We start from the raw sequence: 55,979 nt of genomic DNA on the forward strand, positions 1-55,979 counted from the left end.
CAGCGTATTTTCTATTATCAGAACCAAGGACTAATGAAGGTTGAATACTTCCATCATTTGCTTCCATAAATCCTATATAACCACGCGGCCTATCTGCATCGAAAATCTTCATGTCTTGCTTATTTATTTCAACAAATCTGTTTCCACTTGTTTTAAGCGTTACCCCTTCTAAAACTTTTCCTTTAATATGATTTGCTGTAATGAAACCTACTAAGTTAATTCTGTTCGCATTCAACGTAATGTTTTCTTTGCTCATATTAAATGCTGCAATTACATCGTTCTCTTTTACAGATAGACTAACGCCCTTTTCAGTTAACTGAAGACGGGTTTCCATATCTCTTACATAAGAATCTTTTGCAAATTGTCCATTTGCTTGCTCTATTGTGTATACTTCTTTCTTTTTTGCTGCGGCATTGATACCCTCTTCGTTTATAGTGAAACGGTTGTCGATCATAGTCATTTTCTGATTAAATTGTTCCGTTGCAAGTTTGTTAGCTAGTTCGCCCAATAAATCTTGTTTATTTTTATCAACTGTTTGCTTCAATTCAGGTATCTTAAACCCTGCAACATAATCCTCTACTTGTTTCAGCTCAACTTTACCTTGCAGTGCTTTCGCAGTATTTTCCCAACCAGCTTTCGCCTCTTGTAATTGTCTTCCTTGTTCTGTCTGCGTATTTTGTATGAAAGAGACATTTTGTTTAATAGTAGTTGCATCTTTTTCTACAGTAGCAACACGTTTATCAAACCCATTTTGATTATTTTCCACTTTTGTAATTGTTTCTTTAATTCCATCCACACTTTTTGTAATTTCAGTTGTTTTCTGGGTGAACTCATCCGTTGTTACCTGCTCTTCAGGCGGTGCTGTCCAATCCTGCGGCTTATTCCCTTTATACAAGGCAACCCATTCCACAATAGATTTCGTATTACTACTCGGATAATTATATAAGCTTAACTTTCGTTCATTACCACTTGTAGCCGCAACAGCTTTGAAGGTTACATACGTTATTCCATTCGCGTAAACACTTGTTGCATATCCAACATTACTAGACCCTCCATTCTGCCAAATCCCAAATTTCTGACCTTGCGGGACACTCCCTTTCATTACAAAGGTATATTCCTCACCTGTAGAGAAATTTTCAGTAGAATTGTATTGATTGATTAAATAATCGGTCTTCTCATATTTAACATTTGATTTTAATAAAAGATTACGTCCACCAGATTTATCGTTATTAACTTTCTTTTCTACGCTCTGCAACTTCTCACTAATCTGGCCAGCTTTTTCTGTAATTTCAGTTGTGGTTTTCCTTAGATCATTTGTTGTTTGCTGCACATCAGAAATATTCTTCTTTGTACCTTCTACAGTTTGTTCGACTGTATTTAATGTATTGCTGATATCATTATCTTTTTTTGTTAACGATTCAATAGAAGTTTTAAATCCATTAGAATCCTGTTCAAACTTAGTTACTTTTTTATCGATTTCACCTTGTTTATTTTCGATATTAGAAATTGTACGACTGACACCTTGTAAACCTTCCTGTACTTTATTGAATTGTCCTGTAGCTTGATTCTGTGCTTCTTGTACCTTTTGGTTTAATTCTGTTTTTGTGACCTCAATATTTTTATTAACCTGCTCAAGTGTTTCTTTCTTAACTGATTCAACATCTGGTACAACCGATTCCCAAACTGTACCTGTCCATATTTTCAAAATGCCGGGCTTTCCGTTACTCATATCACGCCAAAGCGTTTTATTAGGTTTAAGCCCTGTTGTTGGCGAATTCTTAGCTTCTATAATTTCAACAGTATTATTTTTAATATTCTCTTGTACCTTTTCGGCAAGTGTTTTCGCGGCTTCTGATTCTTTCTTAGCGTTACTTGCTGTTTCATTGGCTTCTTTCACTAATTTATCTAGCTGATCCAGCATTTCTTGTTTCTCGCCGAATTTACTAAGGATTCGATTGTAAATCTTTCGTAATTCCTCGTTCGGATCCGTAATTTCACGATAATCACCAAACACATATTTATCTTGTGTAGGATCCGTAAAAGATTCATCACCGGCAATTACACGTGCTTCCAGGTATAACTTAGGTGTGAAGCCCGTATCTTTAATTCGGATCGTATCGCCCTCGTTAATGAGTTCATGTGCTAGTCCGAAAATACGTCCAATCGATTGTGCTTCTACTTCATACGAAACGGAAGAATTAACACGTTTTTTTAATTCTATTTCCATTAACGTCATTAAACGTTCTGGCGTCATATTTAACTCTTCTGTTTCTGGCGTATAAAAACCAAACTTATGCTTACCACGTTCGTTCCATCGTTGAAATGCATCATTATCAACAATATACGGAAGTCCCCGGTTGATGCTTTCGATGGTAATTACATTGTCGCCTTCACCTTTCACAAATCCAACTAGTGCTGTACAAATATCTCTTGAATGTTCCATACGTGTAACGCCTATCAAATCTTTCCCGAGCTCTATTTCTTTGCCTGTGTCTCGACCACGTCTTTGAATCATATCAACATACCATCCAATGATTTGTGATCCTTGAACCTCAACACGGTACTGAATTTCTAATTTGAATAAAGAAGCTATTTTCTTTAAAAATGTTAGGGGATCAATAAATTCATCAATGGTCATCGTATGGAATCCTGCATAATCCGTTTTCCCACGTTTCCATTTCATGCCTAATAGGGCCATATCAATATATTTGTTTACCGTTTCCCCTTCTATTCTTTGCGGTTTTATAATACCTGACTTAGCAATTTGAACCCAAGCTCCTGAAGCATATGTGGTAATGGATCGGTTGTCTGAATTCTTTTCTGTTTCTCTAATAACATATGGTACAATTCTTCCGTCACGAACTTCTTTTAAAACAAGATTTTGTTGTTGTAGCGTAGCCGAATGAGTTGTTCCATCAAAAACAGTAAAATCCAACATATCAACATTGTTTTTGATTTCCCACTGCCTTTTATCATCCCAATAGTCCTGTGGCTGAATAGCTGCAACGATTTGATCTGTTTTGAAATCCACAACATGCAAAATGCCGCTTGGTGTTCTCATCTGTATCTCTCCCTATAACGAACAGTTGCTTTAACGTCTGGTGGCATGATATCAATACGATTTTCACCACGTATTACAGTTGGAAAATTACTAAAAAAATCTTTTAAATTAATGGCTTTTTTACCGTTAATGGTTACAAGACTTTTTTCTTTATCAATTATAATTTTGTCTCCTGTTTCAAAAATGTAAGGCGGATTATTTTGAGTATTTAAATTGACTTTCCAAAATTTCAAATCTGAAACGGTCATTGCTTCTACTGGTCGTACATCTTGCCATTGCATAATACTAATCTGGATTTGCGCTGCTTTTTCCATGTGATCGTTTTTTTCATCCGTCCACCGTGCAAACCGCTCTGAATCATCCTTCTCTGTCCCTGGCAAAAATTTTGAAATATATGCTTCCCATACATTTCCCGTTCTAGCTATCCACAATCGACCAAAATACTGATTCCATGTATTCGGATAATCACCACTCTCATAAATTAAACCTGTTTTCCCTGGCTTATTATCATATCCAATTACCATCGTCCCGAAGTTTTGTTCAGCTTGCCAAAACACATCAGACATGGCAATTTTGGAAAGAACCTTGCTATTTTCATCCAATATCGCTATCTCAACTCGGCCCATTTCATTAATTTTTTTACTCTTACATGTAACATGGGCTTGCATAATAAAATCTTGTACTGGACCCCCAGGTATATTCTTTTTAACAGCTGCACCGTGCCATCCTTTCCCCGCACTAGTACCAAAATCAGAACAATAAAATTGGTATTTATCTGACTTCATTTCACCAATCGGATTGCCATCTTCCATTGAACTGACTTTACTCCATCCTACAGTGGTAGCCATTTCGTCCCATATAAGTCTTTGATTTCTTTCAACGGGTAATTGCTCTGTTTTCAAAGGATAACCAATTCTGAAGTAATCTCGATTATATGGATACTCACCAAACCACACATCTAAAAATGTACTTGGTTTCTGTGCTTCGATTTCAATAATTGCAGGTGCTTCTATATTCCCTTGATTGACAAAAGAAGCAGTGACTTCAGTAGAACCATTTTGAGAGAACGAATGAGTATTTTGTTTTCCTAATTTATATGGCATTGGACAAACAAAAGTAATAACCCCTTTACCTCTATTAACTAGTTCATCCAGGTCTACAGAACCATCAATTAATGCTAGATACGCCCTATCTAATTCATCATCAAAAACAAGTTCAGCAGGTTGCTCTGTATATAGCCAATCCGCTAAATCTTCTTTTACCTTTTGTAAATCAGCCATATCTTTTGCTGCCTTAATTACAAGAGGAACATCAATACGACGTTCCTCCGTTTCTGTATGAAGAAAAAGAGCCCCTGCGCGATGAGGGACTCTTACTAATTTTCTTTTAACTGGAGCCCAGGAAGGGCGTTTTCTTCCAACTAGCATTTGAATATAATCTTTTCTAATCTTATTAAAAGTAAAACTGAGTTTCCCCAACATGCTCACCACCCTTAAAATTCCGCTCTTCTTTTTTGTTCACGATCTTGAAGCTTTGTCGTATATGCGTAACTTCCGTTCGCTAATTCTTTTCCATCTAAAACGTTTGTCATATTTACCGTTACATTCAATTCTTGTTCTCTACCTGATCTATCCGAGAACATAGTTTTTGCTGTAGGTGCGTTGTTATAAAGTGATTGTGGTTGCGTATACCCATTAAAATCACCCAGTGCATTATGCGGGATACTATAATGCGCAGTTTGGAATCCCAAATCAAAAACAGATGGCATATTACTCATTTGTTTTTTAACAGTTCCAACTACATTTTTTGCTGCATCCACAACAAAACGTTTCCCTTTATCCATACCAACCCCAACGCCTTCTGGTACTGCGCTACCGACTGGAATCATCACTTTAGATGGACTATTAATTTCTAAAGCTCCAGAAATAGTCTTTTTAATGTCATTTGCAATTCCCGCTGCCTTACTGAACAGACCGCCTGAAGCATCATCTAATCCTTTACCAAGCCCTTCTATAATTGATTTACCGATGGAACGTAGATTTATAGTACTAAAGAATTTTTCGACTGTATTCCACTTATCCTCAATGTCATGTTTTATTTCTGACATTTTATCTTTAACAGCTTTTTTCTGTTCCTCAAATTTTCTTGAAACAGTATTTTTGATTTCTTCTACTTTATTACTGGCTGCATTTTTCATCTCGTCATATTTATTGGAAACATCCCAACCCATTTCTTTCATTTTTCGAACAACATCATCTTTCATAACTTCAAACTTAGATTTTACTTGTCCAGTTTCCCAATCTACTTGATTCGCATGCTCCCCAGCTTGGGATTTTGCTTCACTCACAATTTCCTTATGCTTATCTCTTGCTGTTGAAACAGTGCTATTATATTGACGATTCGCTTCTGCAATAGCTGCATCCGCTTCTTCTTTATTCAGTGTTCCTGACTCATCCCGCAAGCGTATCGCATAGGCAATTTTATCATCACGAGTCTTTTTCGCATCTTCAATCACTTTATCTCTTGCTTTTGCACTATTTTCAACCACTTCTGCTGCTTGTCTAGCTGTAATTTCACTCGCTTGTACACGCATATTCTCATAAATAACTTTTTGTTCCATTTGATTTTTAGACATGTGCTGAATAGCTGTCCGATCCATTTCATCTTGTAAAGCCTGTAAAGAAATTCTTTCAGATGTAGTAAAGTCACGCTTTTCATTTGCTGCTGTTTGAATGATTTCTTTGATTTTATTTTCTTTTTCTTGTGTTTTTAACTTTTCTTGTTCGTAATGTTGATTCATTTGTTCAATCCGCTTATTTTCTTCTTCCGCGGTTAACACATAAGAATCCGCAAAGAACTTTTTAAGTCCCTCAACTTCTTTTTGTTGTCTTGCATTTGTTTTTTCTATAATCGTGTTACCTAACTTGTCATATTGGCTAATTAACTTCTGCGACTGTTCTTCTGTTATCACTTCATGGTTCAATCTAATTTCAGTCAACTTTTGTCTAATGCCATCAGATAGCTTGAAATACTCACCAAGAACTTTCTTTGTAGAAGAACTTACTTTCCCTTCTGTATTTGTAGCAAAGCGATCCACTGAAGCAATACTGTCTTCAGTTGCTTTTTGATACCCTTTATACGCTAGAACACCAACACCAACAGCGGCCGCTACCACACCTAAAGCAATTGCTACTGGTCCTAAAACTGCGGTTAATATTCCTAAAACTGCACCCGTTACACTAGTAGCTGCTGTAGCTACACCCATTGCTATCGCTAAAGAACCAATACCAGAAACAACCATACCGATTGCCCCCATTATTACTCCAATAACAGTAGCAACCGCTGTTAGCGCAAGAACAATACCACCTGTAATTGCAATGGCCTTTTGTACTGGCCCTGGTAATGAGTTAAATCCATCTACAAGCCTCTGCAATCCAGCAACAAAAACACTAACCACAGGGGCAAGCGCATCACCAATTGTCTTTTTCATTGTCGAAAACGCTGAATCTAGTAAGGTAAGACGTCCCTTTAATGTATCAATCTTAGTGGCTGCAACCTCAGCTGCTGTCACTTTTGACATGGCATCCCACATACTATTTACCCCATTTGCACCTTCTTTAAAAAGAATCGTTGCACCACGTACAGCATCCGATCCGAATAACGTTTCCAAAGCCATACTTCGTTGCTGGTCTGTTAAATCTTTCATTGATTCATGAAGTGTTCCTGAAATATTTTCTAGACTTTGAATATGTCCTTGTTGATCATAGAATTTTGAAGATAAGAAAGCCGAACTTGTAGCTAATTCACGGAATGTTGTATCGCACTTGTCATTCCACTTTTTCGCACCTTCTATTTTCATGACATAGCCTTCTAAAGCTTGCTCAATATCACCGACGCTCCTTGAAGCTGGTTGTATACCATTTTTAACAAGAAAATCATAACCAGCTTGTGCATTATAAGTAATTAATCCTAAATCCCTCATTTGATTATATGCTTCTTTTGTCGTTGGATTTAAGCGCATAAGCATTGTTTTTAGTGAAGTACCTGCATCAGAACCTTTTACATTCGTTATATATGAGCTCTTTATCTCATATTCTCCAATTTTCACTGGAGTATCGGACTATATCATCATCCTCGCCTTACACGTTAGGATGGGACGCGCTCGTGGGGTTTTACTGTCCGTTCTGGACTCCATACCCTAGTCTCTGAACCCTTCATTTATTCCTAAATAACTCGGCTGCTGATTAGCATAGTTATGTAACCTTAGCTTCCCAGCAATTCACGTCCTTTACGTTGCGAATCTCGTCGCAACGGGGCTATATGTTAACCCATTCTGAGCAAATACGGCTAAAGTTGTAGCTGTATCTTTAAATGTCATCCCAGCTCCTGCTGCTACTGCTGAAGAAGCTGAAAGACCGTATTTTAATTCGCGTACATCTGTCGCTGAAGCATTAGCGGCTCCAGATAAAATATTTGCTGCATCCGCAACAGAAAGATGATCTGCTTTAAATGCATTTAAGGCTGTGGATGCAATCTCCGCCGCTTCACCTAATTCTAGTTCTCCTGCTGTCGCTAAGTTAAGAGCACCTTCTAACCCACCATTTATTATATCTGTTAAACTAACTCCGGCTTTTATTAATTCCTCTATACCTTGTCCTGCTTGAACACTAGAGTATTTTGTTGTTTCTCCCATGTTGACAGCTAATTCGCTTAATTTCTTCATTTCTTCTCCAGTAGAGCCAGACACAGCTTTCACATTGGCCATTTGTTGCTCAAAATTCATGGATTCTTCTACAGCTGATTTTAAACCCCGACCTATTGCGTAAGTCATTCCGCCAAACACCATACCGATTTGCATACCAGCATTCTGCAAATGATTACCTAACGTCTCCATACGAGTACCGAAGTTTAATAAACGATTTCCTTGTTGTTCTAATTCATGGTTCGACTGACGTAATTCGTTTTCAAATCGATTTAGTTCACCTGTTGCTCGATGGATTTGTTCGGCGTACCGCTGCGCTGACTGACTTGCTTCACCTTCTTCAGTTTTGGCACGATTATAGGCTTGTTGAAGTTCCCTGATCTTCTCTTTTTGTTTATCTACCATACGAGATAAAACATCTACTTTAGCTCGTGTTTGTTCTGTCGCATTAGAAAAACCGCCCATGCCTGTTGTAATAGACTGAAATTCAGCCTGTAGAGATTTTAAAGAGTTGTTTAACTTATCCATCCCTTTTTGTTCAGCTTGACGGTTTACTTGCTTTAATTCATTTTCAAATCTATTTAAATCAGCAACTGCTTTATTCACTTGCGAAGCATATCGCTGGGTTGCTGCATCATTTTCACCTAACTTAGCCTTATTTTGATCGTAGGCTTGTCGCAAAGCTCTAACTTTTTCTTTTTGCGCCTCAATAAGCCTGCTGAGTGTATTCATTTTTGCTTGCGTTTGTTGACTAGCATTTGCGAAGCCACCCATTCCTGTACTTACAGATTTCAGCTCATTCTGTAATGTCCTAACCGCACGACCTGAATTGGCTATACCTTGACGAAAATTCACATTATCAAGGGACAGCCTAACGACTAAATTATTCATTTCATTCGCCATCATCTTCCCCCTTATTAGATAATGTTTTCTGCTGGAACTTCCATTTCATTTGAATTCTGATTTCCACTATTTGAATGATCTTGTTCACGATATTTTTGGTTTAGCCTTAAATAATGCCAGATATCCATTTCGTTATCAATATGATGGTGTTTATACCCCTGACGTAATAAAGAGAGGTAGAGTTCGTCCATAAACTCACTGAACGTTAGCCCCCCTCCCTCTACACGTTTGGGTTTGTTTCTTCTCCAGTTGCTGGTGTACCACCAGCCGCATCCACAGTTGCATTGATAATTACATTAATTACGTCTGAAGTTGTAGATAAAAATTTACGAGCATCCACGCCGTCCCAATATTGATCTAATGTAAATTGTTCACCGTAAACTTTTACTACATATTGGACCATTTTATCCATATCCTCAGGACCTGGATTGTTTGGAATATCAGCAAGCTCAGGCGCCTGACGGATTAAACGAGCTGGAATGAATTCCGGTAAATGAAAAGTTTTCTTTTCCCCATCAATTTGTAAAGTTAGTTTCATAGCTATTCCTCCTCGTAGTTAATAAAAAGAGAGAGCTTTTGCTCCCTCCTACTTTCCTGCTGGTGGTTGTACTACAGGCTTCTCATACACCTTTTTAAACCAATTATCTCCCACAGCTTTTGTAAATGTAGGTTCATCAGCATCTGCCGTAAATTTGGGCCTATCGTCAAAATCACGCTCAATAAATGAACCTTTGAGTTTGGTTGTTTGGAAGTTAGGCTTATCCTTCTTCGTTTCGCCTTCTTCTTCCTCTTGTGAAAGCTTCCCTTTTAATAACCAAACATATCGATATTTTCCATTAGCCTTTAAGAAACGCCATCCGATTGCTAAATAAGGCTTTTCACCTTCGCGTCTCTCATCTAACACACCGTCTTTCACTTCTGGATACCCTTCAATATCTGCTTTGGTTGATAATGAAATACTACGAAGTTCAATCTCTACTTCTACTTCCCCATCAGACTCAGCAATTTCTGATTTTTTATTATCGCTCCACATAATCTCCGAAGCTACCTTTTTAGAAGTTTTAATCTTTACAGCGCCTTCCATTTCTTTCACTGCACTATAGTCAACACCTGTTGCATCATCTTTCAATAACTTGGCATAAACAAGGCTATCTACACCGACAGTTGAACTAATTTTAATCACTTCTCCGGCCATCTATAACTCCACTCCTTTTGCGAATCGCATCGCGTAATGAAAAATTTGTGTATCATCTTCATATAAATCAGCAACCGCATAACGTGAGAAACCAATACTTTTCATGATTTCATTTACTTTTTGATGGATTGCTGTTGTACTACCTTTTGACCAAATATCGATTTGAAATGTGATTTCACTTTCACTTTCTTCATTATCCGAAAATCCATCTGGTCTATTGTCTAGTTCAAAAAACGTAATACGCGGAAACTTTTCAGCATTTTTAGCTTTACGATAATAAACACGTCTTCCGCCTAATAAGGGAACAAGCTCCTGATTATTTTCAAGAGCTTGCACGATTTCAGGTCGTAAATTTATCATACATTCAACCTCATTTCATTCTTCAAGATGTCTGTCATAGCACGAATTGCTGCTTCTTTTGAAGAATGAAAACCTGGTTCTATAAATGGCTCTGCTGGCATTTTAGACGTTCCCCATTCTAAGAACTTTCCGTAGAAAAATGGAGAGCGATCTGCTTTATCTATCCCGATTTTAATCGTTTTTATGCCACCTTCCATTTTAGCTTTTGTAACTCGTATATTATCAGCTAGATGTTGTCCTGTACGCCACGGTTCACTTTTCGTTGCTCTTTTAGGACTATCACTTCTTGGCGCTCTTTCAGAAATAGCCTTTCGAATAGGCTCGCCGCCTGCTGCAAGGGATTTATCCTCAATCTTTTCTCCACGTAAACCCATTTGCTCTAATTCAGATATCAGGCGATCAAAACCTAAAAAATCAACACCATCAGCCATTCATTCCACCACGCTTCCACATGATTGATAAAGTGTGTTTTTCAGTTGGAATAACTGATACAATGTCATACATTACGTTCTTATATTTAATCTTCATATCAGCATTCACATCAGCACGATATCGGATTTCTGTTTCACCTTGAATTTCGCTATTAGCTGCCGCTGCTTCAAAATATTTTCTTCCCTTTAAAAAAATAAAAGAGCCCCATACAGTAAAGGAATCCTTGTAACCTTCTATTGGATCACCGTCCGGGCTCTTTGCTTCCTCGTCTTTCACTTGAAATGTAAGACGTTTATCTAATTTACCTGGATTCACTTGAATCACCACCACAATATTGCAACTGAACTAATATCGACTGCAAACTAAATGCTAATTGTTCAGCCTTTCCAACTGCTTCACGATTTTCATGCCAATGAGCAATTAAAATACGAGCTGCTAATTTAGCAAGCTCGCTCTTTAAATCTACATTTTTACTTGTAGCATTTTTAATATATATTCCAGCTGCTATTACGAAAGATGTAATGAGATCGTCCTCCTCATCCCCATCCACACGAAGATACTTTTTTGCTTCTTCTAATGTTAGTACCAAGAAGAACCCCTCCTACATCATTAAGCTTTGGCCGTAACTGTAATTTGACCATATACAACCGCTTCTGTATCCCATAACGTAACGTCTTCACGTTCAATTGCTCGGAATTCTGTTGTATTGCCTCTCCAAGCACTTCCACCCTCTTTTGTCATATCAAGCGATAACTGCTGTCTATCCCATAACACAACTGCTTCTTTCAGGTCCCCAATAATAAATGGTGCTTTACCATCTTTATCTGTAGCAATTGTCTTATTAGATAAAACAATAACTGGCTTTCCTGACAGTAACTTACGAGTTGGATTTGTTGGATCTGGTTGAAGAAGTGGACGACCATCCTTATCTTCTAATTGATCTAAGTAATTGAACCCATCTTGGTTTGTAATAATGTTTGCTACAGCCGAGAAAGCTGGGTCTAATGTGACATTTAATGCTGTTTTAATGCCTTTATAATCCTTTAAATCAACTTTTGTTAATTTGTTGATTTCTTGTAAAATTAAATAATTACGAGTTGCAATAGATTTCTTCGCAATCCACTGACGTAAATAAGCTTCTAGCGCTTGATCCGTATCATTTAATAAATCATTTGGTACAGGTAGAAATCCTGCATAATCCTCAATCACATACGGCAAACGATCAAATTGTGGTGAAGCAATTTCTTGCATTGCATTTGGGTTTCCATATTCAGATAATGGAGCGAAAGGTGTAGATGCTGCACGTTTTTCTAATGTGCGAGCTCCCTTATTCGTTGAAACAGGTTGCACATTTACATATTGCTCTAAGTTATCAACCGTTTGTTTTAATTGATTAATCGTTGTCGTAATATCTTCTGGAACAATATAACCGCCATCTTTACCTGTATTCTCAGATAAGGCCGCTTTGTATTCCTGCATAACGCTTGCTTCTTCATGACTTAAATTTTGACCACGGATAGCTTTCATAAATACTTCTTTGTACGATGAATCTTCATTTTTAACTGATGATGGGGGCAAAACTTTTGCTTGTGAATTTACAGGGTCAGAAACTTGAATTTGCATCATTGCTAGATAGTTATCCAATTCATTTTTCGCGTTTTTCGCTTCCTCAATTTTTGCCTTTGCATCCTCATATTTACCGCTGTTATTAAACTCTCCCCCCTTCGCTTTCAAATCAGCAACTTTCTGTCTTAATTCTTGTTCACGTTTATCCATTCGGTATTTCCTCCTTGTATTGGCACAAAAAATAGACCTATAGTTCTAACAGGTCTAGTGCATTTTGAATTTTTAATTGTTCATTATTGTCCTTCTTTGGAATAAATGGAGCTTTTGCAACTACTTTATTAGGTGTTTTTTGATATTTATCAAAGTAATCGCTCATACAAGCGGCAACTTCTTTTGCTTCCACAACTTCAATATCGAAGTATTTTTCAGCTTCTTCACCACTTAACCAAGTCTCAGCATCTACTAATTGTTGAATTTCTTCAATTTCAATGCCTTCTTTTAAGTTTTCTTTGTATACATTCATGATACCTGACTCAATATTGTCTAAGTCCTCTGCCATTTTACGAAGGTCATTTGCATTCCCTACACCAACAGTCCATGGTTTATGAATCATTAAGAATGCGTTAGAAGGAACGACAACACGATCACCGGCTAATGCAATTACAGAAGCAATAGATGCTGCAACTCCATCCACATAGACAGTTTTTTGCGCTTTATTACGCTTCAACATGTTATAAATAGCTAAACCAGCGAATACAGAACCACCACCACTATTTACATAGATATTTAAATTACTTTTATCATCCAACTGCCCTAAAATATTTTTCACATCATCCGGCATCACATCGGAATCGTCCCATTTCCATCCGGTATTGTTTATGATGTCACCATAAATGAATAGATCAGCTGAAGAATCTGTTTGATTTTTAATTGTAAATACGTCTTTAATCGTCCTCATCTCCCTTCTGTAAAACTCCTCCATTAGCTTTTGCCAATTGATATTCGTCTGCGATTTCAATAGATACATGGTTTAAGTCAACACGGTGTTTATCACCGTATTCCCCAATCCCGTCCATATCCTCCAGTTCCAACACCTGATTAATTGAAAATGCACCAGCATCTAACATAATTTTGTAGAATTCTGCTCGTGATTTAGAATCAGCACGTAATAAGCTTGTTAAATTAAACTTTAAGTAATATCGTTTTTGTTCATTAAACGAAAATGATTTATAAGAAAACTCTTCTTCATATTGAATAAGAATTGGACTCAATGTATTTTGAATAAAATCCAACGCTTGTTGCTCAATATTGGAGAAAGTAGCACGATCTAACTCATTAATCATGTGCAAAGGAATATTAAAGATATTTGCAATCTCGCCCTTATCAAATTTCATACCTTCAATAAATTGGGCATCTTTTAAAGGCATTCCAACCTTCTCAAATTCTAAACCAGCATCTAAAATGGCTATCCTTTGCGCATTATTTAGACCTGTATTTGCTTCTTCCCAGGCATCACGAAGTTTATTTTTAGCCTCTTTATTTAACGGTTGTTCTGTTTTTAATATCCCACTATGCGCTGCCCCGTTTGTGAAGAACTTACCTTTAAACTTTTGAGCTGCTTGTGAGCTCCCTATAGACTCTCTTGCAATTTGAATAGGAGGTTTCCCCCTTAAACCATCAGTAGACAATGTAGTAAGATGGATTATGTCATCATCAGGTATTTTTATAGGTGTACCGTCTGGCAAACTCGTAAAATACCATAGTTTATTGGTCTTTAAGTCCACAGTGGGCGTTGTAACAGCCGGATTTAATACCCATAATTCTTTTGGTCTTCCATCCACACCCCAATGAATATTAATATAGGCGTTTCCCCATGTATTACGATGTGTTTCAATTAAATGTTTAAATTTAAATGGGCTTTGATAAGGATTTGGTCTTCTTTCTAGAACAAACGATACTTGATGTGCCTTATCCCGTTCTCTTCCCTTCGCTGTCTTTTTAAATGTTTGAAACGGAAGCATCGCAACACTATTTGCAAGGATGTTAATACACCGATAAACCGTCGGAACACCTAAAGAGGACTCAACCGTTACCTTTTCACCGCTTGCGGCTTGATAGCCAAATAAACTTTTAAACCAGGGAGAAGGATTTTTTAAATCTGTCGTATCCTGATTTCTAAATAATTGCCGAAAAATCAAAAATTTCACCTCCCTTCTATCTTCTTATCATTACCACCCCCAACATTGTGAGAATAACCCCTAACAGATACCAGCCGTAAATCGGATTCATAAAAAAAGTCGTCCCAACAATAATGGACAACCCCGTAATCAATAGAATATCTTCTAAAATACTGATGAAAAATAATAAAAACCGCATGTCATTCCTCCTAGAATGAGAAATCTTGACTTAAAATATAGGAATTTAAGTCTACCTTACCAGAACCCAGCATACAACGAACATGTGAGTTAATGACAGCCGCAATCGGATCGATTCTTTCTGTTGCTTTTGACTTGTCCAACATAATATTTTCGTTCGCATCCTGTTTTGTTATAGCGTTACTCGTTGCCCAATTTAATACAGGATTGTTATTGTGGATGACTTTCTTTAAATACACTTGTTCTCTAAAATCTTTGGTAGGACCTGATAAAGTTGCCATCCCTTGGCGTATTTCTATCATCGTATACCCTTCCGCTTCCATGTCTTGCATGAATTGCGTTGCATTCCAAGGATCCGCACATATTTCTTTAATCTTAAATTTATGGTCTTTTTCCATATTTCTAATATGTGTTTTGATAAATTCATAATCAACTACCGCACCCGGTGTTGTGGTAATCCATTTTTGTTGTACCCACAAATCATAAGGCACTTTATCCGTTTGTCTCTTTTCAGCTAACGTATCTTCCGGCATAAAGCTATGACTTAACACGATATACTTATCATCTTTTTTAAACTCGAATGAAATACTTGTTAAATCAATTTTTGCTGATAAATCGACACCTACTATACATTCCAATCCTTTTAATTCGGATAATTCCACAGTTTCTTTACAATTTTTCCATTTTTGCATGTCCATGTACCCATTTTCTTTCATGTCCACCCAACGATTCATGTTTTTAGTCAGGAAATTCCGCATTTTTTCTGGGACATCTAATGCTGATTGCAATTCTCCTTTTAAGAAAGATTGTCCTTCTTCATAACTACATAAAATAGGATTCGCTTTCTCCCAGACTTCAGGATTCGTAATTTCATCATCCTTATCTAATTCATTAACCATGACAAAATATTCTTCGTTTTCAATATCAATATTAGGGTCCAAAATCTTAGAAACATATTGATACTCCACACGATAGCAAGGATGGCTCAAGTTGAAACCAGCTGTTGTAATAATCATCATGAGTGGATTCGGACGAGCGCCCGAACCTGACACCAGAACATCATAAATTTCAGAAGTAGGATGCGCGTGATATTCATCAATAATTCCGCACTGAACATTCAGTCCATCACCAGATTTCCCAGCATCTTTTGATAGCGCTGAAATAAAAGAATCCGTTTTAAGGTGTTCAATTTTCCCATACGCAATATTGAACTTTCCTTTTAAATCCTCACATCCATTCATTTGTGCTTTAATTTCATTCCAGACAATTTTACTTTGTTCTGTTTTCGTAGCGCCAATGTAGACTTCTGACATATTTTCACCAAATGCCATTGCTTCATAAGAGCCTACACACGCTAAAGATTGAGACTTTGCGTTTTTACGTCCAACTTGCCAATACGCCTTTTTAAATCGCCTTAATCCTGTATTACGATGAACCCATCCGTAAATATTGCTAAATACAAAAATTTGTATCGAATGTGGTTCAATTCTCTGACCTGCTAATTTTCCTTTTGTATGTTTAAAAAGAGACATCCACTTTAGGAAACGAAGTGCTTTTTCTTCCTTAAAAACATATGGAAAATCTTCAGATCCTTCACGCTCAATATCTCTTAAAAATCGTTTACAAGCCTGTTTATGCTTCTGACAAGCAACAACTTCATCATTTAGTACATCATCACAGTAGTCCAACATCCATTGTCTGATCATGTTATACGTCAAACTCCTTTTCTACCTTTGTTTTCGGACCTTGTTTACTATTTGGAATGACAATTTTCGCTCTTGCACTTGGTGTAAGACCAAACTCAACAGCCAAAGCCTTCATTTGTTCATGCAATTGCTTCTTCTTTGTAAGTAGTGGATGGGGAACTTTATTGGTTTCAGCTGCCTTATTTGTATATTCAACAAGAAGTCCTTCTTCTCGGATAATTTTGGTGCATTCAACATAGTCAGAGTAAGCATCGCAATACGTTGCTAATGCATTCACATCTATGTTTGTAATAACATCTAGCTCTAGTAATTCACCAGCAATCCGTCTAAATTCTTTCTTTGCAACTGAATCTAACCACGTTGGTGGTTTTACCTTGTCCTTTTTTGCTTGTAACTGTTTTTCGGCTTTTAATCGCTGCTCAATTTCATCTTTTGTCAATCGATTTGTATTACCTTCTAATAAATGCAAATGAATCGGTTTCTCTTTCCTTCCTATGTGAACCACCTCCCTCGGCTGAACCCCCTTTTATGGAATAAAACGAACTTTTTGCACGGAAAGCTAGGCGGCGGTCTCCAGGAAGTCGCCTTTTGCTTTTTCATGGTGGGGGGGTGCTTATGAATTTTTTCTTTCGAATTATTTTTTGTTTTTCTTCTCATCTTCTTTTGTTTTCTTGTTATGGCAAGCATGGCAAAGCGTCTGTAGATTAGTCGGTTCCAATCGTTTGGACCAATCAATACGAATCGGAATGATATGATCGACTACATCTCCTATCTTAATGATGTCATTGCTTCTACATTGAACACATAAGCCATGATCTCTACGATAAATAAGCTCACGTATATCCTTCCACAATCTTGAGTTGTAGAATGAACGTGAACTTTTGTTTCGAATATGTTTGTCATAATATCTTACGGTTTCTTTTTCCTTCTCGATATGTTTAGCGCAATACTTATCCCGTGTTAGTTCATTGCAACCTAATGACTTGCATGGTTTGAATGGTTTACTTGGCATTCATATCACCCCACAATAGGATGATTATGTTGAATGATTTCAGTATTGAAGCGCTTATTATCAGTAAGTACATGTTCAATATGAATGTAAGGACCTGACTTATGATACTGACCATCTGTCTTCCAATCAAAGCTAATCCTTACTTTCCCTTTAATCTCTTCACCTTTGTAATGAACTATTGGCACTGAATCTATATCTGAGAGTACAATTTGTAATAAAGGTTCGTTCTCATCTTTTACAACATTCATTTGTTTACAATCCTCTAGCATAGCGATCGTGCTTTGTTCACATGCAACTTTCATTAAAATCTCAATAGGTTCCAAACCTAATAGCAGTCTCGCTTCGTTGACACTTAGCTTCCCTTCTTCTATTTTCTTTTGTATAAGTTCAGCTCTCTCACTTACCATTGCGTTTCACTCCTTACTTACATACTTATTAAACTTGGTAACAATCTTCAATGTTACCAACGCTGGCCAAACAGGTGTGAAGATACAAATAAGAAATAGCGTTACGACAATCGTAATGATCTCTTTCTCTGATTCCCCCTCAATATCTTTCAATGACTTACGTAAAAATGGTTGCATACCAAAAGAAACATAAATCATACCTACAATAAGATAGGCTAATATCCACATCATAATTAACTACCTCCCAGCTTCTTCCTCAATCGTTTCATTTCATCCTCGATGGCCAGATTCTTTTTATTAATCCGTTCATGACACTTGGCTATGTCCGCTTGATGCTTACGAATCTTATCGTTCACATATGCAGCGACATGCTCATGTTCGCAATGAGGACATGTGAAGTAACACTTCTCAATGCGATTAGAAAGCTGTGCTACTTGTGGTTGCATATCATAATCTTTATTACAGTTGGAACAGTAGACTTGCATCTATCCTCACCTCTTTTAAAAGAATATTCCGATTATATATTTACAAATAAATACAAATCGTTATAATAGAGTTAACATTGCCATCAGGAAAAGTAATTCGCCCCCCAAGCGAGTTTCTTTTCCTTTTTTTATGGCTATTTTTCTAAGAATTCATCCACCGCTTTACCAAGCAAACTAATCATTGCTTCTCTCTTTTGCTTTGGTGTTGTATTATCTTGCATTTCGTTAAAGATAGGAAGTACCTTTTCTAATTTCTGTTTATCGATGCGTTCATTTACAAGGTCTTGTCCTAGCATTGCAATGAATGTACCAATTGCAACCGCTTGTTCTTGTTTATTTAGTTTCATTTGTTATCACCTCAGGTTAAAACCTTTCTTTAATTTCAGTAAACTCACTAACTTTTTTAGCTATTGCTTTACCATTTAAAATAACTGGAACTTCTATAAATAAAGAATCTTTTTTATTTGTAAGCCTACCCATAACCTTTTCTAACTTCTCTAACGCTTCCGCACATTCATTTGCAGCTTCAGTCACTTCTTTAATTCCTTCCAGTGCTTCGGTTGTATCAGCGCTGACCTCAATAATTAATTTGTTATTAGCCATTTTGTGAATCCTCCCCAGATTGTTTGATTTATCGTTGAACATGAGTTATATCAGCTTTCGTTGCTAACGTTTCTTCTAGCATATTGACTTTTCTATTCAATGCTTCTACATTCGTTGAAACATTAAGTAATGCTTGTTTCATACCATCATTATCTCTTTGTAAATCGTTAATACTTCTTTCTAAATTAGCAATTATTTTTGTTATAGATTCCATGCTCCATCCTCCTCTAAAATAAAAAATAGCACCCAAATGGATGCTTTAAGATTAATTATTTGTTTACAATTAAATTACGGTAAATGAAGTTTTATTCTTCTTTCAGCTAACAACCACGACAGACACTATCGGCAAACTTATCAGGTTTCCCTCATTCCATCTACCTAGGATGTTGTTAGCTCAAAGAAGAGCAAAAGCTCTCCTTCATAACGGGTATCATTCAATCATTACCATCTGCTGGTTTCGGATTTTATGCGCCGTCATTACGAACCGTTTAGAAATTTAAAAACAACATAGTGAGTTGTGTTTTCCGCCACTTCTCACAATACAAATATAACACGATAATTCCAAAACAACCGGTACATTTCCTGCCAAAAAGCGGTCAAGACTCTGCCAACTTTTTTCATAGTTTAAATTTTTCTACTGTATCTGTTAGCTCAACTGCCACTCCTAATAAACTTTTTTTCGTTCCTGTTTCTGCTTCTTTCTTTTTAATAAGCCACTCTGGATAATTCAATTCTTCTAGAAGGCTTCTAAAATACCTTGGATTTACTTGTAAGATATCAGGATTTTTCCCGTTAAACCTTCGATATTTAATTAGCGCTTCTAATAATTCTTCATTTAACATGAATTAGATTTCCTCCCCCTATATTCTACATTTATTTGTATTCATTATTTCATACTATGATTCCAGCAAATGAATTACCCATATGTTTAATTGTGTGTAACTGCCCCCTTCACCAAACCCCTTGGTATCATTGATTTCATTTCACTTTCTCTTTTGAGTTACACAGTACGAAATTTATGAGTAACTGTATAGATTTAAAAAGAAAAAAGCAATGATTAGATTTTAAACCTAGTCATTGCTTTATCCATTGCATCTTGGTTTACACCTATATAACGTAACGTGACCTTTTCTGACGAATGATTGAATATCTCCATAAGTAATGCTATGTTTTTCGTTTGCATGTACATGTGATACCCGTACGTCTTTCTCAACGTATGTGTTCCTATTTCATCTAATCNAATGGTCTCATTCATGCGATTGAAGTAACAACTGCGAATATAACAGATCGAGAAGGTGCTATCCAAATGTGTGAAAAGCATAAAAAATCATTGGACAAAGTGACAAATATACTTTGTGATGGTGGATATACGGGCCCATCATTTGCACAATCGATAAAAGAAACGATTCATTGTTCAGTTGAAATTATCAAACGCTCGGAACTTCACAAGTTTGTTGTGTTACCCAAACGCTGGATCGTAGAGCGAACTTTTGCTTGGTTGGAAAATTACCGCAGACTGTGGAAAAACTGTGAACGAACACTTGAAAACAGTAGACAAAGTTGCTTATTGGCAGGTGTGGCAATTTTATTGAAAAGATTCTAGACAGGTTCTAAGAGCAAAGGCCAATTTATAAAACGCTCTCGCTTTCACACGTCGATACGTACGTTCACTCATGCCAATTTCGTTATACACCATATAATCGCACACATCTTCGTCTTCTAAATAACGTTTAACTATAATGTCCCTCTGATTTTTTCCAGCTGTACTGTTTCCGAATCGATTTAATGCTTGTTCAACTCGAAATGCCATTTTCTCTAACCATTCTTCCCGCTTACTTTGTTGCATATTAGAGATTGCTACATCCTCTAACGGTTTGCCAACTGCATGTGTAGGACCATGCTCTCTCCTTTCATAAGAAGAAGTGACTTTCATTTCCTTACGCATCATTCCAAATTGCTTATATATACGTACACTTTCAAGAATACCCTCTACTTTCTCTTGTGTTGCTGCTCTATCGATTTTTGGTAAGAAAGATAATTGCTTCGTCATTCCAGACCACTCCTTTTATTTTTTATTGCTTTTGCCTTAACGCTCCACGTCTACGCTCATAACAAGGTCTATGCATCCCCATTAAATCCTCAATTTCACGCGTGCTAAAATTCTCTTTTGTTTTTTTCTTTTTTGCTTGTTTAGTTTGTTTTTCCCATTTACATAATTGATCTCTTAGTGCTTTCATTTTTCCATCCCCCTTACAAAATAAGAAAGAGGACACCATTTCTTAAAACAGCTTCATTGCTGCTCTAAAAATTGGTGTCCTCTAGTTTTCTAGCCGGACTATATTTATTTCATGATGCTAGGCTGTATAAAAAGATTTCTCCAAGCTTTATCTAGTCTTTCTTGCTCTTCTTTTTGTACAGCCTTTGTACGACGAGCGATTGCTTTTTTTAATTTCTTTTTCTTCATCTTATTCAAACCCATCACTCCTTCTCTTTAAACACCCTTACTGTCCATTTTCGGGCGTTTTAACTAATTTGATACCATTACATTCAAAAATAATTAAAATGTGAATTGTACCTATTTTATAAATTCCTTTCCCTCACAAAAGGATTATTTTATTAGGTTTTCTATGAATTATTTTCCTCTATCTCTTGGATTTCTTCTCTTATTTGACCGATTAATGAAACTACTGAACCGACCGCTTGGACCCAACTCCCCGTAATCACTATAAGCTGGCCATCCTCCTCATCGCCTTCCGAAATTTTCTCTACTTTATCCCGACTAGCTTTCAATTCATCTATTCCACCTATTGCCTGTAATGAATTACCAGTCGCTTGTAACAAATTCCCGATAATGTTATACGATTCATCTATATTGGAACTCTCCTCTATTTCCCCACCTATTGATGTAACACCACCTAATGCTTGTATCCAATTTCCTGCAATCACTAATTTTTTCTGTGTTTCATCTTCAAATTCTATAATGAGTCCTGTTAGAACCGTTACATTACCAATTGATTGGATTTCGTTCCCAATCAATTCAAGGGATATTTCTCCTTGTCCATCAGCTTCCAGACCATTCCCCGTTGCCTGTAATACATTCCCCCATACATTCAAGTCTTTTCTTAATCCGCTGTTCAATTTTTTTAAAGGTGTACTCCCAATCGCAGCAATAATTGTCCCTACTGCAACAAACCAAGCGCCAACTATCTCCTTAATCGGATCATCCATTCTCAATCTACTCCGTCATTAATTTAGTACTTACAGGATATGAATTGGCACAGCTTCATGTTAATGGCCTACTTCTCTCTCCCTTGGAGAAACAAGTAGTTAGCTTTTGCTAGCTGCTCTTTATTTGTAAGAAGCACTCAATTAACTGGACTAACATATAATATGCTGAGCTCCTTTCTTTATAAAATAGTCGTTATAAAATGAGACTCGTCACGAGAGCACTTTATTAAGTGCTCTTTTTTGGTTTTAAAATAAAACAAAATGAAATTTTTATTTTAAAATTCTTTATTTTTTATGTTTTACAATCCAGATCACAATCTTAGATCCTGTAAACACCTATAACTCTTGTACCTAATTTCAGCTAACAAGTTAATAGTTTCACCCTCCTCTCTGTCGTATAATGATATGAAAGGAGATGATTGCTATAAATAATGAATCTATAGTCCAACTAATTGAGTTTTTGAAATTAAATATAATACCGATTGCGGCCTTTTTAATCTCCTTAGCAACTTTTATAATTACGCTTGCTAACTTTCGGAGAAATAGAGCTAGTATTAAGTGCAGGCAACTCAGAGATAATTGGGTAGCTCTCATTCTTAAACCTGATAGAACCGATTTAAAAACACCGGATGTATATTGGCACAATGACTTTAGGGTAATTTTAGATGTTATTATTACCAACGAAAGTGCACTACCAATTTCCGTTATCGAATTCAATTTAAACAATAAGTTAAACTTTAATTCTTATAGTAAGCCCAATGATGAATATTCCATCACTACAAAGGCAGGAAAAGAAGTACATAATGGCGTCGTTTCATTTAGTGGAAATGAACATAAGCTAATATTTCCAATGAATGATACATGGTTAAAACCTGTAATAAATATTCCCCCATATACTTCCTTAAGGGGGCATTTATTTTTTCATTTCAATGAAAAAGATGATGTAAATATAGGTAATAATACTTTGAAAATAATTACTTCCAGAAAAACTTTTTCTTTTCAGGCAAAGATATCTGACAGCGTCCATTCTGTCCTTCCGCTACCAAATAAAATCCTTGAGGCTCGTGATGAAAGCTTTTTTTAAAATCATCCCTCAACTCTTCAATGTAGCTATCTAAATCTTTCTTTCTATTATCTTGAATGTAAATTTTAGTTGAAGCTAGTTCGCTCGCTATTGTTCTAGCTTCCTCTAATTTTTCTACTATTTTTTCAACCTTTTCTTGATTTTCCTCTAAACCAAGTACCAATAAATCACTCATAAATTTAATCCTCACTTTAATAGATTTTTTATGCAAAATAGCGTTTTGATTAAAGTTTCTTAACATACTCCCAAACGTCATCAATCTTTTCGTTTTGTATATCCAGCATTTCCTTATAAGTATTTAAACGTTTTTCCGAGTGCTTTAAATCCAACTTTATACAAATGATGTGACCAAACAAAATAAAGATGGCTATCCATAAAAATTGCTCCATTGCCTTCACCTCACTTCCATACAAGATAACGATTTTATTACGTTTTTTATACCAATAATACATCCTTTATTAACCTTTATTTTATGACTGCCCATTTCCCCTTATTATGAATTTATAAACAGGCTACAGCATAAGATAAAAAGTAATTGATAAAATCATGAGAGGAGCTTAGATATGCAACATAATCCACGTTATTATTATCAATGTCAAAGCCCAATGAATAGTATCTGGAATAACCATAATGCTCGAGAACACAATCGGAATCCTTATTGTGGAAATATGAGATTAACAGATTATGGAGCTAGACCATTTGTATTGAATATTAACCAAGCCACTAAACAAAACCATACTTACCGCACCGCTTTATGGACAGGGAAAAACTTACAAGTAACTTTAATGAATATTAATGTTGGAGATGACATAGGTTTAGAAGTACACCCTACAACTGATCAATTCATACGTATTGAAGAAGGTCGGGCAATTGTTCAAATGGGTGATAGCAAAGATAAATTAAATTTTCAAGAAATGGCCTATGATGACTATGCAATTATGATACCTGCTGGAAAATGGCATAATGTAATCAATACGGGGAATAGACCACTTAAAATTTACGCTATATACGCACCTCCAGTGCATCCATATGGTACAGTTCATGAAACAAAAGCAATTGCCATGTCTACTGAAGCAAATCGCTATTACTAATTAGAAATTATCTTTGTCTTAAACTAAATTATTGTTTAAATATTTCACAAAACGAAAGAAATACGCATGCAATCTCGCACCTTCTGTTTCAATGTAAGCTTGGTTAGAAGAGCGCTCTCCAAGGCGCTCTTAATTTCAAAATAACTATTTTGTTAGAAAGTTACTGCTTCTTTATTTAACTCTTGTCCCATTTTCAATAACAGATCACGTAAATGAGCGAAGTCGCCTCTATTGTCATATCCAGCCGAATAAGTATAAATTCTTGATTTACCTAGATTATGAGCTTGATACTTTTGATACTTTTTGGCTTCCTCTAGAATGAAGAAGAACGCTACGTTTTCCCATTCCTTTTCTACCCAGGCCATATCATAAGTTTCTACACCATAATGTTTGAAGTAATCATCGAAATCACCAATGAATCTTTCTTCTCCATCTGTTCCAGTAACTCGTTTATATTGCAATTCTTGAAACGAGTTTATTTCAAGTGGGCACTCTTCATCTAACCACTCATAACGTTGCTTAACTGCTTCCTTCTCATCTTGGTACCAATCTTCATGCTCTTCATCTACACAAAACTTTAAGATATCAGGATCAAAGAACGGTGAAATATCTTCACTATATGGAATGAAACGATCTCTTTTCTTCTGAACTACATGAAAAGCATCACATGTATATTGATTATCCTCAGCACCATCGTATTGTTTTTCAGCAAATAACTTTAAAAACTCTGCCTGCTTTGCAGTTAATTCAACCGTTACTTTTGTCATTTTTAATTCCCCCATTTTTTATTAAAATAACGCTTTTGTTATAAATCACCAAAACGTCGGAAACTGTTTATCGATAACATCCACAACAAACTGTTTATTACGTTGTAACCAATTCTGAGCTTGTTTTAATGCTCCTCTTTTTTTAATTACTCCCTTATCGATGAGAAGCTGCTGATTGATTTGAATATTTGCTTCCTTGTAATAGTGATGATTAATATGAACCTTAATCTCTAGCTGATCTTTTTCATTTACAAACCTAACTGTTAAGTTCCCAATCTTTTTAAATCTTGCAATATCTAAATGCACATCGATCACCTCGTTTTTATACAAAATTCAAATTTGGTCTTAATATCCGTTATCCTGGCGCTGGTGGTTCACTTCATTCTTTTTGTAGTAACCTTGTTCAATTTCTTCAAATGTGAATCCTAATTTCTTACCTAATCCTAAAAACGAGTACAATAATTCTTCATAAAGCTCAATATCTTGAGTTGCACGAAATTCCGATATACCTTCATATACATTGTTAAATTGATTGACTAACGTACTTGCCGTATAGACGTTTGCATTATGTTCTAATAATTTCAGGCTATATTCATTAGGATTAAATCCGATGCCATTCCCTAATGAAGCTATAAAATGAAATCCATCTACATACTCCATTAAAATAATTTCTTTTTCACTAGGTCCTTTATTGCTCCAATGCTTAAAGCATCTTGTTTCATTTGCAAGTTCTCCAATTTCAACTTGTAAAGCAAGGATCATATTGTAGAATAAATTTTGTTCCTCTAATCCATGCTCCTTAATGATTCTTGTATCCAATACCTCTTGCATTCCGAATATTCTAGTTAAGTTCATTTTTATTTCCCCTTCCTATTTAGCAAATCCCTAATCCTATTGGACGATTTGTTATTAATTCCTGATCAGCTTGGTCTATCACAAGGAGTGCAACCTCTGCTTGATGCCTCCTTAACGCTTTTGCCATCTTTGGCAAGCTCATACCTTGTTTCCACATTTCACGAAAACGAATTACATCTCTTTCATCCCAAATGAAGTTAGCTTCCTCTAAAGCGATGTAAATTTTTAATCTTGATTCCTTCATCGCTTCATGATTACTTGCTACGCTCATAAGCGAACCTACTTTCTAAAAATGATTATTTTATCTTTTCAGTAAACTTAGTATCCACACGATCAACTTTACCGTTTATCCAAACTGCAACTTGTTCACCGAATCCACTCATTGGTGGATTAACTGCTGTGACATTTCCGTCCTTCACTATTAAAAGTTTGTTGCTGCTAACATCAATTTCTATTTTTTTCATCTGTCCCTCTCCCTTTTTACTACCGCATGTACTCGACAACATCAGGTTTGAATCCACTTCCTAAGTAAATCCGCACCGGAATTATTTCTTTTTTATCCCTTGCTGCCTTACACAATTCTTCAGCCGTATCCCAATTAAAAAACTTATCTACAGCTCGCTGGAATCTCCAAATTGCCATTACATACTGTTCAAAGATGTCATAACGATCATCTTGTTTAGTTGTACGTGGTAACTCATCCGTACACTTTGCATCCTTTGGAACTTGGACACGTACATCTGCATATGTAACGCGTCCACTTCCTTTCTTTACGCTTGCTTTCATTACATCGAACTGATAAATTTCCGGTTCTACATCGAAAATATTGAGTTGTTTAGGCACTTACGATCCCACTCTTCTCAATAACGCCCAGCAACTTACTTGCGCCTTCCTTACTTAAAAACATGCGACCATCTAGCAATTCCATGTTTGATTCGGAAACTTCACCCGTTACAAAGCATGACTTTTCATGTTTTCTTAAAACGATGTTTTCCCCATCAACATGAAAATCTAATGATGTACCTTCCGCAATCCCCAAAGTTCTTCGTAACTCAACCGGAATTACTACACGACCTAGCTCGTCCACTTTTCTTGCGACACCTGTATTTTTCACAACTTACTCCCCCTTGTTAACTTACTTTTTGTTGTTGATTACGTTGTAACTCTTGCTTCATTGACTCGAATTTTATTAACCATGCTTCCCAGCGCTTATCATTTTCTTGTTGCTGTTGCTTTGCTACTTCACAATTACACCCTTCCGTTAGACCTACACCTGGATAAATTTCTTTACGAATAATTCCTGTATTACGGCATAATACACACATGATTATTCCTCCTTAGAAACCAATATCTAAATTTAAAATCCTTTTATCTGTCGTTGTTTTAAACACGATTGTTTCATCTTTTGATACTCCATTTAACAACCTACTCGCTAGTTTCGGATCATACTTTTGAAACAGCTGTCTGCTTGCTAAATTTGATGTAGTAATCGTTGTTTTATTTGCTCCTTGCCGTCCATTAGCAACACCGTAAAGTATTTTATGAACAAAATCGCTAGCTTCTCCGTTTCTATTCATAGAACCACTTTCAGCCCCTAAGTCATCAATAACTAGAAAATCCGCTTCAACCATCAAGCTAATACAATAATCCATCGTGTATTTCGACTCTTTATTTCGGAATGAGTCTTGTATCAAACGAATTAGTTTTTCTATCTCAACAAACAAGCAACTCTTCATTTCCTTGAATGCATATTCATCATTAAGAGCTTCACCATCAGAGATTGTCCAATAGTGTCTTACTAGTTCGTATAACATTGCATAAGCTAAATGACTTTTTCCTACACCTTGAATTCCTGCAATATAGACGTTTAGTGTTTCACCTTTTTTAATACGTTCCAAAATTGCTAAAGCTTTTTTCTTATTTGCTTTTGTTTCTGGACAATCCGTTTCATAGGAATCTAACCTTGATTCTGTAATTGATTGATTTTCGATAACACTATGTTTAAAAAGAAGATTCTTCTGCCGTTCTCTATTGATCTTCTTGTAGTAATTGTTGGCTTGCTGAAATAGGATTGAATCCTGCTGCTCCACTTTGCATCTTGGGCAATAAATCGAACCATCATTTTTATCAATCATCATTCTTACGGGCTTTACAGTTACTTGTCCGCCTTTACTGAATGTATGATTTTCGCAATATTCATCCGCGAAATCTAATACTGCAAGTTTTTCAAATGACTCCTGCATTTTTTGCATTTCTGTTCACCTCATTAAAATGGCATGTTTCCTTTAAATCCCGGAATATCTATGTGATTACCGTATTGTTGTTGAGATTCCTTACTCGGCTTTTCATTTAAATAACTTTCAAATTTATTTCCAAATAATGTGAGTGGTCTCAAGTATCCACACATTTCTGTATTGCTGATCCATTGTGAAGTTTTAGTATCAATTACTTGTTGGAAATGAGATAATTCGAACCCTTCTTTCCACCTTGCTTTGATTAGATCCTGTGTTTTTTTAGATGTATGTTTGTAATTGGTTTTTGCTTTCATGTTGAGATAATCAACAATTTCTTGATATGGAATAGATTGAGTGTTGTCCTGGATTATTTCAGGACTATGTTTTTCTTTTAAATCTTTATCTAAATCTTTATCTATGTCTGTGACTATAACGTGACCTGTCCCGTGACTGTCCTGTGACATACCCAATTTCAACTGTTTTTGTTTCGCTCTTTGCTTTTGTTTGCGTAATCTATCTTGTTCTTTAATTTGTTCTAACTTATCTAAACTCTGATGTTTTCCCCAATTAACAACATTAATGTAATGATTTTCATCGATATGAATCATTCCGAATTTTTGAAATGTGCTTAGTGCCATCCGAACTGTATTCAATGGTCTATTAAAAATAGTTGCTAGCATATCTTCCGTATAAGGTATATTTTCATTTAGAAAGATGTACCCACTTGCATTTATCTTTCCTGCTTGAGCTAATAACTTGACCCAAATGATTAGTAATGTATCTGCTTCTGGCATACTCTCAATAATTCGGATTTTTTCATCTTCAAACATGGTAGTTGAAAGTTTAATCCATTTTACGTTTACTTCAGACATATCCCTTACCTCCTTATGCAAACCGCAATATGTGCTTGTCCACTTTTGATAATTCGTTGAATTTCATAATACGGATAACCAACACTGAAATACTGTTTAATCATTTGTTTTAATTCTTCATTGCTTTCTGCTAAGTCCCAGAATTTATTAGGTAATAGCACTTGATATTCAATTAAATCCATGTACTATTTCCCTACTTTCCGTGATATACTGATAACAAGTGTTTTTTCAAAGGGACCCACTGTCATGGGTCTTTTTATTTTCTTCTACATCACTCCAAGCCCATGTTTTTATTGGTTTATAAGTTTTGTAATACAACCATGAACCGCAAACAATTACCATTGCGAATATAACTAACGATGTTGTATCTTCCACTAAATCACCTCCTTATTTATCAAACGGTAATTTTATCGAAAATCCGAAATTTAATTTTAACTAACATTTGCTCCCACCTTTTGTGCTTCCACCCATTTAAGAAAATCTTCCGCTTTAACACGTTTGCTTTTTCCGATTACGATTGTGGGAAAATCTTTTCTCTTCATAAGCGCATATGCAGACGATTTAGAAATGTTTAAAAATTCTTGTACATCCTCCGCCTTCATTGAGAATGGTAATTGCTTTATTTGGTACATGCTTTTCACTCCAATCATTTTTAAAAAATATAAATATGGATACACTATCATGTAGTGTCGCCTTCAATATGTAGTCTTCATGGCGACTTTAATTGTAAAAAAAAACTCCCTCACTTTATTAAATCGCTAATTGGTACACCATAAAGCTCTGAAAGTTTTTTTAATTTCTCTACTGATAAACCTGATTCACCTTTTTCAACATTATGATATGAACGTTTAAATTTCAGACCTAAAGCTTTTGAAACATAGTCTAAAGAGTGTCCATTTTCTTGTCGTAAAGATTTAATTCTTTGTGTATTTAGCATTTTAAGTCACCACCTTCAACTTCTAAATTTAGTATAACCAAAAGTAGCCCTCAAGGCAACAATTTATTTTTAAAAATTTATTTTTTATTTTTGCGTTGCCAATAGGGCTACTGATTGATACATTTAGACTAGATACTTTTTTACAAGTAGCGGGAAAGGATGTTATAGATGAATATCATAGGGGAGAGAATATTTGAGTTAAGAAAAGAAAAGAAGCTAACTCAAGAAAAAATAGGCGAAAACATTGGTGTTAGCAAACAAACTGTTTCTAAATATGAAAAAGGGACGAAAATCCCTTCGCGTGAGAACATTGAAAAATTAGCTGATTTCTTCAATGTACCCACTGACTTTTTGTTAGGGAAAAGTGATAGCACCATTAAAAGTAGCAATAATATAAAAGAAATATTTGAAAGTGACGAATTACATTGGGATGGAAGAAAACTGTCTCCTGACGAGATCGAAAGTGTCAAAGCACTTTTAGAAGTAGCTATCCAAAGAATGTTAAAACAAGTAAAAAAGGATTAGCATGAGGCTAGTCCTTTTTTTGGTTCCATTAGCTGTATGACTTCACTTAATTCATTATCAGTAATGAATCCTTGTTTATGTATTTCTTCCAAAGCACGAAGAGTATCATTTTCTGAGACCTTATCCCCCAATAAATATTTAATCATGGATTTTATTTTATCTTCCCCACTTATTAACAACACGAACTCCTCCATCCCAATAACTATATGATTTATTTAACAAGCTGTGCATTTTTGTAACTAAATTCAAAAATGCATATCCCCTAAAAAGTACTCAAGACGCTACCTATTGGTAGCGTCTTGAAAAAATAAAATTTATTTTTTAATGAGTTCCTGGATCAGCCATTAAATATGCTGTTTCTGCCTTACTCAAATGCACTTGTGAAGTATTTTTATTCTGTTCTACTGCTCCTAACAATCCCAAAACAAATACCATTGTAAGAATAATTTTTTTCAACCTACTTCACTCCCTCTTTAATCAATACACGTGTAATTAGATTTGAATAGAATACATTTCCATTATTTGCAAATTTTTCTAAAGCCTCTTTAAGAATCATTATATCATTTCTATCTATAAAAAATAAATAATATAATTTAAATGCAGACAAAGTTTTTCCTTGTCTTTTTAAGTTTTCAAAATAAGCTTTAGCTTTATCCCCAGATCCAAATTTAGCATTAAAGAATGCTCTTTCTGCTTCACCCACAAAATTCCAATCTATTTTATCTAAATTTATTCCATATTCAATTCGTAAAAAAGCTAATGTGCTATGTACTGCACGATACAATTTACTATAAGCAGTAATACCTAATCTTTTTATTAACTTTAAACTTTCCAAAAAGTACATTTCTGCCTGCAAAGGGTTTTCAAATACAAAAGATTCAGCTAAGCAACTCAATGCTTTTGCCTTTATAACTGAATCTTCTGGAGCTGATTTTATAATGCTATTACAAATGTCCCTGCATTCTTTTATTTTATTACTAAACAAATTTATGTGAGCCTTGCGATCATCATGTTGTAAATCCAAATGTTTTTTTATAAATAAATTTTCTACTAATGGTAAGTTTTGATCAATCTTTTTAGAATACGGGACCATAGCCATAAAATTACTACTATCATACAGTGCAAAGCCATGTAACATGTCTACAACTATTTGATAGTCAACATTTTTAGAGTAGGATAATTCATCTAATTTTTGTTGTAACTCTTCTCCTTCTAACTTGCTCAAATTTCTTTGATTGTATAAATCATACAAATTTAGATATTTGTTTATTTTCCCTTTCCTATCACTGTTAATATGTTTTTTAATTAATTTTTTCATCAATTGATACTCACCGACTGTTTGACAATAAGAAAGTGCTTTTCTTATGTTTAAATCACTCTCACAAACCAATATAAAATCTCTAATTTTCTTTCTACGCTCCGTCCAGCTTGGATACAAGTCGGGAGCAATCAATAAAAATGACTCTAACTTCATTTCTTTAATTTTTCCGTTTAATATCCTATTAAGATTAGTTCTATCAATCTCTGCTTTTTTAGCTAATGTACCAACGTCCAACTTAACATAATTGATATGTTCTTGTAAGTTCTCCATAAAGATCTGCATTTTAAAATTCCCTCCTAAATCAGAACCCAAAACACATCCCTTATTTCTCAATAGGAAAATGAACCATAATTCTCTTTGCTCTTACGAAGTATGATATACTATGTACTGACTCATGGAAGTTTTTCCCTATCTAGGTTAGGGTGAAATGTTATAAATGTGTGGCCTCACATTTATAACACCGTGGGTCTTTTTTATTCCTTTTTTTTATTAAATTCAGTTTATCATAAGATTTAAAATGTTCGTTCCAATTATAGTCAAATCATGTTGAGAAAGTTTTTTTCAAAAAATCTATTTTTTCACTAAGAATATTTTACCACCAAAAGAACGTTTGTTCTATATGTTTTCAAGTACTCTATCAGTTTATGTGACAATTACTATTATACAGACAAAATTCATGACATATATAGTCTAAAAATTCTCATGTATTTATACTGAAACTATGAATACATTTGGAGAAAATTTAAAAAAGTTTAGAGCAAGTCGTTCCCTTACTCAATCAGAGTTTGGTGAAAAAGTGCAATTAAGTCGTAGTCAGGTTGGCAATTTAGAGATTAATTATAATCAGCCTGATCTCGACACTTTGAATCGTATTGCATCATATCTAGGTGTATCTGTTGATGCTTTAATGGGAAGAACAACTACACCAAACGAGGAAAATATAACAAATGCTCTCAATGAGATTCAAACGGTTTTCGCAGGCCTAGATGAGTCTCATAGAGAGCAATTCTGCAAGCAACTCGTTTTATATGCAAAGTTTCTTAAAAATCATAACGAGCTGTTATGATTTGATTTTAGAAGAAATGTTTTCCAATCGAAACGGTAAAAATTAACAAATTTTCATCAAAAAAAAGAGAGCACTTAGCTCTCTTTTTTATATTCCCGTTCCTGGGTCTTTCATGTATCCGCTACCTGTACCAGGATCATACATACCCATTCCGCCACCTGGACCTTTTCGATATCCTCCGCCCGGATTCGGATCATACTTCAATTGATTACCACCTAAACCACCTGGGTCAAAGTTATCCCTTTTCATTTTCTCAAACCTCCTGGTTCTTTTCTCCATCCACCACCTGGGTCAGTTGTATATCCACCGCCCGGTCCTGGATCGGAAATACCCATACCTGTCCCTGGATCAGAAATCATCTTTGAACCACCAGGATCAGCAACTTTATGACCACCAGGTTCTTTTGTGAACTCTCCCATTTTTTATCCCCCTTTCTTTTTTGTATATAAATATTGTAGCTCACTTGTTCTATATCTGTAAATTTCCTTTTACAGAAATTAGGCTTACATGCTATCATTTTTTATACCACTACCACATATCACAGCTTGTATCTAGAAAAAGATTATGATGAGGTGAAAATCATGGCATACTTTCGTAAACGTGGTGAGAAGTGGTCTTTTACTATGGATGTTGGCAAAGACCCGCTCACAGGTAAACGGAAACAAATCACTAAAGGTGGTTTTAAAACAAAGAAAGCTGCTCAAGAAGAAGTGGCTAGAGTGACAAATGATTTAGCAAATGGGGATTATGAGAATAGTGATATTCGCTTTTCTCAACTCGTAGAAATCTGGATGCAAGAGAAAGAATCATCATGTAGACCTTCAACGTTGTATCAGTACAAACGTATTCTACGCTCGCGTGTCATGCCTGAATTTGCCGACAAGAGGTTATCTGATATAAAACCTCTAACAGTGCATAATTTTCACCAGAAGCTGCTTAAAGAGGGTCTAACTACAAAATACATTTCATCCGTTGATGTTATGTTAAAGCAAATCCTTGATAAAGGTGTAGAATTAGAAATGATTAACTCTAATCCTGCTAAGAAAGCAAAGCGGCCAAAAGTTAAAAAGAAAGCGCAAGCTAGTTGGACAGTTGATGAAGCAATGAAATTTATGGGGTATGCAAAAATACAAGGAAGCTACTATATTACATTTGTTTTAGCGTTGCATACTGGCATGCGTATCGGCGAAGTATTGGCTCTACAGTGGGATGATATTAATTTCGAAACCAAGACTATTCATGTACAAAGAACGTTAACGCTTGTGGATGGTAAGTATAAATTAGGTGAAACAAAAACTGAAGCATCTAATCGCATGATCCCAATGACAGAAGAATTAATGGAAGAGTTGTTAGAATATCGAAAGCACAAAAAGGAGAATTCTTTCGACCTATTAATTTGCACAAGAAATAAAAAAATCGTGCATCCATATACGATACGCTACCAAATGAAAGCTTTGTGCGAAGCAATTGGCGTACCGTATATTAGATTCCACGATATCCGAAGAACGTTTACAACTATTTTAATCGATTCTGGTGCAAATGCAAAGGTCGTTTCGAAATTACTTGGTCATACAAATGTTTCTACAACTTTAAATATTTATACTGATGTTTATGAAGAACGTCAAATTGAGGTAACTGAAATGCTAGGAAATGTACTAAAAAGTGGTCGAAGTGGTCAAAAAGTGGTCAATGAAGAAAAACAAGAGGGTTAAACCCTGCGGTATAAGTGATATAATGCTTTTATAGTGTAAGTTTTTTCTTTACACTATAATGAAGTCATCATAGTAAATAATATATAGAGTATCACGTTTTTCAAAAAGATGCTACATCGAAAGGAGAGATTACCATAAAAGCTGGTGGTATTGTTGTTGAATATAACCCTTTTCATAACGGTCATCTTTATCATGTGCAACAGACAAAAAAGTTAACACAATCCGATATAATAATTGCCGTTATGAGTGGTCCTTTTTTACAGCGTGGTGAGCCCGCACTCATTTCCAAATGGTATCGCACTAAAATGGCCTTAGCAAACGGCGTAGACCTTGTTGTAGAGCTTCCATACGTCTTTGCAACACAAAAGGCTGAAACCTTCGCAAATGGTGCTATTTCCATTTTAAATGCCCTACGTGTTTCCGAAATTTGTTTCGGTAGTGAGGATGGACAAATCGAAAATTTTTATAATACCATCTCCATACAAAAAAACGAAGAAGAGACTTTTAACTGCCTTGTAAAACAATTCATGGACGCTGGTAATAGTTATGCAAAAGCAACATCGGATGCTTTCTCACACATTTTAACATCTGAAAAAAACATAGATATGTCACAACCAAATAATATTTTAGGCTTCCAATATATGAAAGCAATTCTGTCACAAAATAGCTCTATACAAGCTCAAACTATAAAAAGATTTGCCTCTCATTATCACGATGAAACATTTAATGACCAACATATTGCAAGCGCGACAAGCATCCGAAAACAACTCTTTAGCGAAGAAGGATCATTTACAACAATTGAACCTTTTCTCCCACAGGCAACCACTTCGCTTTTAGCAAATTACAAACAAAACTACGGGATATTACATAATTGGGAACAATACTTTTCATTTTTTAAATATAGACTCATGACGATGTCTCCAGGGGACTTACGACATATATATGAAATAGAAGAAGGTTTAGAGCATCGTATTTTATCAAAAATACAAAACAGTTCCTCCTTCTATTCATTCATGGAAGCATTAAAAACAAAACGTTATACATGGACTAGATTACAAAGAGCTTGTACACACATTTTAACAAACACAACAAAAGAGGATATACGTAGCGCAAATATAGAACAACACGCGCCATATATTCGCCTGCTAGGCATGTCACAAAAAGGACAAACTTACCTTTCAAAAAATAAGAAAAAAATCGAACTTCCAATCCTTACTCATACAAAAACATTCGACCATGCCGCTTTAGATATAGAGAAAAAAGCAAACTCTGTATATTTCTCCATCATGCACGAACCGTTACGCACACAACTATTAAAACAGGATATAACACACCATCCTATTCGCTATGATGAAACAACTACAAAATTCCTATAAAAAACCTCTCTATTTCAGAGAGGTTTTTTCCTTATCCATCTTTTCTAAATATGTTAACGCATCATCCAGCGTATCCACTGGTACAATTTTCATTTTTGTTTTAATATCCTTTGCAGTCTCAAGTGCATCTTTATAGTTCGATTTCTCCGCACCTTTTTCATTTGGCGCAAAGAACACTTCAGCCCCAGCATCGCTAGCAGCCACCACTTTTTGATTTATACCACCAATCGGGCCCACTTCTCCTTTTTCATTAATTGTACCTGTTCCAGCTATTTCATGTCCTTTCGTTAAGTCTTCTTCCACAAGTTGATTATATATTTCTAATGTGAACATTAAACCTGCGGATGGTCCACCAATTTCATGAGAATTAATTTTCACTTTCGGATCGACCACTAATTCTCTTTCCGTAACGATAGAAACACCTATACCGACACGTCCATTCCCATTAGGAATCGTCTTTACATTTAAATTCTCTTTCAATTGTTTTCCATTTCTCATGTACTCAATACTTACAGCATCATTTTCTTTTTTCCCTGTCATATATTCAATAAATTGCTCCGTCTTTTCAAACGTTTTTCCGTCAACAGCTATAATAACATCACCAAGCTTAAGCTTTCCTTCTGACGGCATTCCTTTTGCCACACCAGCAACTAATACACCTTTATTTTCAAAAGATACTGAGCGATTTGCACGTTTATACGCATTATAAATTGCTGCATTTTGTGAATCTTTCATCGCATAATTTTGGCGAAATTGATATTCTTCATCACTCTCACCTTTTTGCAATATTTCTTCCGCTTTCGAAATATGTGTATATTTATTAAACTGTGCCGCTATTAAATTCACCACATTTGCTGGTCCCATTGAAACCGTAACAAGCATAAAATCACCAGATTCTTTCGTTCCACCCTCAACTTGAACATAAGGCTCTAATTTGGCAGCCATTCCTGGTTTTGTTATATAATACGGTAAACGTACGTAAACAAGTAACATCGCCAATATAACCCCTATTAAGATTGCATATATAAACCGAAAACGCTTAAACATTATGTTTCTCCTTCCACTGCTCAATTAATAAATAAATATTTGAAATATGTTTTTCTGCTTCTACTTCTCCAACTCGAATAATGTCTTCAATGTTTGTAAAAGCACGTGAACTAAATTGCTCTACAGCTGGTCGCATCATTAAATCCGATGCAATTTGCCGATTCATTACAAGCTCATGCTGCATAATTTCAATACTTTGCATGATTACGTCATAAATGGACGTAACATCGCCATTTACCTTAATTGGAGATACATCAACAGCGATAACAATATCGGCCCCTAACTCTTTCACAACCGATACTGGGATGCGATCAATGACTCCACCATCCACTAATAATCTTCCATCTATTTTTTCTGGTACAAACACTCCAGGAACAGATATGCTAGCCCTCACCGCATCTGCAACTGGCCCACTTGTAAAAACCACTTTTTCCCCCTTCAATATGTCAGTAGCCACAACAGCCGTCGGGATATCTAACTCTTCTAAATTTTTATTATATGTAAACATTTTAATCATATCTTTGACACGTTTTCCAGCAATAAATCCCATTTTCGGTACCGTGAAATCTAAATAATACTTCCGCTTAAAAACAGATGCCAATTTATACAATCTTTCAACGTTACTACTTGCCGCATAAAACGTACCTATTAGCGCCCCCATACTACTTCCTGCAATCATGTGAATAGGGATACCCGCTTCCCTTAAAACCTTTATTACACCAATATGAGCAAACCCTTTCGCTCCTCCAGACCCAAGTGCTAAACCAATCTTTGGTTCTTTCATTTTTCTCACCCTTTAATTTTTTTCATTCCTTTTTCATACTTATGGTCTAAATTCACTACGTATCCACGTATACTGAAATGAACGTTTTTTGGGACAAAGGGGGATTTACTTACATGTATGAAAAATGGAAAACCGCTTTCCTTACCATATCAACGCTATTTTTAACCTTTTCTCTTGTACTCCACCCCCAAGCCGCTTTGCAAGCTTCTATTCGCGGGTTAAATATATGGTGGGAAGTTGTATTCCCTTCACTACTACCGTTTTTCATCATTGCGGAACTTCTAATTAGTATCGGTGTTGTAAAATTTATTGGCGTTATATTAGAACCACTCATGCGCCCACTTTTTCGCGTTCCAGGGATAGGCGGATTTGTTTGGGCGATGGGAATGGCTTCTGGTTTCCCTGCAGGCGCCAAATTAAGCGCTAGACTACGAAAAAGCAATCTTTTAACTCAGATTGAAGCGGAGCGCCTCGTTTCTTTCACAAATTCTTCTAATCCACTTTTTATTTTCGGTGCTGTGTCTATCGGTTTTTTTAATAATCCGAAATTAGGAATTATATTAGCCGCTGCCCATTATTTCAGTAACTTTGCTGTCGGATTAATTATGCGTTTTTACGGCGATAATACCGCTTACAAAATTAATACACACACTACAAAAAAACGTCGCTTTCAAAACCCTTTTTTAATCCTTCACGAGACACGCTTACAAGAAAAAAGACCAATTGGTAAATTACTTGGGGATGCCATTGTTTCTTCTATTCAAACATTACTTATGATTGGCGGATTTATTATTTTATTCTCTGTGTTAAATAAAATGATTACTGTATTTCACATTACAGCAGCTCTTTCTTTTATTATGCAACATATTTTATCATTCTTCCAACTAAGTACAGATTTTAGTATACCTATATTATCAGGTATTTTCGAAATGACACTCGGAAGCCAAATGATTAGTCAAATAAATGAAACACCGCTCTTACAACAAGCTATGGTAACAAGCTTCATTTTAGCATTTAGTGGTCTTTCTATTCAGGCACAAGTTGCTAGCATATTAGCTGAAACAGATATCCGATTTAAACCCTATTTTTTCGCACGAATTATTCAAAGTATTCTTGCCCCTATTTTTACATTTGTATTTTGGACACCATTTTATGAGAAAGTGAGTTCTTTCTCGCCTATGCCAAAAGATATTCCTGTATTTTTATCCGAGCATCCTTCTATACTACATGAAATTTGGACATCTTTTATACATTATGGACCAATTTTCACATTATTTTGTCTATACTTATATGTTATTTTATTATTTTTGCGCACATATAAAGAAAAACCCCGTTCACTTTAACGGGGTTTGAAACTTTTCTTTTAAAGCACGTTCTACAATAGGAGGTACAAGATCTACTACACTTCCTCCATACCTCGCAACTTCTTTTACAATACTCGAGCTTAAAAATGAATATTGATTGTTTGTCATAATAAAAAATGTTTCAATATTTTCATCTAATTTTCGATTCATAGAAGTAATTTGCATCTCATATTCAAAATCAGAAACTGCTCGTAAACCACGTAATATTGCATTTGCATTACGCATTTTTGCATACTCTACTAATAGCCCACTATGCGAATCTACTTTTACATTCGGGATATCCTTTGTCGCTTCTCGAATTAATTCTAATCGCTCTTCAACTGAAAAGAATGGTTTTTTTGATGAATTGTTTAAAACGACTACGTACACCTCATCAAATACTTTTGCTCCCCTTTTAATAATATCCAGATGCCCAAGGGTAATTGGATCAAAACTTCCTGAAGAAATAGCTATACTTGTCATTCTGTCCCCTCACCTTCATACTTATAAATCGATATTGCAGTAACCCCATAATTCTCAGCTCGTACTTTTACAAGCCTTCCTATTGAATTAGGTAAAACTACATCATTACCATGCTCTGCCATAATTAATCCATCACTATGTAGCAATCCATGTTGATCCATTATACTAATTAAAGATACAATTTTTTGCTCTTTATATGGAGGATCTATCAATATAAGATCGAATGACATTTCACGTTTTATTAGCGCCTTTACTGCACGTTCAGCATCATTTCGATATACTTCAGCTTGTTCCTGTACTCTACAACTTTCTAAATTTTGATGAATTACTTTTATCGCTTTACTATCCCGATCAACAAAAATTGCTTTATCAATCCCTCTGCTCAAAGCCTCAATTCCAAGACCACCACTACCACCAAATAAATCAAGGGCGATACCACCATCAAAATAAGGACCTATCATATTAAAAATAGATTCTTTTACTTTATCTGTCGTTGGACGTGTTGTATTACCAGGAACCGCTTTAAGTGGGTGTCCTTTACATTTTCCTGAAACTACTCTCATCTGTTGTCACTACCTTTATTTCAATCTATCGAGCGATTATAGAAAGCCATTCCCACTTCGGTAACCGTTAACAAACCACATTCACCTAACTATAGGAAAACTCGGCCTCAAATAACCTCTCGTTATTTTTATGTATTCATCTCATCATTCACTAATATGAACCCAATATGTATATTAGTTCCACTTTACCTTTTTTATCCTATCACAAAATAAAAAAAAGAAAAATAAAAAGCCCAACATAAAATTTAATTTCATTATGTATATCTTCATTTAGATTGGACATAAATAATTATAACAACATCACCTTCGATGTTGTTGCCAACCGCGGAGAAGACTTACGTTTCCCCATAAGTTCTTCCTCCGGTTTCTCCTCTCCCTTTGCCTTCTTACTAGTACATGCTAGTATAAGAAGGGCCCTGCTATGCAGGGTTTTTTTTCTTTGTGTGCTTTTCATTTAAAAAGTGAAATGGTACAGTAAAAGAAAGAGGAGGAAAAGATATGATTCAACGCTTTATAGAACTTGGAGAAGGCTACTCTGATTTATATGAATTACTTGAAATTGCCAAAACAAATCAAGAACGTATAGCACATATGTTACAATTTGAAACGATAAAAAACGATAAAAAAGTATGTTCGCTTGTTGTAATATTAAAACCAACTACTACTGGTGATTTCCAACCATTATACATATGTCGTGAAGGCATTCCTGTATTTGAAAATAAAAAAAGTAAACGTGTCATTTTATTTGAAGAAACGGCGGAACAACTCGGAAAAAAAGTGGCTACCTTTACTGTAAAACCATCTACAACTTTCCCAGAAAAAGAACTATTTTTTAATCATTTAATTGGTATTTTACGAATGAACAATTTCATTCCTCCGATGAAATAACACGTTATTTCAAGTGAAAAATCCCCGGCTAAATTTAGCCGGGGATTTTTTCTATTAGCTATAATCGTATTCTTTTGCTCGATCAGGACGGGAATTTTCAAATTCCGTTTTTAAATACGGGCGATACGACTGTTCTATCTTTTTCACAAAAGGAAGTTTGTTCAACTTATGCATCATATGCTCAATTTGTTCCATATCACAATATACTACAGCATATTTTAATCGTTTTGATATGTAATGTATGTTACCATATTTCCTTAAAATCTTGGCATGTTTCAATGAATGTAAATAAACAATCATACTTTGTCGTTGCCCGAACATAATCTTCTCCATCTTCTCCTTTTAAAAACATATATTTTATATTCTATGAAAACCAATCAGAAATTTATAACATTACAGGACAAACTCTGTATACGTTTTCTTCCAACTTCTAAAAAACGGGGTACATCACCCCGTTTTTTTACAACCACAACCTCCACCACAGCCACCAGCATCAAAGAATGGATTTCCTGTTGGCACTTTAATGGAAGAAGACACTTCCGAACCGATTGCTACACTAACTTCGTCTAATAACTTCTGCAAAGCAGTTTCTGCTCTTTTAAAAGCTGCAACCTTATCATGTAAGTCCACAGAACGCTTTAATTCTCTCATTTTCATTGACACGGTAGTATAGTCAGGATGGTATTTTCCAAAACGCTGTACTTCCTCATACCGTTCTTTCATCGCTGTAAATTGCTGAATGAGCGTCTGAAGTTCCATATCTTCATGTAATTCTCTATAATACTTACGATAATCTTCTGCTATATCTGAACAGATAATCGCTTTTGCAAGCTGCTCTGCCTTATCTAATATTAATACGCTTTCTAGCGTCGCTACAATCATGAGAGACACCTCCGAGTATCCATCATACCACATTTAGATTAGAACTACTAATTGAAGTGACTTACTCAAAAGAAAGATATAATGAAACTATTTTTACACTATATCCGTACACACTTATACATTAATATGTTCCGCTATATTATATTTAAGAACATCCCACTTTCCACTATTTTGTTTCACATAACTAATACACGCATTTTTTAATGGTGTCTTAAATGTAATTTCATCTGGTTCTATGGCATGTAAAATCGCTTTTATCGCGTGTGAGTGAGCAACAATAATAATACGTTTGCCAAAATGAGTTGTCGCAACATCTTCTAAAGCAGCAAAGCAACGAGCTACAATCTCTTCATCTCGCTCCATACCTTCTACTTTACCTTCAGCAATCAACTCTCTAACAGCCGCAACCGGCTTCCCTGAAGCTTCTCCAAAATTCCGTTCAACAAATCGCTCATCTAATAAAATCGATTGTAATCCAACTGTCTTTGCAATTTCATTAGCCGTTTCTTGCGCTCTAATTAACGGGCTACTTATAATGATATCCCACGTTTCTTCTTGTAAAGCAGCTGCACTCTGACTCGCTTGCTTCTTACCAACTTCATTAAGCGGAATATCTTCTCGCCCCTGAATAATTTCTTGAAAATTCCAATCAGTTTGTCCATGTCGTACTAAACAAATTTCCGTCATGCTGCAACTCCTTTTTAAATAATCAACCTCTATTGTAACAAAAGTTCTGCATGACGGACATATTTTTCACTTCCAATTAGGTTGTATTTTGTTGCTTCATATACTGAAACATATCAATCATGATCGAAGCAACGGCCAATTGATTTTGAAACTTTTCCACTTTATCTGGTATTGTTTTTTTGAAATGTTGCATCGCCGCTAACTCAAAAGCCTCTTTTTCTTCAGGATTTCGTGTTAATTTTCTATACCAGTACGGTTGCTCTCTAATATAGCGAGATAAATCCTCATCAGCCTTTATAAACTCCATAATTTCTGCTCTCATCATCTTTCCCCCTAATCCTTTTGAAAGAAAAACGGGTTATTTTCTGAAGTACTTTGCTCTTGCTGCGTACGGTTACCTTGAAATTGCTGAATAACTTGTTGCACGCTCCCAATTGCACTCGTCACATTGGCTAAATGGTTCTGCATTTGTTCCACGTCCAACTTTTTAAAAAAAGAAAGCATTTGCCCCATCACATCAGCAGTTTTTTCCTCTTCAGTTCGATTATCTTTTTCTTTTTTATTTTCTTTTACCGAAGAAAACGCAGGCGCTCCATCCGGTCTATAAGTTGCCCATATTGGATCTTCTTCACCAAGTAAGTACCATTCTTCATAAAATTGTTGCCATGTTTTATGACCACTTCTAACCTCATGAACCATTTTAGGGTGATGGTTTACAAATTCTTTAAACTGTTGAACCGATGGATGTAACGGTCCTTTTGTTGTTGGCATAATCCTCACCTCTCCATGTATATCTACTATATAGTAAGAAAAAAAAGGCGCATGGTTCGCCTATTTTTAGACGATTCATGCACCTTTTTTTCTGCTATTTGCATACGGTCAGATTCCCACCTACAATTCAGTGAATACGAAGTAACTAATTTGGTGATGTTAACACCCCACCGCTTACAATTTCACTTTATTTTCGAATAAAGTTTTGTGTATAAAATTTATCGTATACACCAACACCTAATCCTGTAAATTGTTCATTTAATAAATTCTTTCTATGCCCCTCACTATTTAACCAACCTTGCACTGCCGCAATTCCATCACTATGTTGCGCCGCTATGTTCTCACCAGCAAGTTGAAATCCTACTTTCCCGCGCTGCAAACGATCTCCTAGTGTACCTAATGTAGGTGAGTCATGAGAAAAATAATTATTGTCTTTCATATCTTTACTGTGACCAACAGCAACATCTGCTGTTTCCTGATCCCATGTTAATAATGGTAATTTATGACGACTTCGAATGATATTTGTTAAATCAAAAATTTGTTGCATATTCCCATTTTCTACTTGTTTTATTTTTTCTGGAGTCAATGGTTGTTCTGCTATTAATTCACCTGAATAAACGAGCTGATACGGTCTTTGGCGTAATAAAGTTTCATCATCCATATAACGAACACCAACAAGCTCATGTGTAAATTGATCAAAATACAATTGCGCCCATCCATCTTCTACAGGTATTAACGGTTGTTCCATAACTTCGGTATCAGATAGCTCAAATTGATAACTATTTTTCCCTCTTTTTAATGAAATTTCATGCGAAAGCGGACTTTTTTTATATACTTCTTCATATTTTTCATTTATATAATAAGGTGGAACCTTAACTTGTTCACCAGCTGCGTATGCCGTTACAACTTTACGTTCAGAAACTCCAAATTGAACATACTGAGTTAAATCCTGGTTGTATACCCACCATTCATATCCGTATGCAGATGGCTCTATTCGAGAGGGTTCTCCCCACTTCGCTAATAAGTTTTCAGAGTCTTCACCAATCATATTTAAAACAGTGTCTGAGGAGTCTTCCTTAATTTGCTTTTTCTTTTTCACAATTTTATTTTCTTGCTTTGATTGAGATGGGGTTAATATATATTGTGAAACGAGTAATTTCCCGTATAAATCAACAGCTAAAATTAAAAATGTAATCATTACGATACGCAATAATTTCTTCAAACGATATACCTCCTGAACAAAACATAAAATTGAGATATACACAAATCCTTTTCTTTCTTTTTGTGTGTACCGTACTCTTTTCACTATATCATATTTTTGTGAAAAAAGTCTGGATTATCCCTTTTCTCTCAATATGAATTGCACTTTCTTATTATTCATACTATTATAAAAATAATGGTGTAACATTAAAAAAGGAGGTATTATATGCAATTTACAAATACGAAATTTAATGGAGCCGTCGTTGAATTAACTCTTTTAACTGAAATCATGGAAAACAACCACTTCGTACTTGCCGGACAGTGGGATTATGAGCGAGTTACATACGATTATAAATTTGAAATATTAAAGGATGTTTATTATTTACGAGTGCAAGGAGTTGCTGTTGAAGGTGACATTGGCAGTAGACACGCTGAAGTAAAACTACTTCCCCCCTTATTAGGAAAACATTATTATCCTCACGGCGTTGAATATGGTGATGATGAGACTTTCCCAACGAATGTACTTCAAAAAAGCGAACAACTCCTACAAAATGTCGAAAAAGAGTTAAAAGAATTTCAAATTATTGATTAACAAAAACAAGCGCATCAATATGATGCGCTTGTTTTATTTCCCTTTCCTAAGAATGAATCGTTTTTTTTACTGGATATCCATAAATAGATCCATCTTTTACTTTAATCTCATCTTCCCAAGGAACCTTATATTTACCTTCAGCTAAATCTTTTACAAACGTATATGGATTTTCTTTCACCCCACCAGGAGTTGCTACATATCCTCTTGAACCTAGATTATATATATTATTTTCCAATCCCCATCCTAATCTAGCCTGATCTGCTAGTTCTGGATATACTTCAGCAGTAACAATCTCCCAAGGATTTCGATGTCCCTGTACTAAAGTAGTCCCATCAAAATTACATACTTGTCCTTCACCAAAGTAATAAAATACGCCATCATAACCCGCTAAGTTTACCGACAATGTATACATTAAATTCTGCCATGCATTTGAACGATTGGTTAGCATCCATTGTTCACTAACTTGTGTACTATATCCAGAAATACGAATTAAGACATTTGCACCTTTATAGGCCGCTTCACGAGCTACTTCAGGGAACATGCCATCATGACAAATACAAACAGCTAATTTACTTCCTCCAGGTCCATCACAAACAGGTAAGCCTAAATCTCCAGCTTTCCAAGGCTCGACTGGCACCCAAGGATTTAGCTTACGATACTTCAAAATCATTTCACCTTGTGGATCAATAATAACTGCTGTATTATATGGCTCTCCACCATCAGGATTTTTCTCCATTATTGAAAAAACACCATATACTTTAGATTCTTTACATGCCTCAGCAAATAAGTCTGTTTCTGGCCCAGGCACTGTGCATAAAAATTCTTCTGTAGTCCATTTTTTTGTATTGAGCCCTTGTGTACTATATTCAGGAAATACTATCAATTCTAAACCAGGGTAACCTGATTTGGTCGAATGAATTGTTTTTATGATTTGTTGAATTTGTTTATCAATGTCTGCACGCGATTCTACTACTGGTACTGGATATTGAATTAGTGCTGTCAAAAAACCACTAATCGGCTTTACCATACTTCCACTACTACCCATTTAAACTCCCCCTTAAAATAGTTCGTGTTTATTAAAGATAACAATATATATTTGTAACTCTCTAAAAAACTTGCACTACATATGGAATTATTACGCATGAAAGCTAGTAGTAAATTTTATCTCCACTTTTAGTACACGCCTACACTAACTTAACATAAAAAGTTAGAAAATTCAATCTTTTTAAGGTAGCTAAAAAGAAAAAGCGCATGGAATCCCGTACACTTTTTTACTTAATCTGTAAATACGGCGGCAATTGTTGCAACTGCTCCTTATCCTTTTCACGTTCTCTACGTGCCCATCTAAAGAATACATAGCCTATAATTGTACCGTACACTATTTCCTGGACAATTTTCATTATGATACCACCAGTTTGCTGATCTTGTACGACTGGCATCCAGTGCAAAAATTCTGGTCCCGTTATATTTAAATCTGATAAAGTGCCCGCTGGTACACATAGTTCCATCGCTTTCATCCAAGCAGCCGGATCCGTATACGTTGCAAATAACGGGGCTGTCGCAAAAATGATTAACGCACATGCAGGCGTTAATAATATGCCGTTAGCAAACATATAACCAAGTTTCTTTATATCACTTAACGTTTGATATTCTGGTAATGGATTTAACATCGGCCACCACATCATGATTGCTGTAAAAAACAATATAGCGAGACAAATAGGATGAGCTATTTGACTTTGTTTTACCGTATCAAAAACAACTGGTAAATGATAAAAAGAAAACAGGCCGTTAAATACGAATAACGCAATAAACGGTTTAGCAAATGCCTTTAATATAATTTGAACAAACTTAAAAGAAGTAATGTAACGATATAACCAAATTGGTATACCAAGCAACAGTAACGGTGGAACTGCAATATACATGACTGCCATTTCAAACATATGAGCACTAAATATAATATGGCCAATTAAATCAATAGGCCCTCCCTTTACAAAATACAAAAGAACAATACCAGTCGTAAAATAAAAAATTTGCTTCTTACTTACCTTCGTCGCATTTTCAAATCGCATTCTATATGGCCCAATAATTAAGAAGTACCCAATAAGAATCGAAAGCATAAATAATAAAAAGATTGGACTCCATAAAGCCTGAAAACCAAATATCCACAAGTTACTCATTTTCACACCTACCTTCGTAAGGTTATCTCATAATATGAAGAGGGAGCTGTGACAACACAAGCTCCCTTATTTTTCACTTTTCAAATCCACACGATTGTCATAAAAGCTAAAATTGTAATTAACCCTATTAGCAGACCAGAGTAAAGAAAGAAACTTGCTGCTTCATGTCCTTTATGACTCATATGCATAAAATAATACAATTGAAAAATTACTTGTACCACTGCTAATAGTAAAATAAACGGTACAGAGAAAATCGGACTAAAAGTTTTTGGATACGCCACCGCTACAAATGCAACTAATGTTAAAAAAATCATTAATGCAAACGTAATAACTTGATGCCTCATTTCCTCCGCACTTTTTCTCTTCCGATAAACAAGATCAACTTTAGGATTATTCGTTTGCTTTATCGCCATTGTTTATCCCACCATTCCCATTAAATATACTACAGTGAAAATAAACACCCAAACTACGTCAATAAAGTGCCAATAAATCGATGCAACATAAAACTTCGGTGCATTGTATAAATTTAGACCTCTCTTCACATTTCTAAAGATTAATGTTAAAATCCAACATAACCCAAACAATACGTGGAGTCCATGTGTACCAACAAGAGCATAAAACGCAGAGCCAAACGCACTACTTCTCATAGTATGCTTAAATTCATGTGTATAATGATAAAACTCATATATCTCAAATCCTAAAAACCCTAAACCTAGCAATACTGTTACTAGTAACCAAAGCTGCATTTTCTTAAAGTTAAAGTTTTTCATGTGATACATCGCATATACACTCGTTAAGCTACTCGTTAATAAAAGCATCGTCATAATGAAAACGAGTGGCATTTGGAACATCTCTTGAGATGTTGGTCCACCATTTGTAGAATTCTTTAACGCTAAATATGTTCCGAATAAGGAAGCGAACAACACTGTTTCGCCTCCAAGAAATAACCAAAAACCGACAAACTTATTTTTCCCTTCAAGGGTTGCTTTTTCAGGCTCTGCTGGAAATGTTTCATTCGTTAATTTTTCATCTACATGCATTATGCCTTGCCCCCCTTATCCTCTAAATCTTCTTTATGAATATGATACCCATGATCATCAATTACTGAACGTAGGAACATTGTGCCAAATGTAATGATTAAACCAATAATTGCTACTAATAACCAGAACTTATCTTTTCCGCCCTGCATATACATCGCACCAAATGCCGCTATAAACAATCCGAAAGAAATGACAAATGGTGAAAACGAAGGATTTGGCATATGAATATCACCAACTGGTTCCGCTGCTGTCATTTCTTTATTACCTTCACGTTTTTCAATCCAAAACGGATCTAATCCGCGAACAAATGGTAATTGTTTAAAGTTATATTCTGGTGTCGGTGCTGGCATTGTCCATTCTAATGTACGTGCATCCCACGGATCACGACCAGCTTTTTCTTTTGATACTGTCGTTTTAATTACATTGAATAGAAGAACAATCGTTCCAAGAGCCATAAACACCGCTCCGATGGAACTAATCATATTCCCCATTTCCAACCCTTGCCCTTCAAGATATGTGTAGTAACGGCGTGGCATACCAATCAAGCCAAGGAAATGCTGAATAAAGAAAGTTAAATGGAAGCCGATAAAGAATAGCCAAAACGTTATCTTTCCTAATGTTTCATTTAATACTTTATTAAACATCAGTGGCCAATAATAATGAGCTCCTGCAAGTAAACCAAATACAACACCGCCAACGATTACATAATGAAAATGCGCTACTACGAAATAGTTATCATGAAATTGATAATCAGCTGGTGCAGATGCTAGCATAACCCCTGTAACTCCACCCATTACGAATGATGGAATGAAAGCTACTGCCCACATCATTGGTGTCGTAAAACGAATACTTCCGCCCCACATTGTAAAGAGCCAGTTGAATATTTTGATACCCGTCGGAACCGCAATCGCCATTGTTGCGACTGAGAAAATAGCATTAGCAACTGGACCAAGTCCAACAGTAAACATATGGTGCGCCCATACCATAAATCCTAAAAATCCAATTAATACAGTCGCAAACACCATCGATGAATAACCAAACAATCGTTTTTTCGAAAATGTTGCGAAGATTTCTGAGAATATTCCGAAAGCTGGGAGTATAAGAATGTATACTTCTGGATGACCGAAAATCCAGAATAAATGCTCCCATATAATTGTATTCCCGCCCAATGCCGGATTAAAGAAACTTGTTCCAAATAAACGATCTAACATTAAAAGTCCTAATCCTACAGTTAACGGCGGAAAAGCGAATAATATAAGCGAAGATGTTACAAATGTTGTCCATGTAAACATCGGCATACGCATATACGTCATTCCTGGAGCGCGCATATTAATAATGGTTACAAGGAAGTTAATTCCTCCAATTAGTGTACCAATACCTGAGATTTGCAAGCCGAGTACATAGAAATCAACACCATGACCTTTAGAGGCTAAAGCTAAAGATGCATAAGATGTCCATCCTGCATCAGGTGCTCCACCTAAAAACCAACTTAAATTTAAAAATACTCCACCAAAGAAAAATAACCAAAATCCGAGTGAATTCAAAAACGGGAACGCTACATCACGTGCACCAATTTGAAGTGGTACAGCGGCGTTCATAAATGCAAACACGAGTGGCATAGCTGCGAGGAAAATCATTGTTGTACCGTGCATCGTTAATACTTGATTATAAGCATCCCCAACAAGAAAAGCGTTGTTAGGAATCGCTAATTGAAGGCGAATAAATAGAGCTTCTATTCCGCCTATTACAAAAAACAATCCACCTGCAATTAAATAGAGAATGGCAATCTTTTTATGGTCTACTGTCGTTAAATAATCCCATATGACAGCACCCATCCCCTGTTTTTTTGCTACAGAACTCACGTTTTCAACCTCCCCTTCGCGAATAGTCCCTCTTTACTTTTCAACTTTTAACGTTTGTAAGTATGCATTTAATGCATCAATTTGATCATCCGTTAAGTTGCCATATTTGCCAGTCATTTTGTTTCCTGGCTTCATATTTTCAGGATCTTTCAGCCATTTTTTTAAGTTTTCTTCATTGTTTTCGGCAATACCGGCAACCATATCGCGATCCGCAAAGTTTGCTAAGTTTGGTGCGATACGAGCGGAAGGTGGTCTACTATCATTAGATCCAACTGCGTGACAACCAATACAGCTTTTATTAAATATTTCTTGGCCCTCTTGCGCCTTTGTTGAAGCTACTTCTTTCTTCCCATCAATCTTCTTCATATCAGCAAGCCATTTTTTGTACTCGCTTTCATCTAAAGCTTTCACTTTAAATTGCATTAAAGAATGTGATGGGCCGCAAAATTCTGTACAAAAACCATTATAAGTGCCCGATTTATCTGCCTTTAACCACATTTTGTTCACATTGTCTGTATTTGTATCCATTTTCCCTGCTAAAGATGGAACCCAAAATGAGTGTTTAATATCGGCACCCTTCAAATTTAAATACACTTTCTTACCTGTGGGGATGACCAAATCTTGCGAAGTTACTATCTTTTCTGATTTATAAGAAAATTCCCACCAATAAAGATTCGCTGTTACATCAACAACGATAGTATCTTTATCAATATTCTTTTTCTCCATCGCACTTACATCAGCAAGTTTGAATGTATATGTAACTGTTGGAACAGCTAAGATTAGTAAAAGAATAATCGGAATAACTGTCCATATAATTTCTAGCTTGTGATTCCCTTCAACTTGCTCTGGAATATAATCTTCCTGACCTTTCTTTTGTCGGAAACGCACAATTACATATAAGAAAATAATAGTAACTACTAGTACTACTCCTACCATGATTGCACTCGCCAGTAGAAGTAAATCATATTGCATTTTTGCTACTTCTCCTTGCGGAATTAAAGTAGATTGAAAGGCTTTACCGCATCCCCCTAACAGTAAAGCCAGCAGTGAAACGAACGAAAGCAGTCGCCACTGTTTCTTCATACAAACAACCCCCACTTTCCTTGTGAATTAGATTGTACTTTATAGTTAAGTAAAGTAAATCTCAACGTAAAGAAATCCAATTATGTCGTTGTCTTAGAAGAATGTAACTACAATCATTGATACAAATAAGATTGTTAAATAATTTAGGGAATAAACAAACATTTGCACGGACCATTTGATGTCATCTTTCTTACGGAAGCCATAAAATCCTAAAACGATCCATCCGATGTTAAGCAGTGTTGCAATTACCATAAATGTTATCCCTAGTCCACTCATATAAAATGGTAGTGGTAATAAACATACTGTCCAAATCATAATTTGGCGTTTCGTAATTTCAAATCCATGAACTACAGGAAGCATTGGAATTCCTGCATTTCGATATTCATCAACACGTTTCATTGCTAATGCAAGGAAATGTGGGATTTGCCAAATAAACATAATTAAAAATAACATCCAAGCAATTGGATGGCCTAAAGATGGATCGATTGCTGCCCATCCAATTAAAGGAGGAACTGCACCAGATATACTACCTACAACAGTATTTAGTGTATACTTTCTCTTTGTCCATAAACTATATAGAACAACATATGTGAAAGCACCAATAAATCCCATTAAGACTGCCATTGGTGTTGTTAATAATAAAAATACAAAACCAAGAAGTAATATGACTAGTCCAAATGTAAGTGCAAATCCTGGTTTATACTTTCCAGTAACCGTTGGACGGGTCTTTGTTCTTTCCATTAATGGATCGATGTCTCGATCAATGTAGTTGTTTAAACAACATACCCCTGCCATAACTAATCCAGAACCAACGATTGTAAAGAATAACTTATCCAGATTGTCCATTACACTTAATCCATTAAAGTGTAATGCCAACCAAAATCCTGTAAATACAGTAAGTGTATTTGAGTTTACAATCCCCATTTTAACGAGTGCTTTTAAATCTTGTAACCGAGTTGTTTCCGGTACACTTGTAACAGCGGACTCATCATGCAGCTCACTTGTTGCATGGTTCATCACTCTAACCCCCTCTTAAAACTTTCATCTTTCTTTTTGCGCATATTTCAAATGAAATAATTCGCTTCTATATAGCAATATTATTACAGTAGAAACATTGTTAACCCATTCTACTACTAATCTACGCTCATACTCCAATATATTAAATCATATTTCCCGAACATTTTGTGAAGAAAACATGAACTTTTTGTGTCGAATATAAAAAACTTCATTCTGACTTGTCCTTATCATAACATGATGTTACCTTCTATAATAAACTATTTTGTCCTATTTAACACGTATTCTCCCCATTTCTTTTCAAAATAGCCTATTTTTCACCCAAAATTTTCCTTAGGAACCCTGTTTTTACACCTGTTTTCTCCCCATTTCCTTCCTCCTCCATTTCTTTGCTATTTTATTATTTTTTATATATCATAGGAACTAGCGCGTTTTATTCTATACATAATGGAATGAAAATATTTCGCAATAACTTCATAGCAGAAAGATGGTGAAAGAGATTGCAACGCTTTATTAAATGGTTAGCAGTCATTACAAGCCTTGATTTATTAATAGTTTTATTAGGAGGCGCTTTAGTTACAAAAACAGGTTCTGGTCAAGGTTGTGGTAAATCATGGCCACTTTGTAACGGTGAATTTGTTCCATCTAATTTATCAATGGAAACTATTATTGAACTTAGCCACCGATTAACATCAGGATCAGCTGGAATTCTTGTCACTCTCCTTTGTATTTTGTCCTGGAAATATTATAAACATGTGCGTGAAACAAAAACGTTAGCAATTTTATCCTTCGTATTTTTAGTTGCACAAGCATTAATGGGAGCAGCAGCAGTTGTTTGGGGCCAAATGCCCGCTGTACTTGCTATCCACTTCGGTATTTCCTTAATTTCATTTGCTTCTGTCATTTTATTAACGTGTCTTATCTTTGAAATTGACCAAAAATTTGATGCACGTTCACTTATTATGGACAAAAAAATGAAATTTCATATTTATGGTGTAACAATTTACAGTTATATCGTCGTCTACACAGGCGCTTTAGTACGTCACGAACGAGCTAGCTTAGCCTGTCCAGACTTTCCTTTATGTAGCAAAAACAGACCTATGCCAACTCAACTACATGAATGGGTTCAAATGGGCCATAGAGTTGCAGCGATGTTAATTTTCGCTTGGATACTATACGCGATGATTCTCGCTATTCGCCATTACAAACAGCAACCTGTCGTATATTGGGGATGGATCATTTCATTTATCCTTGTTACACTTCAAGCTGTAGTAGGAGTTTTAGTTGTATTTACAAACGCTAGTTTAGCGATGGCATTGTTACATTCTCTATTTATTTCTTGCTTGTTTGCTGTACTATGCTATTTAGTTATGTTAGGAACAAGAAGTAAAGTGAATGCAAAAGAAGCTGCATCAACTTCTAAACAAACAAAATAATATAAAACTAAAATTCCTTGCCGAATTGGCAAGGGATTTTTTTGCAATAAAAAAAGAGCTGTATTTACACAGCCCTTTTTTTATTTTAGTGATCTAATTCAATAAGTAAATCACCCGTTTGAATTGCATCACCATCGTTAACATATACTTTCTTCACTTTACCATTGAACGGCGCTTGAACTGTCGTTTCCATTTTCATCGCTTCTGTAATTGCCATAGAATCGCCTTTTTTCACTTCGTCGCCTTCTTTTACAACTACTTTAATTACCGTTCCTGGCATCGTTGCACTAATATGATTTGGATTCTCACGGTTTCCTTTCACACGTTGTGCAACTGTTGCTTTTACACTCTCATCTTTCACGATAATTTCACGTGGTTGACCGTTGAATTCCAAGTAAAGAACACGGTTTCCATCCGGCTGAGGTTCTCCAATTGATACTAGTTTAACCATCAATGTTTTACCCTGTTCAATTTCTACATCAATTTCTTCACCTAGTCTCATACCATAGAAGAACGTCGGTGTATCAAGTACAGATACATTTCCATAAAGCTCAGCAACTTTTTCATAATCCATAAATACTTTTGGATATAAAGCATATGCCACTACATCAAAAATCGTTACTTCGCGTCCAAGTTTATGGAATAATTCTTCTTTTAACGCTTCGAAATCTACTGGCTCTAGTAATTCACCTGGTCTTACTGTTAATGGCTCTTTCCCTTTTAAAATAATCTTTTGTAATTCTTTCGGGAAACCACCGTACGGTTGACCTAAATCACCAGAGAACATTTCAACAACAGACCCTGGGAAGTCCATCGCATGTCCACGCTCTAAAACATCTTGTTCTGTCAGATGGTTCTGAACCATAAATAATGCCATATCACCAACAACTTTTGATGATGGCGTTACTTTTACAATATCTCCAAACATGTCATTCACACGGCGGTACATTACTTTCACTTCATCGAAGCGATCTCCTAAACCAACCGCCTTCGCTTGTTGCTGAAGATTACTATACTGCCCACCCGGCATTTCATGCATATATACCTCTGTATGCGGCGCATTCATACCACTTTCAAACGGTGCATAGTATTTGCGTACATCTTCCCAATAATGAGATAGTTTTTCTAAAGAATCTATATTAACATCTGGTTGTCTTTCGTTTCCACCTAATGCATAGTATAGCGTGTTCGCACTTGGTTGTGACGTTTGACCAGCCATAGAACTCACTGCTACATCGACGATATCAACACCCGCTTCAATTGCCTTCGTATACGTTAATATACCATTTCCACTCGTATCGTGCGTGTGCAGATGAATTGGAATCGACACTGTCTCTTTTAATGCAGAAACTAAATCATATGCTGCATTTGGTTTTAGTAAGCCCGCCATATCTTTAATACCTAAAATGTGAGCTCCTGATGCTTCTAACTCTTTTGCTAAATTTTTATAGTAATTTAAATCATATTTACTACGCAGTGGATCATGAATATCCCCTGTGTAGCACATTGTTGCTTCTGCAATTTTACCAGTGTCTCGTACAGCGTCAATTGCAACTCTCATGCCTTCCACCCAGTTTAAGCTATCAAAAATACGGAATACATCAATGCCTGCTTGAGCAGAACATTCCACAAATTTTTGAATTAAATTATCTGGATAGTTTTTGTATCCAACTGCGTTTGAAGAACGAAGTAACATTTGGAATAACACGTTCGGCATTTTTTCACGAAGATCTAGTAATCGTTCCCATGGATCTTCTTTTAAGAAACGATACGCAACGTCAAATGTTGCACCGCCCCACATTTCCGCTGAGAATAGGTTCGGTAACATTCTCGCTGTTGGCTCCGCAATTTGATGTAAATCTTTTGTACGAATACGAGTTGCAAGTAATGACTGGTGTGCATCACGGAATGTTGTATCCGTTAAAAGTACACGCTTTTGATCCTGTACCCATTTTACTAATCCGTCCGCTCCACGCTCGTCCAAAATTTGTTTCGTTCCATTTTGGATTGGCTCTGAATGTTTTAAACATGGAATACGAGCATCTGGGAATATTGGTTTTTCTTTTTTACCTACCCCTGGGAAACCATTTACTGTTACTGTACCAATGTAATTTAACATTTTCGTTCCACGGTCTTTACGTTTCGGGAACAAGAACAATTCAGGTGACGCATCGATAAATGAAGTATCATATTCTCCTGATAAGAAGTTTTTATGTTTTACTACATTCTCTAGGAATGGAATATTTGTTTTA

At 35.7% G+C, this 55,979-nt stretch carries 73 protein-coding genes and 4 pseudogenes (2 of these 77 cut by a window edge); 10 read left to right on the plus strand and 67 right to left on the minus strand.

Annotation, left to right across the window (positions count from 1 at the left end):
* From V6946_RS20675 to V6946_RS20790, 24 genes and pseudogenes are all read right to left on the minus strand, one after another.
* A protein-coding gene (locus V6946_RS20675) for a phage tail spike protein (protein WP_406622107.1) crosses the window boundary here: on the minus strand, positions 1-3,061 show its 5' portion. The gene continues 965 nt to the left of window position 1, outside the view; the window shows 3,061 of its 4,026 coding nt (coding positions 1-3,061); its start codon is at positions 3,059-3,061; its stop codon lies beyond the left edge, outside the window.
* Positions 3,058-4,542 carry a distal tail protein Dit gene (locus tag V6946_RS20680; RefSeq protein ID WP_366981716.1) on the minus strand — a complete coding sequence of 495 codons (1,485 nt, stop codon included), beginning with the start codon at positions 4,540-4,542 and terminating at the stop codon, positions 3,058-3,060. The genes V6946_RS20675 and V6946_RS20680 overlap by 4 nt, the downstream gene beginning before the upstream one ends.
* Before the next feature lie 11 nt (positions 4,543-4,553).
* Positions 4,554-7,124 (minus strand): annotated as a pseudogene (locus V6946_RS20685) (phage tail tape measure protein); the annotation flags it as partial.
* Positions 7,125-7,352: 228 nt separating this feature from the next.
* A pseudogene (locus tag V6946_RS20690) lies at positions 7,353-8,666 on the minus strand (phage tail tape measure protein); the annotation flags it as partial.
* A gap of 220 nt (positions 8,667-8,886) precedes the next feature.
* The gene (gpG, locus tag V6946_RS20695) at positions 8,887-9,204 is read right to left on the minus strand and encodes a phage tail assembly chaperone G (RefSeq protein WP_366981715.1); all 318 of its coding nucleotides are present in this window, start codon (positions 9,202-9,204) and stop codon (positions 8,887-8,889) included.
* Between the two features lie 48 nt (positions 9,205-9,252).
* Positions 9,253-9,861: a major tail protein gene (locus tag V6946_RS20700; protein WP_000896770.1), complete on the minus strand. Its 609-nt coding sequence runs from the start codon at positions 9,859-9,861 to the stop codon at positions 9,253-9,255.
* Positions 9,862-10,221, minus strand: coding sequence for a DUF3168 domain-containing protein (locus V6946_RS20705; protein ID WP_366981714.1), 360 nt, complete (start codon positions 10,219-10,221; stop codon positions 9,862-9,864). It abuts the gene before it with no gap.
* Positions 10,218-10,652 carry an HK97-gp10 family putative phage morphogenesis protein gene (locus V6946_RS20710; protein ID WP_366981713.1) on the minus strand — a complete coding sequence of 145 codons (435 nt, stop codon included), beginning with the start codon at positions 10,650-10,652 and terminating at the stop codon, positions 10,218-10,220. Before V6946_RS20710 ends, V6946_RS20705 begins: the two co-directional genes overlap by 4 nt.
* Positions 10,645-10,968, minus strand: coding sequence for a phage head closure protein (locus V6946_RS20715; RefSeq protein WP_015382490.1), 324 nt, complete (start codon positions 10,966-10,968; stop codon positions 10,645-10,647). The genes V6946_RS20710 and V6946_RS20715 overlap by 8 nt, the downstream gene beginning before the upstream one ends.
* Positions 10,955-11,242 carry a head-tail connector protein gene (locus tag V6946_RS20720; RefSeq protein WP_366981710.1) on the minus strand — a complete coding sequence of 96 codons (288 nt, stop codon included), beginning with the start codon at positions 11,240-11,242 and terminating at the stop codon, positions 10,955-10,957. The genes V6946_RS20715 and V6946_RS20720 overlap by 14 nt, the downstream gene beginning before the upstream one ends.
* Before the next feature lie 20 nt (positions 11,243-11,262).
* Positions 11,263-12,429 (minus strand): phage major capsid protein, encoded by a 1,167-nt coding sequence (locus tag V6946_RS20725; RefSeq protein ID WP_366981709.1) that lies wholly within the window; start codon positions 12,427-12,429, stop codon positions 11,263-11,265.
* 37 nt (positions 12,430-12,466) lie between these two features.
* Positions 12,467-13,177: a head maturation protease, ClpP-related gene (locus V6946_RS20730; RefSeq protein ID WP_366981708.1), complete on the minus strand. Its 711-nt coding sequence runs from the start codon at positions 13,175-13,177 to the stop codon at positions 12,467-12,469.
* Entirely contained in the window at positions 13,164-14,417 is a 1,254-nt protein-coding gene (locus V6946_RS20735; RefSeq protein ID WP_366981707.1) for a phage portal protein, read from the minus strand. The genes V6946_RS20730 and V6946_RS20735 overlap by 14 nt, the downstream gene beginning before the upstream one ends.
* A gap of 188 nt (positions 14,418-14,605) precedes the next feature.
* Positions 14,606-16,300 carry a terminase TerL endonuclease subunit gene (locus V6946_RS20740; protein WP_366981706.1) on the minus strand — a complete coding sequence of 565 codons (1,695 nt, stop codon included), beginning with the start codon at positions 16,298-16,300 and terminating at the stop codon, positions 14,606-14,608.
* Between the two features lies 1 nt (position 16,301).
* Complete coding sequence (locus V6946_RS20745; RefSeq protein ID WP_406622109.1) at positions 16,302-16,805, minus strand: phage terminase small subunit P27 family; 504 nt, start codon at positions 16,803-16,805, stop codon at positions 16,302-16,304.
* Between the two features lie 129 nt (positions 16,806-16,934).
* Positions 16,935-17,312, minus strand: coding sequence for an HNH endonuclease (locus tag V6946_RS20750; protein ID WP_366981703.1), 378 nt, complete (start codon positions 17,310-17,312; stop codon positions 16,935-16,937).
* Between the two features lie 5 nt (positions 17,313-17,317).
* Entirely contained in the window at positions 17,318-17,719 is a 402-nt protein-coding gene (locus tag V6946_RS20755) for a hypothetical protein (protein WP_088025210.1), read from the minus strand.
* A gap of 6 nt (positions 17,720-17,725) precedes the next feature.
* A complete protein-coding gene (locus V6946_RS20760; protein WP_088025208.1) occupies positions 17,726-17,950 on the minus strand; it encodes a hypothetical protein in 225 nt (74 codons plus the stop codon).
* 2 nt (positions 17,951-17,952) lie between these two features.
* Positions 17,953-18,204, minus strand: coding sequence for a hypothetical protein (locus V6946_RS20765; protein WP_088025207.1), 252 nt, complete (start codon positions 18,202-18,204; stop codon positions 17,953-17,955).
* A gap of 134 nt (positions 18,205-18,338) precedes the next feature.
* Positions 18,339-18,551: a hypothetical protein gene (locus V6946_RS20770; protein WP_366981702.1), complete on the minus strand. Its 213-nt coding sequence runs from the start codon at positions 18,549-18,551 to the stop codon at positions 18,339-18,341.
* A 16-nt stretch (positions 18,552-18,567) separates the two neighbouring features.
* Positions 18,568-18,807, minus strand: a complete 240-nt coding sequence (locus V6946_RS20775; protein ID WP_060851849.1) for a hypothetical protein — start codon at positions 18,805-18,807, stop codon at positions 18,568-18,570.
* 28 nt (positions 18,808-18,835) lie between these two features.
* Positions 18,836-19,021: a hypothetical protein gene (locus V6946_RS20780; protein WP_366981701.1), complete on the minus strand. Its 186-nt coding sequence runs from the start codon at positions 19,019-19,021 to the stop codon at positions 18,836-18,838.
* A 403-nt stretch (positions 19,022-19,424) separates the two neighbouring features.
* Positions 19,425-19,649, minus strand: coding sequence for a hypothetical protein (locus V6946_RS20785; protein WP_197262840.1), 225 nt, complete (start codon positions 19,647-19,649; stop codon positions 19,425-19,427).
* 215 nt (positions 19,650-19,864) lie between these two features.
* Positions 19,865-20,044: pseudogene (locus tag V6946_RS20790) on the minus strand (tyrosine-type recombinase/integrase); the annotation flags it as partial.
* 6 nt (positions 20,045-20,050) lie between these two features.
* Between V6946_RS20790 and V6946_RS20795 the strand changes: the two are divergent.
* A pseudogene (locus tag V6946_RS20795) lies at positions 20,051-20,410 on the plus strand (transposase); the annotation flags it as partial.
* On the opposite strand, the gene V6946_RS20800 reads toward V6946_RS20795, so the two are convergent.
* From V6946_RS20800 to V6946_RS20825, 6 genes are all read right to left on the minus strand, one after another.
* Entirely contained in the window at positions 20,393-20,857 is a 465-nt protein-coding gene (locus V6946_RS20800; protein ID WP_366981331.1) for an ArpU family phage packaging/lysis transcriptional regulator, read from the minus strand. The pseudogene V6946_RS20795 and the gene V6946_RS20800 overlap by 18 nt on opposite strands.
* Before the next feature lie 22 nt (positions 20,858-20,879).
* Entirely contained in the window at positions 20,880-21,044 is a 165-nt protein-coding gene (locus V6946_RS20805) for a hypothetical protein (RefSeq protein WP_366981332.1), read from the minus strand.
* Between the two features lie 104 nt (positions 21,045-21,148).
* Positions 21,149-21,280, minus strand: a complete 132-nt coding sequence (locus V6946_RS20810) for a DUF3983 domain-containing protein (RefSeq protein WP_142326415.1) — start codon at positions 21,278-21,280, stop codon at positions 21,149-21,151.
* A 152-nt stretch (positions 21,281-21,432) separates the two neighbouring features.
* The gene (locus tag V6946_RS20815; protein WP_366981333.1) at positions 21,433-22,035 is read right to left on the minus strand and encodes a DUF6944 family repetitive protein; all 603 of its coding nucleotides are present in this window, start codon (positions 22,033-22,035) and stop codon (positions 21,433-21,435) included.
* Positions 22,036-23,009: 974 nt separating this feature from the next.
* Positions 23,010-23,294 (minus strand): hypothetical protein, encoded by a 285-nt coding sequence (locus V6946_RS20820; protein ID WP_366981334.1) that lies wholly within the window; start codon positions 23,292-23,294, stop codon positions 23,010-23,012.
* A 49-nt stretch (positions 23,295-23,343) separates the two neighbouring features.
* Positions 23,344-23,571, minus strand: coding sequence for a hypothetical protein (locus V6946_RS20825; protein WP_366981367.1), 228 nt, complete (start codon positions 23,569-23,571; stop codon positions 23,344-23,346).
* A gap of 111 nt (positions 23,572-23,682) precedes the next feature.
* Between V6946_RS20825 and V6946_RS20830 the strand changes: the two genes are divergently transcribed.
* Positions 23,683-24,210, plus strand: coding sequence for a cupin domain-containing protein (locus V6946_RS20830; RefSeq protein WP_366981335.1), 528 nt, complete (start codon positions 23,683-23,685; stop codon positions 24,208-24,210).
* A gap of 152 nt (positions 24,211-24,362) precedes the next feature.
* Here the strand turns inward: V6946_RS20830 and V6946_RS20835 are convergent, their stop codons facing one another.
* The 14 genes from V6946_RS20835 to V6946_RS20900 form a co-directional block, all read right to left on the minus strand.
* A complete protein-coding gene (locus V6946_RS20835; protein ID WP_366981336.1) occupies positions 24,363-24,977 on the minus strand; it encodes a hypothetical protein in 615 nt (204 codons plus the stop codon).
* A 45-nt stretch (positions 24,978-25,022) separates the two neighbouring features.
* Positions 25,023-25,283, minus strand: a complete 261-nt coding sequence (locus tag V6946_RS20840; protein ID WP_366981337.1) for a hypothetical protein — start codon at positions 25,281-25,283, stop codon at positions 25,023-25,025.
* 39 nt (positions 25,284-25,322) lie between these two features.
* On the minus strand, positions 25,323-25,832 hold the full coding sequence (locus V6946_RS20845; RefSeq protein ID WP_098995645.1) for a dUTP diphosphatase: 510 nt from the start codon (positions 25,830-25,832) through the stop codon (positions 25,323-25,325).
* A gap of 19 nt (positions 25,833-25,851) precedes the next feature.
* Positions 25,852-26,103 carry a hypothetical protein gene (locus tag V6946_RS20850; protein WP_000109543.1) on the minus strand — a complete coding sequence of 84 codons (252 nt, stop codon included), beginning with the start codon at positions 26,101-26,103 and terminating at the stop codon, positions 25,852-25,854.
* A gap of 25 nt (positions 26,104-26,128) precedes the next feature.
* Positions 26,129-26,296 (minus strand): DUF3954 domain-containing protein, encoded by a 168-nt coding sequence (locus V6946_RS20855; protein WP_000717825.1) that lies wholly within the window; start codon positions 26,294-26,296, stop codon positions 26,129-26,131.
* Between the two features lie 19 nt (positions 26,297-26,315).
* Positions 26,316-26,675, minus strand: coding sequence for a cell division protein SepF (locus tag V6946_RS20860; protein ID WP_366981338.1), 360 nt, complete (start codon positions 26,673-26,675; stop codon positions 26,316-26,318).
* Complete coding sequence (locus V6946_RS20865) at positions 26,668-26,946, minus strand: AbrB/MazE/SpoVT family DNA-binding domain-containing protein (protein ID WP_366981339.1); 279 nt, start codon at positions 26,944-26,946, stop codon at positions 26,668-26,670. The genes V6946_RS20860 and V6946_RS20865 overlap by 8 nt, the downstream gene beginning before the upstream one ends.
* Before the next feature lie 16 nt (positions 26,947-26,962).
* Positions 26,963-27,157, minus strand: coding sequence for a hypothetical protein (locus V6946_RS20870; protein WP_366981340.1), 195 nt, complete (start codon positions 27,155-27,157; stop codon positions 26,963-26,965).
* Between the two features lie 12 nt (positions 27,158-27,169).
* Positions 27,170-28,084, minus strand: coding sequence for an AAA family ATPase (locus V6946_RS20875; RefSeq protein WP_366981341.1), 915 nt, complete (start codon positions 28,082-28,084; stop codon positions 27,170-27,172).
* Between the two features lie 14 nt (positions 28,085-28,098).
* The gene (locus V6946_RS20880; RefSeq protein ID WP_366981342.1) at positions 28,099-28,938 is read right to left on the minus strand and encodes a phage replisome organizer N-terminal domain-containing protein; all 840 of its coding nucleotides are present in this window, start codon (positions 28,936-28,938) and stop codon (positions 28,099-28,101) included.
* 5 nt (positions 28,939-28,943) lie between these two features.
* The gene (locus V6946_RS20885) at positions 28,944-29,120 is read right to left on the minus strand and encodes a hypothetical protein (protein ID WP_000364150.1); all 177 of its coding nucleotides are present in this window, start codon (positions 29,118-29,120) and stop codon (positions 28,944-28,946) included.
* Between the two features lie 46 nt (positions 29,121-29,166).
* The gene (locus tag V6946_RS20890; RefSeq protein ID WP_000390309.1) at positions 29,167-29,313 is read right to left on the minus strand and encodes a hypothetical protein; all 147 of its coding nucleotides are present in this window, start codon (positions 29,311-29,313) and stop codon (positions 29,167-29,169) included.
* 56 nt (positions 29,314-29,369) lie between these two features.
* Complete coding sequence (locus tag V6946_RS20895; RefSeq protein WP_000284335.1) at positions 29,370-29,570, minus strand: helix-turn-helix domain-containing protein; 201 nt, start codon at positions 29,568-29,570, stop codon at positions 29,370-29,372.
* Between the two features lie 110 nt (positions 29,571-29,680).
* Positions 29,681-29,875, minus strand: coding sequence for a helix-turn-helix domain-containing protein (locus tag V6946_RS20900; protein WP_000935434.1), 195 nt, complete (start codon positions 29,873-29,875; stop codon positions 29,681-29,683).
* Between the two features lie 168 nt (positions 29,876-30,043).
* Here V6946_RS20900 and V6946_RS20905 point away from each other — a divergent pair, with 168 nt between their 5' ends.
* Positions 30,044-30,400: a helix-turn-helix transcriptional regulator gene (locus tag V6946_RS20905; RefSeq protein WP_366981343.1), complete on the plus strand. Its 357-nt coding sequence runs from the start codon at positions 30,044-30,046 to the stop codon at positions 30,398-30,400.
* Here the strand turns inward: V6946_RS20905 and V6946_RS20910 are convergent.
* The 3 genes from V6946_RS20910 to V6946_RS20920 form a co-directional block, all read right to left on the minus strand.
* Entirely contained in the window at positions 30,397-30,579 is a 183-nt protein-coding gene (locus V6946_RS20910) for a hypothetical protein (protein WP_366981364.1), read from the minus strand. The genes V6946_RS20905 and V6946_RS20910 overlap by 4 nt on opposite strands.
* A 142-nt stretch (positions 30,580-30,721) precedes the next feature.
* Complete coding sequence (locus V6946_RS20915; protein ID WP_366981344.1) at positions 30,722-30,856, minus strand: ABC transporter ATP-binding protein; 135 nt, start codon at positions 30,854-30,856, stop codon at positions 30,722-30,724.
* A 1-nt stretch (position 30,857) separates the two neighbouring features.
* Positions 30,858-32,003, minus strand: a complete 1,146-nt coding sequence (locus V6946_RS20920; protein ID WP_366981345.1) for an AimR family lysis-lysogeny pheromone receptor — start codon at positions 32,001-32,003, stop codon at positions 30,858-30,860.
* A 439-nt stretch (positions 32,004-32,442) separates the two neighbouring features.
* Between V6946_RS20920 and V6946_RS20925 the strand changes: the two genes are divergently transcribed.
* Positions 32,443-32,787: a helix-turn-helix domain-containing protein gene (locus tag V6946_RS20925; protein ID WP_001091276.1), complete on the plus strand. Its 345-nt coding sequence runs from the start codon at positions 32,443-32,445 to the stop codon at positions 32,785-32,787.
* A gap of 87 nt (positions 32,788-32,874) precedes the next feature.
* On the opposite strand, the gene V6946_RS20930 is transcribed toward V6946_RS20925, so the two are convergent.
* Positions 32,875-33,036, minus strand: coding sequence for a hypothetical protein (locus V6946_RS20930; protein ID WP_366981348.1), 162 nt, complete (start codon positions 33,034-33,036; stop codon positions 32,875-32,877).
* Positions 33,033-33,206, minus strand: a complete 174-nt coding sequence (locus V6946_RS20935) for a hypothetical protein (RefSeq protein ID WP_366981349.1) — start codon at positions 33,204-33,206, stop codon at positions 33,033-33,035. Before V6946_RS20935 ends, V6946_RS20930 begins: the two co-directional genes overlap by 4 nt.
* Before the next feature lie 162 nt (positions 33,207-33,368).
* Between V6946_RS20935 and V6946_RS20940 the strand changes: the two genes are divergently transcribed.
* Together V6946_RS20940 and V6946_RS20945 are read left to right on the plus strand one after the other, a co-directional pair.
* A complete protein-coding gene (locus V6946_RS20940; RefSeq protein ID WP_366981350.1) occupies positions 33,369-34,499 on the plus strand; it encodes a site-specific integrase in 1,131 nt (376 codons plus the stop codon).
* Positions 34,500-34,693: 194 nt separating this feature from the next.
* Positions 34,694-35,875 carry a nucleotidyltransferase gene (locus V6946_RS20945; protein WP_002182932.1) on the plus strand — a complete coding sequence of 394 codons (1,182 nt, stop codon included), beginning with the start codon at positions 34,694-34,696 and terminating at the stop codon, positions 35,873-35,875.
* A gap of 9 nt (positions 35,876-35,884) precedes the next feature.
* Here the strand turns inward: V6946_RS20945 and V6946_RS20950 are convergent, their stop codons facing one another.
* On the minus strand, positions 35,885-36,922 hold the full coding sequence (locus V6946_RS20950) for a SepM family pheromone-processing serine protease (protein ID WP_000476280.1): 1,038 nt from the start codon (positions 36,920-36,922) through the stop codon (positions 35,885-35,887).
* A complete protein-coding gene (locus V6946_RS20955; RefSeq protein WP_000662588.1) occupies positions 36,915-37,706 on the minus strand; it encodes a patatin-like phospholipase family protein in 792 nt (263 codons plus the stop codon). Before V6946_RS20955 ends, V6946_RS20950 begins: the two co-directional genes overlap by 8 nt.
* Before the next feature lie 113 nt (positions 37,707-37,819).
* On the opposite strand from V6946_RS20955, the gene ylbJ reads away from it, so the two are divergent.
* A complete protein-coding gene (gene ylbJ / locus V6946_RS20960) occupies positions 37,820-39,049 on the plus strand; it encodes a sporulation integral membrane protein YlbJ (RefSeq protein WP_000273082.1) in 1,230 nt (409 codons plus the stop codon).
* Here the strand turns inward: ylbJ and coaD are convergent.
* Positions 39,041-39,532, minus strand: coding sequence for a pantetheine-phosphate adenylyltransferase (gene coaD / locus V6946_RS20965; protein WP_000200601.1), 492 nt, complete (start codon positions 39,530-39,532; stop codon positions 39,041-39,043). The two genes, ylbJ and coaD, sit on opposite strands and share 9 nt — an antisense overlap.
* Complete coding sequence (gene rsmD, locus V6946_RS20970; RefSeq protein ID WP_006928276.1) at positions 39,529-40,095, minus strand: 16S rRNA (guanine(966)-N(2))-methyltransferase RsmD; 567 nt, start codon at positions 40,093-40,095, stop codon at positions 39,529-39,531. Before rsmD ends, coaD begins: the two co-directional genes overlap by 4 nt.
* Before the next feature lie 498 nt (positions 40,096-40,593).
* On the opposite strand from rsmD, the gene V6946_RS20975 reads away from it, so the two are divergent.
* Positions 40,594-40,983, plus strand: a complete 390-nt coding sequence (locus tag V6946_RS20975; RefSeq protein ID WP_000616017.1) for a hypothetical protein — start codon at positions 40,594-40,596, stop codon at positions 40,981-40,983.
* 54 nt (positions 40,984-41,037) lie between these two features.
* Here the strand turns inward: V6946_RS20975 and V6946_RS20980 are convergent, their stop codons facing one another.
* The 6 genes from V6946_RS20980 to V6946_RS21005 form a co-directional block, all read right to left on the minus strand.
* Positions 41,038-41,304 (minus strand): YlbG family protein, encoded by a 267-nt coding sequence (locus V6946_RS20980; RefSeq protein WP_002082261.1) that lies wholly within the window; start codon positions 41,302-41,304, stop codon positions 41,038-41,040.
* 126 nt (positions 41,305-41,430) lie between these two features.
* Positions 41,431-41,865: a YlbF family regulator gene (locus tag V6946_RS20985; protein ID WP_098125900.1), complete on the minus strand. Its 435-nt coding sequence runs from the start codon at positions 41,863-41,865 to the stop codon at positions 41,431-41,433.
* A 114-nt stretch (positions 41,866-41,979) separates the two neighbouring features.
* Positions 41,980-42,552: a histidine phosphatase family protein gene (locus tag V6946_RS20990; RefSeq protein ID WP_000134946.1), complete on the minus strand. Its 573-nt coding sequence runs from the start codon at positions 42,550-42,552 to the stop codon at positions 41,980-41,982.
* Positions 42,553-42,628: 76 nt separating this feature from the next.
* Positions 42,629-42,874: a YlbE-like family protein gene (locus V6946_RS20995; protein WP_001200991.1), complete on the minus strand. Its 246-nt coding sequence runs from the start codon at positions 42,872-42,874 to the stop codon at positions 42,629-42,631.
* 11 nt (positions 42,875-42,885) lie between these two features.
* A complete protein-coding gene (locus tag V6946_RS21000; RefSeq protein ID WP_001143346.1) occupies positions 42,886-43,323 on the minus strand; it encodes a YlbD family protein in 438 nt (145 codons plus the stop codon).
* A 187-nt stretch (positions 43,324-43,510) separates the two neighbouring features.
* On the minus strand, positions 43,511-44,545 hold the full coding sequence (locus V6946_RS21005) for a CAP domain-containing protein (protein ID WP_000735378.1): 1,035 nt from the start codon (positions 44,543-44,545) through the stop codon (positions 43,511-43,513).
* 204 nt (positions 44,546-44,749) lie between these two features.
* Here V6946_RS21005 and V6946_RS21010 point away from each other — a divergent pair, with 204 nt between their 5' ends.
* Entirely contained in the window at positions 44,750-45,115 is a 366-nt protein-coding gene (locus V6946_RS21010; RefSeq protein WP_001160947.1) for a YugN family protein, read from the plus strand.
* 46 nt (positions 45,116-45,161) lie between these two features.
* On the opposite strand, the gene V6946_RS21015 is transcribed toward V6946_RS21010, so the two are convergent.
* The 7 genes from V6946_RS21015 to ctaB form a co-directional block, all read right to left on the minus strand.
* Positions 45,162-46,160, minus strand: coding sequence for a formamidase (locus tag V6946_RS21015; protein WP_000535802.1), 999 nt, complete (start codon positions 46,158-46,160; stop codon positions 45,162-45,164).
* Positions 46,161-46,386: 226 nt separating this feature from the next.
* Positions 46,387-47,292 carry a cytochrome c oxidase assembly factor CtaG gene (gene ctaG / locus V6946_RS21020; RefSeq protein WP_366981351.1) on the minus strand — a complete coding sequence of 302 codons (906 nt, stop codon included), beginning with the start codon at positions 47,290-47,292 and terminating at the stop codon, positions 46,387-46,389.
* A gap of 80 nt (positions 47,293-47,372) precedes the next feature.
* Positions 47,373-47,705, minus strand: a complete 333-nt coding sequence (gene ctaF, locus V6946_RS21025) for a cytochrome c oxidase subunit IVB (protein WP_000985706.1) — start codon at positions 47,703-47,705, stop codon at positions 47,373-47,375.
* A 3-nt stretch (positions 47,706-47,708) separates the two neighbouring features.
* Positions 47,709-48,332, minus strand: coding sequence for a cytochrome c oxidase subunit III (gene ctaE / locus V6946_RS21030; RefSeq protein WP_006928264.1), 624 nt, complete (start codon positions 48,330-48,332; stop codon positions 47,709-47,711).
* On the minus strand, positions 48,332-50,167 hold the full coding sequence (ctaD, locus tag V6946_RS21035; RefSeq protein ID WP_153578907.1) for a cytochrome c oxidase subunit I: 1,836 nt from the start codon (positions 50,165-50,167) through the stop codon (positions 48,332-48,334). The genes ctaE and ctaD overlap by 1 nt, the downstream gene beginning before the upstream one ends.
* A 60-nt stretch (positions 50,168-50,227) precedes the next feature.
* Complete coding sequence (gene coxB / locus V6946_RS21040) at positions 50,228-51,277, minus strand: cytochrome c oxidase subunit II (RefSeq protein ID WP_000745268.1); 1,050 nt, start codon at positions 51,275-51,277, stop codon at positions 50,228-50,230.
* A gap of 93 nt (positions 51,278-51,370) precedes the next feature.
* Positions 51,371-52,294: a protoheme IX farnesyltransferase gene (gene ctaB / locus V6946_RS21045; RefSeq protein WP_001015058.1), complete on the minus strand. Its 924-nt coding sequence runs from the start codon at positions 52,292-52,294 to the stop codon at positions 51,371-51,373.
* A gap of 497 nt (positions 52,295-52,791) precedes the next feature.
* Between ctaB and ctaA the strand changes: the two genes are divergently transcribed.
* The gene (gene ctaA / locus V6946_RS21050; RefSeq protein ID WP_001188742.1) at positions 52,792-53,727 is read left to right on the plus strand and encodes a heme A synthase; all 936 of its coding nucleotides are present in this window, start codon (positions 52,792-52,794) and stop codon (positions 53,725-53,727) included.
* Positions 53,728-53,812: 85 nt separating this feature from the next.
* On the opposite strand, the gene pyc is transcribed toward ctaA, so the two are convergent.
* Positions 53,813-55,979 carry the 3' portion of a pyruvate carboxylase gene (gene pyc, locus V6946_RS21055; RefSeq protein ID WP_000164085.1) on the minus strand. 1,280 nt of this gene lie beyond the right edge of the window, so 2,167 of the gene's 3,447 nt are visible here — the last part of the coding sequence; the start codon falls outside the window, past its right edge; the stop codon is at positions 53,813-53,815.

The organism is Bacillus sp. PPSBB_2 (genome assembly GCF_045291115.1).
Lineage (GTDB): Bacteria > Bacillota > Bacilli > Bacillales > Bacillaceae_G > Bacillus_A > Bacillus_A cereus.

What these genes read in the sequence shown, in the direction of transcription:
- V6946_RS20820 (WP_366981334.1), bottom strand. Translation starts at nt 23,294, where the DNA reads ATGAGTGATTTATTGGTACTTGGTTTAGAGGAAAATCAAGAAAAGGTT.
- V6946_RS21000 (WP_001143346.1), bottom strand. Translation starts at nt 43,323, where the DNA reads ATGCCAACAACAAAAGGACCGTTACATCCATCGGTTCAACAGTTTAAA.
- V6946_RS20940 (WP_366981350.1), top strand. Translation starts at nt 33,369, where the DNA reads ATGGCATACTTTCGTAAACGTGGTGAGAAGTGGTCTTTTACTATGGAT.
- V6946_RS20700 (WP_000896770.1), bottom strand. Translation starts at nt 9,861, where the DNA reads ATGGCCGGAGAAGTGATTAAAATTAGTTCAACTGTCGGTGTAGATAGC.
- ctaG (WP_366981351.1), bottom strand. Translation starts at nt 47,292, where the DNA reads ATGAGTAACTTGTGGATATTTGGTTTTCAGGCTTTATGGAGTCCAATC.
- ylbJ (WP_000273082.1), top strand. Translation starts at nt 37,820, where the DNA reads ATGTATGAAAAATGGAAAACCGCTTTCCTTACCATATCAACGCTATTT.
- V6946_RS20980 (WP_002082261.1), bottom strand. Translation starts at nt 41,304, where the DNA reads ATGTTCGGGCAACGACAAAGTATGATTGTTTATTTACATTCATTGAAA.
- V6946_RS20950 (WP_000476280.1), bottom strand. Translation starts at nt 36,922, where the DNA reads ATGTTTAAGCGTTTTCGGTTTATATATGCAATCTTAATAGGGGTTATA.
- V6946_RS20850 (WP_000109543.1), bottom strand. Translation starts at nt 26,103, where the DNA reads ATGAGCGTAGCAAGTAATCATGAAGCGATGAAGGAATCAAGATTAAAA.
- V6946_RS20905 (WP_366981343.1), top strand. Translation starts at nt 30,044, where the DNA reads ATGAATATCATAGGGGAGAGAATATTTGAGTTAAGAAAAGAAAAGAAG.
- V6946_RS20830 (WP_366981335.1), top strand. Translation starts at nt 23,683, where the DNA reads ATGCAACATAATCCACGTTATTATTATCAATGTCAAAGCCCAATGAAT.
- V6946_RS20895 (WP_000284335.1), bottom strand. Translation starts at nt 29,570, where the DNA reads ATGTACCAAATAAAGCAATTACCATTCTCAATGAAGGCGGAGGATGTA.
- V6946_RS20760 (WP_088025208.1), bottom strand. Translation starts at nt 17,950, where the DNA reads ATGATGTGGATATTAGCCTATCTTATTGTAGGTATGATTTATGTTTCT.
- V6946_RS20855 (WP_000717825.1), bottom strand. Translation starts at nt 26,296, where the DNA reads ATGAAAAAAATAGAAATTGATGTTAGCAGCAACAAACTTTTAATAGTG.
- gpG (WP_366981715.1), bottom strand. Translation starts at nt 9,204, where the DNA reads ATGAAACTAACTTTACAAATTGATGGGGAAAAGAAAACTTTTCATTTA.
- V6946_RS20880 (WP_366981342.1), bottom strand. Translation starts at nt 28,938, where the DNA reads ATGTCTGAAGTAAACGTAAAATGGATTAAACTTTCAACTACCATGTTT.
- V6946_RS20765 (WP_088025207.1), bottom strand. Translation starts at nt 18,204, where the DNA reads ATGCAAGTCTACTGTTCCAACTGTAATAAAGATTATGATATGCAACCA.
- V6946_RS21015 (WP_000535802.1), bottom strand. Translation starts at nt 46,160, where the DNA reads ATGGGTAGTAGTGGAAGTATGGTAAAGCCGATTAGTGGTTTTTTGACA.
- ctaB (WP_001015058.1), bottom strand. Translation starts at nt 52,294, where the DNA reads ATGAACCATGCAACAAGTGAGCTGCATGATGAGTCCGCTGTTACAAGT.
- V6946_RS20955 (WP_000662588.1), bottom strand. Translation starts at nt 37,706, where the DNA reads ATGAAAGAACCAAAGATTGGTTTAGCACTTGGGTCTGGAGGAGCGAAA.
- V6946_RS20730 (WP_366981708.1), bottom strand. Translation starts at nt 13,177, where the DNA reads ATGAGGACGATTAAAGACGTATTTACAATTAAAAATCAAACAGATTCT.
- V6946_RS20930 (WP_366981348.1), bottom strand. Translation starts at nt 33,036, where the DNA reads ATGAAAAGGGATAACTTTGACCCAGGTGGTTTAGGTGGTAATCAATTG.
- V6946_RS20725 (WP_366981709.1), bottom strand. Translation starts at nt 12,429, where the DNA reads ATGGATAAACGTGAACAAGAATTAAGACAGAAAGTTGCTGATTTGAAA.
- V6946_RS20740 (WP_366981706.1), bottom strand. Translation starts at nt 16,300, where the DNA reads ATGATCAGACAATGGATGTTGGACTACTGTGATGATGTACTAAATGAT.
- V6946_RS20805 (WP_366981332.1), bottom strand. Translation starts at nt 21,044, where the DNA reads ATGAAAGCACTAAGAGATCAATTATGTAAATGGGAAAAACAAACTAAA.
- V6946_RS20815 (WP_366981333.1), bottom strand. Translation starts at nt 22,035, where the DNA reads ATGGATGATCCGATTAAGGAGATAGTTGGCGCTTGGTTTGTTGCAGTA.
- V6946_RS20995 (WP_001200991.1), bottom strand. Translation starts at nt 42,874, where the DNA reads ATGAGAGCAGAAATTATGGAGTTTATAAAGGCTGATGAGGATTTATCT.
- V6946_RS20870 (WP_366981340.1), bottom strand. Translation starts at nt 27,157, where the DNA reads ATGTGTGTATTATGCCGTAATACAGGAATTATTCGTAAAGAAATTTAT.
- ctaD (WP_153578907.1), bottom strand. Translation starts at nt 50,167, where the DNA reads ATGGGTGCTGTCATATGGGATTATTTAACGACAGTAGACCATAAAAAG.
- V6946_RS20990 (WP_000134946.1), bottom strand. Translation starts at nt 42,552, where the DNA reads ATGACGGAAATTTGTTTAGTACGACATGGACAAACTGATTGGAATTTT.
- V6946_RS20900 (WP_000935434.1), bottom strand. Translation starts at nt 29,875, where the DNA reads ATGCTAAATACACAAAGAATTAAATCTTTACGACAAGAAAATGGACAC.
- coxB (WP_000745268.1), bottom strand. Translation starts at nt 51,277, where the DNA reads ATGAAGAAACAGTGGCGACTGCTTTCGTTCGTTTCACTGCTGGCTTTA.
- V6946_RS20845 (WP_098995645.1), bottom strand. Translation starts at nt 25,832, where the DNA reads ATGAACTTAACTAGAATATTCGGAATGCAAGAGGTATTGGATACAAGA.
- V6946_RS20680 (WP_366981716.1), bottom strand. Translation starts at nt 4,542, where the DNA reads ATGTTGGGGAAACTCAGTTTTACTTTTAATAAGATTAGAAAAGATTAT.
- V6946_RS20925 (WP_001091276.1), top strand. Translation starts at nt 32,443, where the DNA reads ATGAATACATTTGGAGAAAATTTAAAAAAGTTTAGAGCAAGTCGTTCC.
- coaD (WP_000200601.1), bottom strand. Translation starts at nt 39,532, where the DNA reads ATGACAAGTATAGCTATTTCTTCAGGAAGTTTTGATCCAATTACCCTT.
- V6946_RS20975 (WP_000616017.1), top strand. Translation starts at nt 40,594, where the DNA reads ATGATTCAACGCTTTATAGAACTTGGAGAAGGCTACTCTGATTTATAT.
- V6946_RS20875 (WP_366981341.1), bottom strand. Translation starts at nt 28,084, where the DNA reads ATGCAAAAAATGCAGGAGTCATTTGAAAAACTTGCAGTATTAGATTTC.
- ctaF (WP_000985706.1), bottom strand. Translation starts at nt 47,705, where the DNA reads ATGGCGATAAAGCAAACGAATAATCCTAAAGTTGATCTTGTTTATCGG.
- V6946_RS20750 (WP_366981703.1), bottom strand. Translation starts at nt 17,312, where the DNA reads ATGCCAAGTAAACCATTCAAACCATGCAAGTCATTAGGTTGCAATGAA.
- V6946_RS20710 (WP_366981713.1), bottom strand. Translation starts at nt 10,652, where the DNA reads ATGGCTGATGGTGTTGATTTTTTAGGTTTTGATCGCCTGATATCTGAA.
- rsmD (WP_006928276.1), bottom strand. Translation starts at nt 40,095, where the DNA reads ATGAGAGTAGTTTCAGGAAAATGTAAAGGACACCCACTTAAAGCGGTT.
- V6946_RS20770 (WP_366981702.1), bottom strand. Translation starts at nt 18,551, where the DNA reads ATGAAACTAAATAAACAAGAACAAGCGGTTGCAATTGGTACATTCATT.
- V6946_RS20920 (WP_366981345.1), bottom strand. Translation starts at nt 32,003, where the DNA reads ATGCAGATCTTTATGGAGAACTTACAAGAACATATCAATTATGTTAAG.
- ctaE (WP_006928264.1), bottom strand. Translation starts at nt 48,332, where the DNA reads ATGCATGTAGATGAAAAATTAACGAATGAAACATTTCCAGCAGAGCCT.
- V6946_RS20800 (WP_366981331.1), bottom strand. Translation starts at nt 20,857, where the DNA reads ATGACGAAGCAATTATCTTTCTTACCAAAAATCGATAGAGCAGCAACA.
- V6946_RS20785 (WP_197262840.1), bottom strand. Translation starts at nt 19,649, where the DNA reads ATGTTAAATGAAGAATTATTAGAAGCGCTAATTAAATATCGAAGGTTT.
- V6946_RS21010 (WP_001160947.1), top strand. Translation starts at nt 44,750, where the DNA reads ATGCAATTTACAAATACGAAATTTAATGGAGCCGTCGTTGAATTAACT.
- V6946_RS20755 (WP_088025210.1), bottom strand. Translation starts at nt 17,719, where the DNA reads ATGGTAAGTGAGAGAGCTGAACTTATACAAAAGAAAATAGAAGAAGGG.
- V6946_RS20705 (WP_366981714.1), bottom strand. Translation starts at nt 10,221, where the DNA reads ATGATAAATTTACGACCTGAAATCGTGCAAGCTCTTGAAAATAATCAG.
- V6946_RS20835 (WP_366981336.1), bottom strand. Translation starts at nt 24,977, where the DNA reads ATGACAAAAGTAACGGTTGAATTAACTGCAAAGCAGGCAGAGTTTTTA.
- V6946_RS20780 (WP_366981701.1), bottom strand. Translation starts at nt 19,021, where the DNA reads ATGGAATCTATAACAAAAATAATTGCTAATTTAGAAAGAAGTATTAAC.
- V6946_RS20775 (WP_060851849.1), bottom strand. Translation starts at nt 18,807, where the DNA reads ATGGCTAATAACAAATTAATTATTGAGGTCAGCGCTGATACAACCGAA.
- V6946_RS20825 (WP_366981367.1), bottom strand. Translation starts at nt 23,571, where the DNA reads ATGTATTATTGGTATAAAAAACGTAATAAAATCGTTATCTTGTATGGA.
- V6946_RS20985 (WP_098125900.1), bottom strand. Translation starts at nt 41,865, where the DNA reads ATGATTGTAGCGACGCTAGAAAGCGTATTAATATTAGATAAGGCAGAG.
- V6946_RS20885 (WP_000364150.1), bottom strand. Translation starts at nt 29,120, where the DNA reads ATGGATTTAATTGAATATCAAGTGCTATTACCTAATAAATTCTGGGAC.
- V6946_RS20935 (WP_366981349.1), bottom strand. Translation starts at nt 33,206, where the DNA reads ATGGGAGAGTTCACAAAAGAACCTGGTGGTCATAAAGTTGCTGATCCT.